Genomic DNA, 54,518 nt, shown 5'->3' with positions numbered 1-54,518 from the left:
GCTGTGCACCGCCTCCGTCGAAGAAAAAGTCCCAGGCCACAAAAAAGGCAGCGGCGAAGGCTGGGTCACCGCCGAATACGGCATGCTGCCCCGCGCCACCCACACCCGCAGCGACCGCGAAGCCGCGCGCGGCAAACAAAGCGGCCGCACGCAGGAGATCCAGCGCCTGATCGGCCGCTCCATGCGCTCGGTGTTTGATCTGAAAAAACTCGGCGAACGCACCATCCACCTAGACTGTGACGTCATCCAGGCCGACGGCGGCACCCGTACTGCCAGTATCACCGGCGCCTTCGTCGCGGCGCAGGACGCCGTCAACACCCTGATCGCCGGCGGCAAGCTCACGCAAAGCCCCATCATCGACCACGTCGCCGCCATCTCGGTCGGCATCGTGCAGGGCACGCCGCTGCTGGACCTCGAATACACCGAAGATTCCGCTTGCGACACCGACATGAATGTCGTCATGACCGGCGCCGGCAATTATGTGGAAGTGCAGGGCACGGCCGAAGGCGCCGCGTTTTCGCGCAAGGAAATGGACGCGCTGCTCGTGCTCGCCGAAAAAGGCATCACCGAGTTGGTTGCGCTGCAAAAGCAGTCGCTGGCTGCCTGAGCGTCCGTCGCGTAGCTTCCGGCGCTTTTCGCCTTTCGACTTCCATGAAAAAAATCGTTTTAGCCTCCAACAACCAGGGCAAACTCGCCGAACTCAAGGCCATGTTTGCGCCTCTGGGGCTTGAACTCGTCAGCCAGGCCGAACTGGGCCTGCCCGAGGCCGAAGAACCCTTTCGCACCTTTGTCGAAAACGCCCTCGCCAAAGCCCGCCAGGCCTCGCGCCTCAGCGGCCTGCCCGCGCTGGCCGACGATGCGGGCCTGTGCGTCGAGGCTTTCGGCGGCCTGCCCGGCGTCGACACCGCTTTTTACGCCACCCGCTATGGCTACACCAAGAGCGATGACAACAACGTCAAGGCCTTGCTTGAACAGATGGCGCACCTGGCGCAGCCTTCCGAACGCCGCGCCGCGCTGGTCAGCACGCTGGTGGCTGTGCGCTCCGACAAAGACCCCGAGCCGTTGATTGCCTCCGGCCGCGTGGCCGGGCAGATCGCCGCACAACCTGTGGGCGACAACGGCTTCGGCTTCGACCCGGTGATGTTCATCCCCGAGTTCGGCAAAACCTTTGCGCAACTGCCGGTCGAGATCAAGAACGCCAACAGCCATCGCGGCAAGGCCGCGCGCCAGATGATCGAACTGATGCGCGGACAGTGGCCGCTCACCCCCTGACACTCGCCATGGCGCAGCAGGACATCCAGCACTACATGCGCAGCGGCACGCTGCGGCTGGCCGCGCTGCCGCCGCTGTCGCTCTACGTGCACCTGCCCTGGTGCATACGCAAGTGCCCCTACTGCGACTTCAATTCGCATGAAGCGGTCGGTGAGATGCCCGAGCAGCGATATATTGATGCGGTGATTGCCGACCTCGAGGCCGCGCTGCCACTGGTCTGGGGCCGCACCGTCCACAGCATCTTCATAGGCGGCGGCACGCCCAGCCTGTTTTCGCCGCAAGCCATAGACCGCCTGCTGGCCGACATACGCGCGCGCTTGCGGCTCGAGGCCGATTGCGAGATCACCCTCGAAGCCAACCCCGGCACCTTTGAGAAAGACCGCTTCAAGGCCTTTCGCGCGGCGGGCGTGACCCGACTGTCCGTCGGTGTGCAGAGCTTYRACGACGRSCACCTCAAGACCGTGGGCCGCGTGCACGACCGCGCCCAGGCCATCGCCGCGGTCGAGGAAGCCGCGCAGGCCTTTGACACTTTCAATCTCGACATCATGTACGCGCTGCCCGGGCAGACCATGGAAAGTCTGGAGCAGGACATGCGACAGGCCCTGGCCCTGCAGCCGCCCCACATCTCCATCTACCACCTGACGATTGAGCCCAACACCTACTTCGCCAAATTCCCGCCCGTGGTGCCCGAAGAAGACACGGCCTACGCCATGCTCGACAAGATTACAGAGATGACCGGGGCCGCGGGCCTGCAGCGTTATGAAGTGTCGGCCTATGCCAAGCCCGGTCACCGCTGTTTCCACAATCTCAACTACTGGCAGTTCGGCGATTACCTCGGCATAGGCGCCGGCGCCCACAGCAAGCTCAGCTTCGCGCATCGCGTGGTGCGCCAGGTGCGTTACCGCGAACCCAAGCTCTACATGGAAAAAGCCCTGGCCGGCGAAGCCGTGACGCAAGAGACCGAAGTCGGCCGTACCGACCTGCCCTTTGAATTCATGCTCAACGCCCTGCGCCTGCGGGACGGTTTCAAGCTGCAGGACTTCAGTGAGAAGACCGGCCTGCCCATCACCGCCATCCAGCAGGGCCTCGAAGAAGCCGAACGCAAGGGCTTGATAGAACGCGACTTCGTGCACGTCAAACCCACGGAGCGCGGCTTTGATTTTTTAAACGACTTGCAGTCCTTGTTCCTGGCCGGCTAAACAGCAAGCCCTTTACCGCATGGAAACTCCCGCTCTTATTTTTCTCGTTGTCAGCTGCGCCATCAGTTTCGGCCTGGGCCGGCTTTTTGTGCATTTCCGCGACAAGAAACGCAAGAAGGCGGCCGAGGAGCGCGCCGCCGCAGCACTGCGCAACCGGCCGGCCGAGCCCGAGTCGCTCAACAAGGCCAAGCGCAAACGCCAGCTTCAGCAAGCCGCCAAAGGCAAGCGCTGAACCACCGGCGCAGGGCTGCTCAACCGCAGCTGACCCGCGTCACCCGGCCCGCATCATCCACCGTAAGGTTCAGCCGCTCGGCATTGAACTCCATGGTCACCACCTGGTTGGGCCTGAGCACCCGCACGGTCTTCGCACCGGCGCGCGTGCGCGCTTCATTTTCGAGCGTGGCATCCACATTGCGCCCCATGGCGAACTGGGCCGGGGCGGCGTTGCAGCGGCTTGACACAGGTGCCGGATCGGCTGCCTGGCCGGCGGCGGGGGCGTTGCCGCAGGCGGATATCAACAGTGAGGCGGTGGCGGCAAGGGCTGCCAGTGGCATGGAACGCATGATGGGGTCCTTTCGAACGGTGGATAGATGGGCATGCTCCCGAGAGCAGATCACCTGGAGCTTAGCGCGCGAAGGCGCCGGGATATATATGGGCTCTTGCCGCTGCTTCTTGTAGGCACGGTCCTCAAAGGACACCTTGGCGCGGTCGCCGCAAACGATGCGGTTAAACTACCCGACTCGGAAGCGTGGCAGAGCGGTTGAATGCAGCAGTCTTGAAAACTGCCGAGGATGCAAGTCCTCCGTGAGTTCGAATCTCACCGCTTCCGCCACTTGCGTGGCACAAGTTCAGCCCCGCCAACAGTGCACCTCCGGTTTGGCCCGTCGCCGTAACCGCACCGCAGTGCGCTGACATCTCTCACTCGATAGCAAGGCCCACGGCAAAGCACACGTTCGCCGGTTGCCGGGGTTATTGCGATGCCTGAGCAGGCACAAATCTGTTTCCGCCAACCCTGGCCGGCCCACGCCTTTTGGCCGCCAAAGGGGATTCATAAGCCCCTCAGCAACAAACAGACCAAAAAAACCGGAACTATTACCCGGAACTATTCCCGCTACCATTTGAAAACCTTTTTCAGGGCAGTGACGAAAAGCGCGGCGCACGTCATCATGGAAACATTCAGTTACAGCGTTCTCACAACCGAATACTCCTATGACTATTCCTGCTTTCCACCCCGAAGTCGCCGAAAAGGTGGCTACCGCTTTTGTCAAGGCAACCGCCGCCCGCTGGTCGTTCCCGCGGGTGGATATGCAAGACAGGGGCACATTCATGTTGATCAGTGTGGACGCCCTGACGCCCGACGCGCAGGAAATCGAGCTACCGGTCAAAAAGTCGATCGCCCAGGCCCTGAACGAGGTGATTCCCACCCATCCTTCGCAAAAATTCGGGAACTGGATGGTGGTCTTTTTCCGCGACGGCAAGATGTACGAAACCGTGCATCCCAGCGAATTCCAGAGCTAAGCGCCCTGGCTCACTGGCGGTTCTCGCTGCCGCCCGTTTAAGGCCTTAGGTCCGCTTTAGGCGGCCGTTGTGTTGGGCTGCAACAACATTCCTCGGGTTTCGATGAAGGCAATTACCTCGGCCAGGCCGGTCTGGGTTTTGAGGTTTGTCATTACAAATGGTTTCAAACCCTTGGGCGTCGTGCGCATGCGGGTGGTGTCTTTTTTCATTACTTCCAGATCCGCACCGACATAAGGCGCCAGGTCGGTCTTGTTGATCACGAATAAATCGCTCTTCGTAATGCCCGGGCCACCCTTACGCGGGATCTTCTCGCCGGCCGCCACGTCAATCACGTAAATCGTCAAATCGCTCAGTTCGGGGCTGAAGGTGGCCGCCAGGTTGTCGCCGCCGGACTCCACGAACACGACGTCGGCATCGGGGAAATCCACCAGCATGCGGTCWATSGCYTCCAGGTTGATGGAGSMGTCYTCGCGGATSGCGGTGTGCGGGCAGCCGCCGGTYTCCACGCCCATGATGCGTTCGGCGTCGAGCGCRCCGCTCACGGTYARCAGGCGCTGGTCTTCCTTGGTGTAGATGTCGTTGGTGATCGCCACCAGGTCGTACTTCGCCTTCATGCCCTTGCACAGCATTTCGAGCAGCGTGGTCTTGCCGGAGCCCACCGGGCCGCCTATGCCCACGCGCAGGGGCGGAAGTTTTTTGGTGCGGTTGGGGATGTGGTGCAGGCTCATGGGGATACCTTGAAAATCGTGAAGAGGGGCGGCATGGACGGGTTCAGGAGCGGAACAGCCGCGAATACTGGGTTTCGTGCTGCGACGACAGGATCGCCAGCATGGGGGAGAAGGCCTGGCGCTCGCCGTCGGGCAGGCGCATCGCCGTCTCGACCGCGCCGGGGATGTCGCGGCTCAACCGGGCCAGTATGCGCTGGCCGGCGCTCTGGCCCAGGGGTACTGACTTGATCGCGGCCTGCATCATGTTCTCGGCCCAGCCAAAGGCATAGGCCAGAAGGCAGTCGCGCACGGCGGCAGCGGTTTGTGAGGCAGCGAGCGCATAGGCCACGGGATAAGTCGGCTGCATCTGGGCGCAGGCCGCGATGTGCGCGGCGCTGGCGCCTTCATGGTTGCGTAGCCATTCGAGCAATGACCGGCCCATTTGTTCGGCCTGTGCGCGCAGCTCGCTGGTCTCGCGCGTCTGCAGCACCCAGGCGTTCAGTCCGGCGATGCGCTCCAGATTCCCATCGCGCCAAGCCGGAATGGCCTGGGCGATCACGGCCAGGTCGCCGCGGGTCAGCGCCAGCTGGAGCTGGTCGCTGAGCCAGCTTGCGGCCATGGCTTCGCTTGTGACATCGCCGCATTCGACGGCCGCCTCCAGCCCTTCTGAGTAGGAGAAGCCGCCCACGGGCAGCGCGGGCGAGGCCAGCCAGATCAGCTGGAGCAGGCTGGACGCCGGCAAGGAGACCGCGGGCGATGTGGGCGTGTCCACGGGCGGGCCTAGTGGCTGTGCGGCTTGTGCTTGTGGACCTGGATGGCCACGGGCTTGGGTTCGTGTGCGTGGTCGTGATCATGGCCATGGTTGCAGCCGGGCCCATGTACGTGCGGCGCCGGCGCGGCGGTAGCGGCCGCGGCAACAGGCGCATGACTGTGCGCATGGTCCCCGTGATCGTGCCCATGCCCATGTCCGCCCGAGCTGTAAGCGCCGCCTTCAGGTTCAAACGCCTCCTCGGCCGCATTCACGATCAGGTGCATGGCGCGCAGCATGTCGGCCAGCACGTGGTCGGGTTCAATTTTCAGGTGGTCGGGCTTGAGCTCTATCGGCACATGCCGGTTGCCCAGGTGGTAGGCCGCACGCGTCAGGTCAAAGGGCGAGCCATGCGATGTGCAGGCGGTGATGCGCAGCACCGCCTGCGGCGCGGCAATCACCTTGACCATGGAGCCGTCTTCAGCCACCAGCACGTCGCCGCCGCGCACCAGTGTGCCGCGCGGAAGGAACACACCCAGCTGGCGGCCCAGCGAGTCGGTCGCGTCGAAACGGCTTTTCTGGCGCACGTCCCAGTCGAGTTCGACGGTGGCGGCGCGCTTGACGAGGATGGGGGCCAAGCCCCGGCCGCCCGGGATGAGCTTGCTGCAAGATGTCAGGGGTGCGGTGCTCATGCTAGTTCCGTTCGATTTCGTTCAAGAGGCGCTTTCCTTCTTCGGAGAGGAAAGGACGCATTTTGGCCCATGGAATGACGTAGTTCATCTCGCAAGGGCTCATCGCGTAGGGGAAGGGAAAACCAAAGCCAATTCCCTGCTTCTCTATAGCGGTAATGTAGGCGGGATTGGTCAAGGCTTCCTCGGCGCACTCCCGCTCATCGGCAGGCAAGTCGCCGGGGGATTTTTTTCCGCCCAGCAGCTTTGACTTGATCATCTTGCCGAGTGTGGACTCCAGGTCCACCTTCTTCCGATAGGCGGTGTCCAGCCAGTCTGCAATGGGTATGGCCTTGCCAGTCGATGTGTGATAGGTCTGGTAAGACTGCCCGTGATACGGATGCGCACCTCCGCAGTAACCGCCGTATGAAGTCTGCACGGACAAAACATCTCCCGTCCAGAATACGGCTTGCAGGTCAAGCTCTTCGCCCCAGGGATCTTCGAACCGGCCGGCCGCCAGGCCTCCAGCCACACATCTCAGGTGACTACTGACGTTGTCAGCCAGTTGCTTTTGCAGCAATCCGTTGACCCGCTGAATCCCCGGTCCTTCACCGCGCAGGCGAAGCGCATTCAGCGCAGGAAGGCCGTTGACAAAAATCGTGTCAATCGAGCGCGACCCCAGTGTTTGTGTTTTGCGTATTTTGAGAGGCCACCTGGCCGTTCTACGGGCGTCATAGGATGTGCTCGGGACCGCACTGATCGAGAGCGTTTTGCTTTCGTCGGCGCTCATCCAGATGCCCTCGAGTTTTCCTGCTCCGCAGTTGAAATAAGCCCGGCCTGTTTGTTTGTCCTTGGAATCCGACTCTTGCCATTCGGTGGCGAGGGAGGTGGTCGGCACCAGCACGAGATCCGAGAAATTTTCGCGGTAGTAATACCGGCCGTAGGTTTCGGTGATTTCCATCGTAATGGGAATACCCCCCAAAGTTCCGGACCAAACGCCCCCGCATGGGACGGCCGCATCCGCAGATGGCGGCACAAGGCCTCCTGCCAACATAAGGGACGCGCAAATCAGGCGTGCCAAAGGCTTGAAGATTCTTGAGATGAGCATCAGGACAGGCTGCATGCCCTCACTGCGAGGGCAAGGCGTTCTTGCAAGGTAAAACGGTTTGGGTCAAAACAGGAAGTAACGCTGCGTCATCGGCAGGCTGCTGGCCGGCTCGCAGGTCAGCAGCTGGCCGTCGGCACGCACAGCGTAGGTCTGCGGGTCGACTTCCATGCGGGGCAGGTAGGCATTGTGGACCATGTGCTGCTTGCGCACGCCGCGCACGTTCTTCACGGCGCTCAGGGTCTTGGCCAGGCCGAAGCGCTCCTTGACGCCGGCGTTGAGCCCTGCCTGCGAAACAAAGGTCAGCGAACCCCTGGCAATCGCGCCGCCAAAGCCGCCGAACATGGGGCGGTAATGCACGGGTTGCGGCGTGGGGATGGAGGCGTTCGGGTCACCCATGGCCGCCATGGCGATAAAGCCGCCCTTGAGGATCACCGAGGGCTTGATACCGAAGAAGGCCGGTTTCCATACCACCAGGTCGGCCCACTTGCCGGGCTCGACCGAGCCGACCTCGTGCGAGATGCCGTGGGCGATCGCCGGGTTGATGGTGTATTTGCTGATGTAGCGCTTGGCGCGGAAGTTGTCGTGGCGCTCGCTGTCGCCGGGCAGCTTGCCGCGCTGCAACTTCATCTTGTGCGCGGTCTGCCAGGTGCGGATGATGACCTCGCCGACGCGGCCCATGGCCTGGCTGTCGGAACTGAACATGCTGATCGCGCCCAGGTCGTGCAGCACATCCTCGGCGGCGATGGTTTCCTTGCGGATGCGGCTCTCGGCAAAGGCCAGGTCTTCGGCGATGCCGGCATCCAGGTGATGGCACACCATCAGCATGTCGACGTGTTCGTCGAGCGTGTTGACGGTGTAGGGCATGGTGGGGTTGGTGGAGGAGGGCAGGAAGTTCTCCTCGCCGACCACGCGCAGGATGTCGGGCGCATGCCCGCCGCCCGCGCCTTCGGTGTGGAAGGCGCACAGGCTGCGGCCCTTGGTCGCGGCGATCGTGTTCTCGACAAAGCCCGATTCATTGAGCGTATCGCTGTGGATGGCGACCTGCGTGTCGGTTTCTTCGGCTACGTCCAGGCAGTTGCTGATCGCGGCCGGCGTCGTGCCCCAGTCCTCGTGCAGCTTCAGGCCGATCACGCCGGCGTTGACCTGCTCATGCAGCGCGGCGGGCAGGCTGGCGTTGCCCTTGCCCAGGAAGCCCAGGTTCATCGGGAAGGCGTCGGCCGCCTGCAGCATGCGTTCGATGTTCCAGGGGCCGGGCGTGCAGGTGGTGGCGAAGGTGCCGGTGGCCGGGCCGGTGCCGCCGCCCAGCATGGTGGTGATGCCGGCGGTCAGCGCCTCCTCGATCTGCTGCGGGCAGATGAAGTGGATGTGGGAGTCGATGCCTCCGGCGGTGACGATCATGCCTTCGCAACTGATGATTTCGGTGCCGGGGCCGATGATCATGTCGACGCCGGGCTGGGTGTCGGGGTTGCCGGCCTTGCCGATGGCGGCGATGCGCCCGCCCTTGAGGCCGATGTCGGCCTTGACAATGCCCCAGTGGTCGATGATGAGCGCATTCGTCATCACGCAGTCCATGCTGCCTTCGGCCCGGGTCTTCTGCGACTGGGCCATGCCGTCGCGAATGGTTTTGCCGCCGCCGAACTTGACTTCCTCGCCGTAGCTGCCGGCGCGCAAGGTGTAGTCGGCCTCGACCTCAACCACCAGCTCGGTGTCTGCCAGGCGCAGGCGGTCACCGACCGTGGGGCCGAACATTTCCGCGTAGGCGCGGCGTCCAATCGTTGCCATCGTTGTGTCCTTGATTCAGAAAAATTACTGCGCAGGCGTTGTGGGTTGGCTGGTGCGCGGCCCGTTCGCCCCACCGCCGGCCACCGGATAAAAAAGCTCGCGCAGCGTGCCCAGGGCCAGGGCCAGCAGGGCCACCGCGCAGAGGCGGTAGGTGAACCGGGCCCAGCGCGCGCCCAGGCGGCGGAACACGCGGTCAACGACGGCGGCGCACACAAAACACCACACGACGGACGCGACCATGAAGCCGGCAAAAAAGACGGCGTAGTCCGCGGCGCCGGGGTGGGCCACGCCTATCGCACCCATTGCGCCGCCCATGGCGGCCCAGTAGGCGATGTTTTGGGGGTTGGTCAGCGACAGCGCCATACCTTTTTTCAGGGCGCCCTGGCTGGCCGTTGCAGCGCCGGCGTCCATCGTGTGTTCGACCCGCGCGGCCTGCCAGCTGTCCCAGGACAGCCAGGCCAGGTAGGCGGCGCCCGCCAGGCCCAGCGGCCAGCGTAAGGCATCGAATTGCATGGCCATGCCTATGCCCGCAAGGCCCAGGATTGCCCACACGGCGTCTCCCACCAGCGAGCCCGCCTGCACCTGGAAGGCCGGCCGGAAGCCGCCGCGCACGCCTTGGCGTACCGTCTCGGCGAACACCGCGCCGGGCGCGGCATTAAAGACCAGCCCCAGGAAAAACGCGGAGATGAACAGTGTCGTCATGGCTTTGCCCTGGATTGGCGGGGCTCAGAGCCCGCCTTGGACCAGGCCGCGAAAGCCATAGACGTTTCGTTCACCGGCGAAATCCACCAGCTCGACGGTTCGCTGCTGGCCCGGCTCAAAACGCACGGCCGTGCCCGACGCGATGTTGAGCCGCATGCCGCGCGCCGCATTGCGGTCAAAGCCGAGCGCGCCGTTGGTTTCGGCGAAGTGGTAATGCGAGCCGACCTGGATGGGCCGGTCAGCGGTGTTTTGCACGACGACGGTCAGCGTACGCCGGCCCGCGTTGAGCACGTGGTCCGCGCCGTCGGTAATGAGTTCTCCGGGAATCATGGCGCGTCCTCAGGCCAGCCGGGCCAGCAGGGCCACGCCGAAGACGGCGACGGCTGCACCGGCCGCGCGCGGCAGCCATGCGTTGGCGCTGCGCAGCGCCCAGCCGGCACCCAGGCCCGCCAGGTGCAGCAGCACGGTGGCGGCCAGCATGCCCGACAGCGTGGCCAACGCGCTGGGCAACCCGGCCAGTTCATGACCATGGGCCAGGCCGTGGAAGATGGCGAACACGCCGACGATGAGCGCGGCCGCGATGCCCGGTACATGCCAGCGCGTGACCACCAGCAGGCCGGTGACCAGCAGCGAGGTCGCGATCATGGGCTCGACGGCGGGAAGCTGCACACCCTGAAGGCCCAGCAAGACACCCGCCAGCAGCATGCCCGCAAAGCCCAGCGGGCCCCAGAGCGGCCCAGGCCCGGCGCGGCGCGCGGCCAGCGCGCTCCACAGGCCTACGGCCACCATGGCCGCGAGGTGGTCCATGCCTGTCAGCGGGTGAAGGAAGCCGGTCATGAAATCCAGGTGCGAGTGGCCGTCCACGCCGGTGTGGGCGAAGGCGGCGGCGGGCAGCACCGCCCCCAGGACCAGCAAGGCGCGCAGGGCGCGGGATGGGGGCAGGTAGGAACTCACGGCAATCTCCTGTTGAGCGGATGTTCTGGGTTTGAAGCGGAAATGCGAAGCGAGAAAAACGGCCTTCAGACGATGGGCTGGTGCACGGTGACCAGCTTGGTGCCGTCGGGAAAAGTGGCTTCGACCTGGATATCGGGGATCAGCTCGGGGATGCCGTCCATCACATCGGCGCGGGTCAACACCGTGCGGCCCTCGCTCATGAGCTGGGCGACGGACTTGCCGTCGCGCGCGCCTTCCATGACCGCCGCGCTGATCAGTGCCACGGACTCGGGGTAGTTGAGCTTCAGGCCGCGGGCGCGGCGCCTTTCGGCCAGCAGGGCAGCCGTAAAAATAAGCAGCTTGTCTTTTTCGCGGGGCGTCAATTCCATGGGGCTCTCTTAGGGCAGGCTGCCGGCTTGGGGATGCTTGCCGGGGTGCAAGAATGGTGCCATAAGAAGTCGTTCACGGTCCAGCCTGGCCGGACTCACGGGGAGGCATGGCACAGAACATGCACTTGAGCAGGGTCAATCACCACGCGCCCGGCGCATCTGCCCACCCCATGGACGCCCCGCTCACGCCCCTGCCGACGCCGACGCCACCCGATACAGCCGCGGCCGCGCCGTTGGCGGGCGGCGCCGAAGCGCCGCTGCAGCGCATCATCAAGGTCAGGCGCGACTACAACAGCTGGGTGGCCAGCGAAACCATGGAAGACTACGCGCTGCGCTTCACGCCGCAGCGCTTTCGCAAGTGGTCGGAATGGCGGGTCGCCAACACCGCCTTCGGCGCGGCCTCCTTCCTGATCCTGGAGGCGGTGGGTGCCACCTTGCTGGTCAAGTACGGTTTCACCAACGCCTTCTGGGCCATCGTCGCCACCGGCCTCATCATCTTCCTGGCCGGCCTGCCCATCAGCATTTACGCTGCGCGCTACGGCGTGGACATGGATTTGCTGACGCGCGGCGCCGGTTTCGGCTACATAGGCTCCACGCTGACCTCGCTGATCTACGCCTCCTTCACCTTTATCTTTTTCGCGTTGGAGGCGGCCGTCATGGCCTATGCGCTGGACCTGGCGCTGGGCATCCCGCCCAGCTGGGGCTATTTGATCTGCGCGCTGGTGGTGATTCCGCTGGTCACCCATGGCGTGTCCGCCATCTCGCGCCTGCAGGTCTGGACGCAGCCCTTGTGGCTGGTCATGCTGGTCGTGCCCTTTGTCTTTGTGCTGCTGCGCGATCCTGGTGCTTTTTCGGGCGTGCTGCACTACGGCGGTGAGAAGGGTGTGGGCAGTGAGTTCAATTTGCACCTGTTTGGTGCTGCACTGACGGTGGGCATCGCGCTGATCACCCAGATGGGTGAGCAGGCCGACTATTTGCGCTTCATGCCGGTGCAGACGACGGCCAACCGCTGGCGCTGGTGGGGCGGCGTGTTGGTGGGCGGGCCGGGCTGGGTGTTTTTGGGTGTGGTGAAGATGCTGGGCGGCGCCTTTCTCGCCTACCTGGCGATTTCCAACATGGTGCCGCTGGACCGCGCGGTGGACCCCAACCAGATGTACCTCGCGGCCTACGAATACGTGTTCCCGCACTACGGCATGGCCGTGGCGGCGACCGCGCTCTTCGTGGTGGTGTCGCAGCTCAAGATCAACGTGACCAACGCCTATGCGGGTTCCCTGGCCTGGTCGAATTTTTTCTCGCGCATCACGCACAGCCACCCGGGGCGCGTGGTGTGGGTGGTGTTCAACACGCTGATTGCTTTCATGCTGATGGAGATGAACGTGTTCCAGGCGCTGGGCGACGTGCTGGGCCTGTATTCGAACATCGCGATCGCCTGGGTGATGGCGGTGGTGGCGGATCTCGTCATCAACAAGCCGCTGGGCCTGAGCCCGCCGGGCATTGAATTCAAGCGCGCGCACCTGTACGACATCAACCCGGTCGGTGTCGGGGCCATGGCACTGGCCTCGGTGTTGTCCATCACGGCGCACCTGGGGCTGTACGGCGATATGGCGCAGGCCTTTTCCGCGGTGATCGCCATGGGGACGGCTTTTGTCACGGCGCCGCTGCTCGCCTGGGCCACCAAAGGCCGCTACTACATCGCGCGCACTTCGGGCGCGGCCACGGGGGAGGGCGCCTACAAGCGTTATGCGACGCAGCAATGCGTGATCTGCGAGCGTGCCTACGAGGGCCCGGACATGGCGCATTGCCCGGCCTACCAGGGCCCCATCTGCTCACTGTGCTGCACGCTGGACGCGCGCTGCGGCGACCTGTGCAAGCCGCACGCAAGTTTGTCGGCGCAATGGTCTGGCGCGCTGCGCTGGCTGCTGCCGCGCCGCGCCTGGCCTTACCTTGATACGGGCCTGGGCCACTTCCTGCTGCTGATGCTGATCATCGTGCCGCTGCTGGCCAGCGTGTTCGGCCTGCTCTACCACCAGGAGCTCAGCGCACTGTCGGATTTGACGCCATCCGAGCCGGCCCTGAAGTCGGGTTTCCTCAAAGCCTATATGGYGCTGCTGGTGATTGCCGGCCTGGTCGCCTGGTGGCTGGTGCTGGCGCACAAGAGCCGGCAGGTCGCGCAGGAAGAATCGAACCGCCAGACGCATCTGCTGATGCGTGAGATCGAATCGCACCGGCAGACCGACGAGGCGTTGCAGCAGGCCAAACTGGTGGCCGAAGAGGCGCGCCACCATGCCGACCAGGCCAACCAGGCCAAGAGCCGCTACATCAGCGCCATCAGCCACGAGCTGCGCACGCCGCTCAACAGCATCCTCGGTTATGCGCAGTTGATGGGAGAGGACAGCGCCATCCCGCCGCACCGCAAGCAGGCTGTCAGTGTCATCAAGCGCGGCGGCGAACACCTGCTGTCGCTGATCGAAGGCACGCTGGACATCGCCCGCATCGAGGCCGGCAAGCTCACGCTCAACGTCAAGCCCATGCACTTCGCCGATTGTGTGCACGAGATGGCCGGCATGTTCGAGCTGCAGGCCGCGGCCAAGGGCCTGGCCTTCCACTTCGAGGCCAGCGGCAACCTGCCAGAGCTGGTGCGGGCCGACGAAAAGCGCGTGCGGCAAATCCTCATCAACCTGCTGGGCAACGCCATCAAGTTCACGGCGCAGGGGCAGGTGACCTTCCGGCTGCGCCATGCGCGCGAGATGGCCTACATCGACATCGAGGACACCGGCCCCGGCATGCGCGAGGCGGAACTTGCGCGTATCTTCGAGCCCTTCGCGCGCGGCGCGGCCGCGGGCCAGAGCGCCGAAGGCACGCCGGGCGCCGGCCTGGGCCTGACCATCGCCAAGATGCTGACCGACCTGATGGGCGGCGAAATGACGGTGGTGAGCACGCCGGGCCAGGGGTCCATCTTCCGCATCCGGCTGTTTCTGCCCGAGGTGCACCTGCCGGCGGGCGCCGCCAGGGACACCGTCGCCCCACCGGTGCGGCGCCGGCCGCGCGGCTACGAGGGCGCGCGCCGCAAGCTGCTGGTTGTCGACAACGAGGAGCCCGACCGCGAACTGCTGGTGCAGCTGCTGCAGCCCATGGGCTTTGAGCTGCGCACCGCCGCCAGCGGCCACGACTGCCTGGACCTGCTGGCCGCCGGCTACCAGCCCGACGTGATCTTCATGGACCTGGCCATGCCGGGTATAGACGGCTGGGAGACGCTGCGCCGCGTGCGCGGTTCCGGCCATGAGGGCATACACCTGGCCATTGTTTCGGCCAATGCCTTTGACAAGGGCATGGAGAACGACGCCGGCATCCTTCCCGAGGACTTCATCTTGAAGCCCGTGCGCCACACCGAGCTGATCGCCTGGCTGGAGCGGCGCTTGTCGCTGGTGTGGCGTTATGACACGCCGGCCGTGGAAGCCCCGCCCGCGGCAACGCCCCCACAACGCGTGCTGCCGGACGCCTCGCAACTGGCCGCCTTGCAGGAGGTGGTCAGCCTCGGCTTTTACCGGGGCATCATGAACATGCTGGCGGAAATTGAGCGGCAGCAGCCGGACACCGCCGCGTTTGTCGACGACATGCGGGTGCTGGCGCGGCAGTTTCAGTTCGAGGCCATGGGCCGCCAACTCGCCAACCAGGAGGCCAGCCATGAGCCGCGTGCTTGAAGATTCCCCCGTCCTCAACCGCAGCCTGGACCGCACGCTGGACCGGGCCAACAGCGACGTCGTGCTGATCGTGGATGACGTGCCCGACAACCTGTCGGTGCTGCACGACGCGCTCGATGAATCCGGCTACACCGTACTGGTGGCCACCAGCGGCGAGGCCGCGCTGCAGCGCGCGCTGCAGGCCAGGCCCGATATCGTGTTGCTGGACGCCATGATGCCCGGCATGGACGGCTTTGAGGTCGCCAAGCGCCTCAAGGCCATGGCCGAGACCACGCACATCCCCATCATCTTCATGACCGGCCTCACCGAAACCGAGTACCTGGTGGCCGCGCTGGAAGCCGGCGGCGTGGACTATGTGACCAAGCCCATCAAGCCCAAGGAAGTGATGGCGCGCATGGGCGTGCACCTGCAGGGCGCTCGCCGCGCCCGTCAGGAGGCTCGCCAGGCCGGCCAGGCGCGCAACGCGCTGGACGCCTTCGGTTATGCCAGCATCACGGTGCGCATGGGCGGCACGGCCGACGGCCGGCTGGTCTGGCAGACGCCGCTGGCGCGCGAACTCCTGATGCGCTATTACGGAACCTCGGCGCCGCAGACGCCCGAGCCCGTGCTGGACTGGCTGCGCAACCACGTGGCGGACGCGGAACGGCAGGTCGAACCGCCGCGCCTGGCGGTGGAGCAGGGGCCGCGCCGGCTGACCTTTCGGCTGCACCGGCAGACCGGTGACGGCGAAGGCGGGGTTGGAGGTGGAAGTGGGGGAGGTGTCAGCGGCGACTGGCTGATCGTGATGCGCGAGATCTCCGACGATGCGGTGGTGGAGGCCATGAGCCTGAGCTTCAAGCTCACGGCCCGCGAGGCCGAAGTGCTGTACTGGGTGGTCAAGGGCAAGACCAACCGCGACATCGGCGACATCCTGGGCTCCAGCCCGGCCACCGTCAAAAAGCACCTGGAGCGCGTCTACGCCAAGCTGGGCGTGGAAACCCGCACCGCTGCCGCGGGCATGGCCATGAACCGGATACGCCAACTGCATCCGCAGTTTGAAGGCTAGAGATAGGCCCCCACGCTTGTCGCTTCGCGTACTGCGCTGCCCCCCGAGGGGGCGCTGCGCCTGCGGCCCGGCAAAGCCGGTTCCGCGGCCCCTGCATGCAAGAAGACAGGGCCCGCCGTTGGTTGTGCCAGGTCAAAAGCGCGATTTGCGTCGGGCGGTTATAATGAGAGCTTCGGTAAAGCATCGGCTTTTTACATTGAGGCCTTCTCCCAACAGGCTTCCTTCTCAATTGCGGCGCTTCCCAGAGCCCGAATCCACAGTGTTTTCAGTGCCCATACAGCCCTGAACCCTCTCAGCACTGTTCCGTTTTTCCGGCGAGCACTATTCCCGACAGTGCCCACGCATGGCTCAACCAGCCCAGCCCCTGCCAAGGGCCAGGTGGGTGGACACCGAACACCCGCCGGCTTGCTCGCAAGCCGATTCTCCTTATTTATCAAGCCGGGACACATACCCGGCATGGACTTTTTATGAACGTAGATCACACCAAAATCGCGGTGGGCAAGTACCTTGTCTCACCACTGGCCAAGCAGCAAGGCGAAGGCTTCGCTGCATCGGTCTCCATCCGCTCAGGACGCGGCAGCGCCACGCATGACCGCGTGCTGCGTTTCAGCGGCCTCTTCGACAGCGCGGCCGCGGCCGTGCATTACGCGACGGAACACGCCCTGCGCTGGATCAACGAGCGCTCGGCGCCCGCCTGCGCCTGAGGCTTTGCCCGCCGCAACAGACATCACCGACAATTTTTTCAATTCCCTAGGAGTTACATCATGGCCAAAGAAGAACTGATTGAAATGCATGGACTGGTCGACGAAGTGTTGCCGGATTCGCGCTTTCGCGTCACGCTCGACAACGGCCACAAGCTTGTGGCTTACACCTCGGGCAAGATGCGCAAGAACCATATCCGCATCCTTGCCGGCGACCAGGTGTCGCTGGAACTGTCGCCTTACGACCTGAGCAAGGGCCGGATCACCTTCCGGCACATCGCAGGCCGCGGCCCAGGCCCCGCGCCGCGCCAGGCCCGTTAAACCGGCGGCTCGCAGCCATAAAGCACAAAGCCCGACAGGCGGAGATTTCTCTCCACCTGCCGGGCTTTGTCATTTTTCCAACGCTATTTCAGTGGCGGCCGGTCGCCATGTGCTCGGTCTTCTTGTTGAGCAACACCTCGGGTTCCTGAGCCTCGACCCAGTTCTCGTTGTCGAGCCCGGCCTTGAGCCGGCCGGTGTCCAGCTCGTTGGTCCATTTGGCCACTACCAGCGTGGCCACACCGTTGCCGATCAGGTTGGTCAGCGCCCGCGCTTCCGACATGAAGCGGTCTATACCCAGGATCAGTGCCAGCCCGGCCACCGGCACGGTGCCCACGGCCGACAGCGTGGCTGCGAGCACGATGAAACCGCTGCCGGTGATGCCGGCCGCCCCTTTGGACGTTAGCAGCAGCACCGCCAGCAGCGTGAGCTCCTGCGTCAGCGTCATCGGCGTATTGGTGGCCTGCGCGATGAACACCGCCGCCATCGTGAGGTAGATGGACGTGCCGTCCAGGTTGAAGGAGTAGCCGGTTGGGATCACCAGGCCTACAGTGGTCTTTTTCGCGCCCAGGTTCTCCATCTTTTCCATCATGCGCGGCAGCACGGATTCGGAGGAAGAGGTGCCTAGCACGATCAGCAGTTCTTCCTTGATGTACTTGATGAACTTCCAGATGCTGAAACCGTGGATGCGCGCGATGGTCCCCAGCACCACGAAGATGAAGATCAGGCAGGTCGCGTAGAAAGCGGCCATCAGCTTGCCCAGCTGCACCAGGCTGTCGACGCCGTACGCGCCTATGGTGAAGGCCATGGCGCCGAAAGCGCCTATGGGCGCCACCTTCATGATGAAGCCGACGATGGTGAACAGCACGTGCGAGGCCTTCTCGACGAAATCGAACACCAGCGTGCCGCGCCCGCCGAAGCGGTGCAGCGCGAAGCCGAACATCACCGCGATCAGCAGCACCTGCAGGATTTCGCCCTTGGCGAAGGCGTCCACCACGGTGGTCGGGATGATGTTCAGGATGAAGTCGGTCGTGCCGACCATCTTCCCGGGGCCGGTATAGGCCGCGATGGCCTTGGTGTCCAGTGTGGAGACATCGACATTCATGCCCTGGCCCGGCTTGAACACGTTGACCAGGACCAGCCCGATGATCAGCGCGAAGGTGCTGACGACTTCAAAGTACAGCAGCGCCAGGCCGCCGGTCTTGCCGACCTTCTTCATGTCCTCCATGCCGGCGATGCCGATCACGACGGTGCAGAAGATGATGGGCGCGATCATCATCTTGATGAGCTTGATGAAACCGTCGCCCAGCGGCTTCATGTGTTTGCCGGCCTCGGGGTAAAAATGCCCCAGCAGCACACCGGCGATCACGGCGCAGATCACCTGGAAGTAGAGTGATTTGTAAAGGGGCGGCTTGCGGCTTGTTGTCTCTGTTGTGTTTGKTGTCATGGCCGGGGCGCATCAGGCTGTGCGCGGTGATGATCGGACTGCCCAATATAGCCCTGCCGTGCGATTTGTCCAATGTGGGAAACCACAGATCACAATCTTTACGAAACCCGCCCGGCGCGGCGATGAAATCCTCAACCGGCGTGGCTGCCGCCGCTTGCACCCGTGGCCGGCGGGCGCGCCATCCAGGCGATCAGCGAAGAGCGCATGGCTTCCTCTACCGACATGTCGATGGGCTGCACCCAGTCGGCCGGCACGAACACCGTGTAGCCGCCGATCATGTAGCCCATGGGCAAATACACCGCCACACGCTCGCCGGGCAGGAAACCGGCGGGCAGGTCGGCGAAGCTGCGGCGCGTGATCAGGCCCACGATTTCCATCGCATGGCCGGGCATGCGCAGGATCACCACGCTTTGCTCGCCCTGTTTGCCCGAAGGCGAAAAATAGTCGGCGAAGCTCTTGAGCGAGGAATAGATGCTTTTGACGACCGGCAGGTTGGTGAAGGGCATTTCCGCGAAAGACAGCAGCTTGCGCACACTCTGCTTGGACACCAGGTAGCCGATCACCAGGATGCTGAGCACGCCGAACACCAGGCCCAGGCCCGGAATGTAGAAGCTGCCGATCAGCGGCCGCAGCACCCACAGCGCCGCGGTTTCCATCCAGGCCAGGAAGATATACAGCAGGTAGACCGTCAAGGCCACCGGCAGGATAGTGATGAGGCCGCGAAAGAAATATTTGTAAAGGCTTTTCATGGGTTCTTTATTCGTGCCGCCCCGCAACATGCGGGCCTGGCGATGCCTGCAATATAACCATTTCAGTTGACGCTTCCGCCGTCCGGCGCTTGTCGGCCTTCTCCTACATTTTTCGGGTACTAATCACCGCAGCCTGTCATATTTCCATGCTTAAACTGGCGGCATTGCAAATAACCCGATATGGAACCCGACGTGGCTGCAGAGATGAAACCGGACACAGGCCCGCATGCCTTTGCCGTTTCGTTTTTTTTGTCGCCATCGCCATCGTTCCCGCCACTGTCAGCCCCTGCGCTGAAAGTTACGTTTGCATCCCTTGATATTTTTTTGCCGCGCTCCAAGCTGCGCTGCAAGGCCACGTCCGGCCTGCCCGGATATTTTTGGAGGATTCCTGTTCCATGAGCCATTCCACACTGGTCAAAGCACAACTCAAAGCCCCCTTGCGTTCCCTGGCCCTCACCGTCGAGGAGCCCACGCCCGGCGAATTCTGCTGGCGCATTCTTGAAAGCCTCCAGGATCCGCGAGTGTTTGAATCCGTCTCCTGTTCCGACATCACCTTCGAAGCCTATGACACGGCACTGGCCACCGGCTACGGTGAACTGCAACGACTGGTCGGCCCGGACCTCCAGTACGGGCCGCGCAGCGAGAACGACTTGCAGGTCGAACTCTTCGCCGCGGCCGCGCCCAACTCCGCTTCAAGCGGCCCCGACAAGCGCGCCGCCATCAACGGCCACCTCAAGCCAGGCGCGGTGCCGGCATGAAGCGCGACCTGGAGGCCGACTATGCGCGCCTGCGCGCGCAGCTGCAAGCCTTGCAGGCCGCACCCGTCAAGGATTTTGCGAAGATAGACCAGCTCATTGAAGCGCTTGAAAAACTTCAGCTCGCCATCAAGGCCCAACACGGCATCCAGGGCAACAATCCCCTTGAATGAGGGGCTCCAGGGCGGCTCCCTCATGCCGGCCGCATGCATCAGCCCGTGAGCCTCGTAGCATTTTGTGACCTCGCTTGTCCTACACCTCGCGCTGTAGCAGGCCGACGAAACCAACCCCGCTCCTCGCCGTAAATTGAACCTAGCTGGCAATCAGGCCAGCGATTTACCAACCCGATTGCCCGTGATGGGCATGACCTTAGGAGTACACCATGAGAGCATCGAAACCCCTGGCTTCCGTCGTCGCCGCAGCCGCGGTGGTTGGCGCTATCGGCCTGGCTTATGCCCAGGACACCAGCACCACGACGCCTGCCACGCCGGCAGACCAGACCATGCAAAACCAGGGCAGCACAAGCACCCCCAGCACGCCCTCGACCAGCACGGACACGGCTGTCACGCCGACCGAGCGTCCCGCACAGGCTGACCGCAACTAAGCCAGATCCGTCATGCAATTCCGCATGAAAACGCTCCGGATCGCCTTTGCGGTCCGGAGCGTTTTATGCGAACGGTCCCATTTTTCCACCCAAAGCCATGCCCGCCCCCGTGCCTGATCTTCAGCCGCAGTCTGCCGCCGCGGCCCAGGGGCCGTCGGGCACGCGGCGTTCCGACATTTTTGACGGCATCAAACAAGGCGTCCTTGTGGGCGCCGCCATCGCGGTGCTGGTCCTGCCGCTCTTCAGGCCCCATCCGGTTGCGCCCGCACCCGCGCCTGCCGCCACCCAGGCCGATGTTTCCCGGCAGACACCGCGTGTCGCGGATTTCGGCGGTGAAACCGCCTCGACGGAAGCGCGCGAAGTGGCCAACTGGGTCGTCACATCGGGCGACAACCGAAAACTCTTTTTTGTGATCCTCGACAAACTCAACACCAAGGTGTTTGTCTTCGAGCCCTCGGGCAAGCTGCGCAGCGCCACGCCGGTGCTAATAGGCGCGGCACGCGGCGACGACTCGGTGGACGGCATAGGCGGCCGGCCCATCGCCGAAGTGCAGCCTCAGGAACGCACCACGCCCGCGGGCCGCTTCGTCGCCGAGCCCGGGCGCAATGCCACGGGCGAGGACGTGGTCTGGGTCGATTACGACGCGGCCGTCTCCATGCACCGCGTGCGCACCACCGAGCCCAAGGAGCGCCGGCTGGAGCGCCTGGCATCGCCCACCACCGAGGACAACCGGATCTCCTACGGCTGCATCAACATGCCGGTGGCGTTCTTTGAAAACGTGCTCAAGCCTGCTTTCAACGCCAGCTACGGCGTGGTCTACGTGCTGCCCGAAGTCAAGCCGCTGGCCGAGGTGTTTCCGGCGGCGCATGCGCTCGCGCTCAAGCAGGGCGGCGCCGTGTAGCCCTGCTACCGAACACAGCGCTGGCAGGGCAAAAAAAAACGGCGCACTGCTTTCGCAATGCGCCGCCTTGGCTGCCGGACTCAATTCAGCCGCGATCCTTTCGGAAGCCTTGCCGACAGCCATTCGTGGACGTCGGCACGGACGTTGCGCCCTCGCAGCAGGAAATCCTCATACCGGCTCGGCACATAGGGCAGGTACACCAGGGGCATGCCGGCTTGTTCGGGCGTGCGGTCTTTCTTTCTGCCATTGCAATGGCGGCAGGCGCTGACCAGGTTGGTCCAGGAATAGGCCCCGCCCTTGCTCTGCGGAACGATGTGCTCGGCTTCGAGATCCTTTTCCAGGAACACCTGGGCGCAGTAGGCGCAAGTGCAGCGGTCGCGGCGCAGCAGCTTCGGCTTGGTGACCGCGGGCGCCACGTCATAGAGGTTGCGGCGAGGCGCACCGCGCAGCGCGACGATAGGGTGGATCACCAGGATGGACTGCCGGCCACGCGCGACATTCCAGCCGCCGCGCAGCGTCACCAGAGGGCTTTCGCCTTGCTCCCAGGCGACGCCGCCGGTGGCGTAGTGCAGGGCCGCCTCTTCAGCCGTGATCCAGGCTTGGGGCGTCCCCTGGATATCGAGCTGAAGAACATGGTGCATCGTGGCCTCCTGAGTTGAATGAATGATGGATGGTGCGGGCAGGGAATTTCGAAATCCCGGCCTGCCGGTTAAAAGCCGGCTGCTCTGCCTCTGAGCTATACCCGCATACCAGCGGACAAAAAATGGGGTGCAAGACCGGACTCGAACCGGTGACCCGCGGGGTCACGTCCCGCTGCGCTGCCAACTGCGCCACATGCACCAAAAACGGCTAAAAAAATCTGGCTCCACAGCCTGGGATCGAACCAGGGACGACGCGAGTAACAGTCGCGTGCTCTACCTGCTGAGCTACCGTGGAATGGAAAAGGGGGCGATTACCACTCACCGCATTCGCGCACGCGCTGGTCCAGGTCGCGCTCGTCGCGCGCCTGCCTGCTTTTGGGCAAGGCGTGGCCGAGCCGGACGCGGCCGGCGGCGATGATGCCGCCCAGGAGTGCGCGAACAATGCGCTTGCGGGGTTGGGCGAGCCTCTTGGAGGCTGCTGTGTTTCTGGCTGTCATGGCAATCTCCTTGAGGTTGGTTGATGTGGAAGAAGTGGCGCGCCTGGGCCGATTCGAACGGCCGACAAACCGGGGTAGAAACCCGGCGCTCTATCCAGGCTGAGCTACAGGCGCTGGTGAACTGGCCTGGAGGCGGTGGTCAGATTCGAACTGGCGTGTGCTTGCGCAGGCGGATTTGCAATCCACTCCCTTCGTCCGCTTGGGTACACCGCCGCAAATCACTGGCAGGCGCGGGAAGAGTCGAACTTCCAGCCTTCGGTTTTGGAGACCGCTGCTCTGCCTGGTTGAGCTACGCGCCTATTGGAGATACTGGCGGCCTGTACGGGAATCGAACCCGTGACCACATCCTGGACAGGGAAGTGCTCTACCAGCTGAGCTAACAGACCAAAAAATGAAGTGATACCGGAAAGAGGGTGGTCCGTGTAGCAGGTCTCGAACCTGCGACCTCATGCTCCCAAAGCACGCGCGCTACCAACTGCGCCACACACGGATTAAAGATGGTGGAGTGCCAGGGACTCGAACCCCGTATGCCCGAAGGCGCCGGATTTACAGTCCGGTGCAGTAGCCGGCTCTGCTCGCACTCCGTAAAAGATTGAATGGCCTCGCGTGAAAGATTTGAACTTCCGACCCTCTGCTTCGTAGGCAGATGCTCTGATTCCGGACTGAGCTAACGCGAGAAAAAATGAATGGCAGGCCGTGATGGATTCGAACCACCGAAATGTCGGGATCAAAACCCGATGCCTTGGACCAACTTGGCGAACGGCCTAAAAAATCTCCGGTTACGAGTTCCGGTGCCACCCTATCTTTGAGGCCGGTTTCCGCACTACGCCCTTGCGGGCACTGCGCTTCTTAAATCAACAGCGGGAAGTGAGCTACCTCGGCTTCCCGCCCTGGAATTGGCGTCACGTAGGGGATTCGAACCCCTGTCTACAAGAATGAAAATCTTGTGTCCTGAGCCAGCTAGACGAACGTGACGGATATCTGGAAAAAATCCATTTCGGCTGTACCCGCATGCGGGCGGCCGGCATCAAGCCGGACCGGGATCTCCCGCTGCACTGCTTTCCCGGGGCCATGAACCCCGGTCGCCGGCACACACGCCACCAAACCGTCTCCTCGGTTTCGCGCAGGTGATGTGAAACAGGCACACCCGAAATGGAGCGGACAGACGGCTTCGAACCGACGACACTGAGCTTGGAAGGCTCACGCTCTACCCACTGAGCTATGTCCGCAATTTTTTGCGGGACTCGCTGCCATCCAGTGTGTGGCTGCTGTCCCGCTGCTGAATTTTTAAAGAGTCCCGCGCCTGAAGCGCACAGACGGCACGATCACCGTCAGGGGAAAACAAAAAGGCCCGGTTCCTTGCGGATACCGGGCCTCTGGGTGTCAGAGATTTAGAAGGTACGCTCAGGCGTCTCCTCCTCCCGGTGGTGTGCAATCCTCGTGGTTCTGTTTGGGCATGGCGGTCCGCAAAACGGACGGCGCAAATGAACTCTGCCCACCACATTGGCCCGGATAAACGTCAAGGCGACGCACGGCAACACTGGCCAGGACGGCGGTGTTGTTTCTTGCGATGGCGGCTATCGGTTTCATGATCGGCGTGTGGAAAGAGTTGATGTCAAAAAGTAGCGATGGAAGGGAATGTAAAATCTTTTTACGCCCTCGTCAACGAGGCGATGGAAAATAATTCTGATTGTTGCAATCACGTCACATGGATTCACTGAACATCAACCGGACCCGGCGCAACAACCTGCTGATCATCATTCGTGAGTACAGCGAAAGGGAGCTGGCCGCCGGTGAATCACCGGTCGGCATGCTGGGCAGGCTCGCAAAAGAACTGGGCCTGAGCGCCGGCGGGCTGAGCCAGTTCAAGGGAGACGCCAGCGGTTCGGGCAGGAACATCGGCGATGCAGCGGCTGCCCAGATCGAGAGCAAGCTGGGAAAGTCGAAGGGCTGGATGGATGAAGAGCATGGAGGCGACGCCTTCAATCCCGCCGAAAACGCATTCATCGAAATGGCCCGCGCAGCATGGCGCACAACGGACGCCAAGGGCCGGCGGCATCTGATGCAGCTTGCGAAGCGGGGCTTTGCCGGGCTGCCTGGACCCGGCAACAAATGACGGGATCCGGCCACCCAGACTTGTAACTTGTAACGACAGTCAGCCTTGTGTTGCGCGCCCACATCCGCGACGCCAAAAAGTCCCGCGCCAGGCGACTGTTACACGGTCGCGCCAAGCCCTGTTTTGGCAGGCCTGATTGCGGCTATTTCCATACTGGCTAACCACTTTTTGCTATTTAAATAGTAGCAATTGTCCGAGGCGATTTGGGGTTTTCCCGTTGAGAACAATTGCTTGCATCGCTAACATGGTGCAACCGACACCGGGATGCGTTGAGAGCTGACGCCACCCCGGTTTTTCATGTGCGTTCGCGCACTCCAACGGCGCCACGCACAGGACCCGAATGTTGTTCACAGGCCAGAGCAGGAAGCACGCACGAATCGCCCGTACGATGGCCCTTGCCATCTTTGCCGCCGGTCCTTTGCTCTCCTTCGCCGCGCCCCTGGCGCCTTACACCGACAGCGCGACCACGCCGGCCGCAAGCCCCGACACCGGCTTGGCGCTGGTGTCCGCCTCCGCGGACGCACGTCAGGCCTTGCGCTGGGTGGTGGCAGCACACGACAACGAAGGCCTGCCTTTTGTGATCGTCGATAAAAAAGGCGGGCGCATCTTTGTGTTTGAAGCCGGCGGGCAACTGCGCGGCGCATCGCCCGCACTGACGGGCCTGGCGCCCGGCGACCACGGTGTGCCCGGCATGGCGCAGCGCAGCGTGGCCAGCCTGCGCGAGGACGAACGCACCACGCCCGCGGGCCGCTTTGTGTCCGAGCCCGGCCACAACCTGCAGGGCGAGGCCATTGTCTGGATTGATTACGCGGCCAAGCTCGCCATCCACCGCCTGCGCCCCGCGCCACCGGCTGAGCGCCGCGCGGAACGGCTGGCCTCCGAGACGCCCGACGACAACCGCATCTCCATGGGCTGCGTGGTGGTGCCGGTCAGCTTTTACGAAAGCGTGGTTGGCCCCGTCCTCGGCAAAAGCCGCGGCATCGTCTACGTGCTGCCCGATACCCAGCCGCTGCAGCGCATGCTGGGCGCCTTGCAACTGAGCCAGCGCTAAGCGTTTACTCCGGTTTGATATTGGCCGCCTTGGCCAATTGCTCGTAGCGCAGCTTGTCTGAGCGGATCAGCTTGACCAGCGCCGCGCCATTGCCCGTATAGGACTCCACCCCCGCAGTCGACAGGCGCGACTGCACGGCGGGGTCGGCCAGCACCTTCTGCACGTCGGCCACGATCTTGCTGACGACTGCGGGCGGCATTTTGGCCGGCCCCATCAGCGCGAACCAGGTCGAAAAATCCAGCGGCTTGAGGCCTTGCTCCTCCAGCGTGAGAGCATCGGGCAGCAGCGAATAACGCTTCTGGCTGGCCACACCGATCACGTTGAGCCGGCCGGACTTCGCATAGGGTGCGGCAAGGTTGGCGCTCATGATGGCCAGGGGAATCTGGCCGCCCACCACGTCCTGCACCACGGGTGCGCAGCCCTTGTAGCCGGCATGCACCGCGTCCAGCGAGGTCTTTTGCTTGACGAGCTCCATCACGAAATGCATGGGCGTGCCCACACCGCAGGAGCCGTAGCTGAGCTTGCCGGGGTTGGCTTTCGCGTAGTCCTGCAGTTCCTTGAGGTTTTTGACGTTGAGGCTGGGATGGGCCACCAGCGCGATCGGCGTGGTGCCCAGCAGCATGATGGGCGTCAGGTCTTTTTCGGGGTCGTAGTTGACTCTGATGCCCAGGCCCATGTTGGCCACCATGGTGCTGTTCTGCAGCAGCAGGGTATAGCCGTCGGCCGGCGCGTGCACCACCGCTTCCGATCCGATGTTGCCCGAGGCGCCGGTGCGGTTCTCCACCGCCACGCCCTGGCCCCAGGCCTGCTGCAGGCTGGCGCCCAGCTGGCGCGCCAGGATGTCGGCACCGCCGCCCGTGCCGTAGGGCACGATGATGCGCACCGGTTTCGTGGGCCAGGTCTGGGCCAGGGCTACCGGCGCCAAGGCGTGGCAGGCCAGCGCGACACAGCAGGTTTTCCAAATGGCATTGAATGTCTTCATGCGGTACTCCAGAGATGAGGTCGTTAAGAAATCAGAGCGCCAGCTCATGCCGCCACAGCGCCCAGGCGCGCGGGATCTGCGCGTCGTTGGCGGCGGCGGCCAGGCCGGCTTCGGTCTCCGTCAGGTAGGTCACGGGGCCCATGGCCATGGCCGAGGCCTGCAGGCCGGCGTTGACCTCGATGTAGACGGCGCGGTAGACGGCGTGCTCGAGCGAGCCGCCCACCACCGTGCTGCCGTGGCCGCGCATCAGCACGCAGGCGCAATCGCCCAGCGCGGCGGCGAGGGCCTTGCCGAGTGCCGGGCTGCGTATCAGCAAATCGCTGTCGCCTGCTGCATCGCGGATCTCGAAATGCGCCGAGCCGCTGCCGAGGAAGCCGGACATGTGGAACACCGGCTTTAGTCGCTGGCCGGTGACGCCGAAGGGAATCACGCGCGGCGAATGGCTGTGCACCACGGCCATCACGTCGGGCCGGGCGCGGTAAATCTCGCTGTGGATGAAGCGCTCCAGATAGGGCTTGCCCGTGGCGGCGCCCAGCGGCTCACCGTCCACGCTGTAGCAGCCCACGTCGGCCGCCTCGACCAGCGCCGGCGCGCGGCTGCAGGACAGCAGAAAAACTTCTTCAGCACCGGGCTGGCGCACGCTGACGTGGCCGAAGCCGTCCACCACGCCGCGCGCATACAGGATGCGGTTGGCCAGCACCAGTTGCCGGGCCAGGGCCGGGTCGGGCGTCATCATGTTTTGCCCGGCAGCGCCGTGGCCCGAACGGCCTGCAGCACCCAGCCCGATGCCGTGTGCTCCCACACCGCGAGGTAAGAGCTCGCGATGTCGCGGCGAACGTCGCCCTTGAGGACCGTGGCCCGCATCACCGCGCTGACCAGCCCTGCCGTCCCTACCAGGCGCACTTGCGGCGCTACAAATTCCAGCGATTCATAACGCAGCGCGCCGCCGGCCAGCGATTGCAGGTAGCCGGCCTTGCTGTCGGTCACGCCGGTCGAATGTGTGTAAATCAGGGCATCCGACAGCAGCGTGTTCAGCACGGCCGTGTCCGCGGCCAGCATGGCCAGGCGCCTGGCCTCTTCGGCGGCCAGCAGGCCGTCTTCAAGGGCGAGCGTCATGTTCAAAAGCGTGTGGCGTCGGCCGCGATGGTGTTGAAGAGCACGCCCACCTTGCTGACCTCCACCTCGACCTGGTCGCCCGGCTTCATCCACACCGGCGGCGTGCGCTTGACGCCAACGCCGCCCGGCGTGCCGGTCACGATCACGTCGCCGGACTGCAGCGAGGTGAAGGCCGAGATGTATTCGATCAGCACCGGGATGCTGAAGATCATGGAAGCCGTGGTGGTGTGCTGCATGACCTGGCCGTTGAGCCGGGTTTCCAGCGTAAGCTCTTCGCCGTCGGCAATCTCGCTGCGCGTCACCATCCAGGGACCGAAGCTTCCGGTGCCGCTGAAGTTCTTGCCGGCGGTGAACTGCAGCGTGTGCTTTTGCCAGTCGCGCACCGAAGCGTCGTTGTAGGCGCTGTAGCCCGCCACGTGCTCCCAGGCATCGGCCTCGCGTATGCGCCGCCCGGCCTTGCCGATGATCACGGCGATCTCGCCTTCATAGTCGAGCTGCGTCGATTCGGCCGGTATCAGGATGGGCTGGCGATGCGCGGTCTGCGACTCGGCCACGCGCATGAAAAGCAGCGGATGCTGCGTCGGGTCGCGCTGGGTCTCGATGCGGTGCGCCTCGTAGTTGTGGCCCACGCAGAAGATCTTGCCCGGCGCCGGGATCACCGGCAGGAACCGGATGGCGTCCAGTGGCAGCGCGGGCGCGGCGGTGGGCGGGGCGGCGATCTCCTCCAGCTTGCCGGCCTGCAATGCGCTGAGCAGCGTCGGGTACTGCGCCGAGTGCAGGGGCAGGACGCCGGCCTCGGTGGCCACGCCCCAGCCGGGCTGTCCCTGATATTGGTAACTGCTGAATTTCACGATGTACTTTCTGTGGTGGGATAAAGAGGGTGGTTCAGTCCAGCGAGATGTTCAGGCGCTTGAGGGTCTCGCCATAACGCTGCGAGTCATTGCGCAGCTGCTGCAAAAACTGCTCGGTGTTGAGGAAGTAGGGCTCGTAGTACATCGCGGCGTACTTGTCTTTCAGGTCCGGCTCAGCCAGCACGGCGGCCACGTCTTTCTGGATTTTTTCGACCACGGCCTTGGGCGTTCCCTTGGGCGCCAGCAACGCCGTCCAGGCGCTCAGCTCAAACCCCGCCGGGCCGCCCGATTCGGCGACGGTGGGCACGTCCGGGAAACCGGCCACGCGTTTGGGCGCGGCCACCGCGAGGTAGCGCGTGCGGCCCGCGCGTTGCATGGCGCCCGCGCTGGCGGCGCTGCCGAAAGCCCAGTCCACTTCCTGGTTGCCCACGGCCACGTAGAGCTGCGACATTTCCTTGTAGGGCACGTGGGTCATCCTGGTGCCGGTGGCGGTCTCCAGCATGGCCGCACCTATGTGGCCGGGGCTGCCGACAAACCAGGAGCCGTAGTTGACCTGGCCGGGGCCGGCCTTGGCGGCGGCGCCCAGGTCGGCCATGGTCTTGTAGCGGCTGCCCGCCGGCACCGTGACAAAAAAGTAGTTGCGCAGTATCGGCGTGACGGGCTCGAAGTCGCGCAGCAGCTCATAAGGCAGCTTCTTGAACAGGAAGGGCTGGGCCGCCATCTGCGCGTTGTCCATTTGCAGCAGCTCATGGCCGTCGGGCGCAGCGCGCTTGATGGCTTCTATCGCGATAAAACCGCTCGCGCCGGGCCGGTTGTCGACGATGACGGGTTTGCCCCAGATTTTTGACAGCTTGTCGGCCACCAGCCGCAGCGCGACCTCGGGCCCGCTGCCGGCCGGGAAGGGCGTGACCACGCGCACCGGCTTGCTTGGGAAATCCTGTGCGTGGGCGGTGGCGGTGATCGCGGCCAGCAATGCGGCGGCCAGAGCCAGGCCAGGCCTGCGCCAGGTTGTGAAAGAAGTCGGGAAAGCGTGCGTCATAGTTTTGTCTCCAGGGGTGGATAGAAGTAGCGGTCTACGCCGCTTGGGGGATGGAAGTCGAATGCGGCTGCAGCAACTGCCGTAATTGCGCGATGCTTTGTTCGTCGCCGCGGCGCAGGTAGGCCAGCACATAACGGTCGGGCCGCAGCAGCACGGCTTGCGCGCCGGCGCTGCGGATGATGGCTTCCAGCGTGCCGCCACAGTCGCGCAGTGTGGTGTCCGTCTCGGCGCGCTGCAGGAAATCGTCGCTTTGCGCCACTACCGGGATATGGCGGCAGTCCAGTCCCGCGCTGGCCAGCGCCGCCAGCGCGGCGGCCACGGCGCTGCTCTCGGCATCGGCCAGGGACAGCAGGGCAAAGCCGCTGCCGAGCACGTCGTCCAGCGCGGCCTGCGTGCCGCCCGGAAGTTCCACCTGGGGCTGCGGCAACAACTGCCCGGCGGGCACCAGCGCGGCAGCCGCATGGCGGGGCACAAAGAAGCCCTCAAAGAAGCGCGGCTTGGGCTTGAATTTGAGCTGCAGCACGTAGTCGCGCACGGGTGGAAGGACGCTGAAGAGCTTGAGCGCGCCCTGCGTCAGCATGGCGGCCGGCACCGATTTGGGCTGCATGAAGGTGCCTATGCGCACAGCCATCTGGATCAGCGACCAGGCGTGCGGCTTGCGCTCGGTTTCGTAGCTGTCCAGCAGCGAAGCCGGCAGGCGGCCCTGCACCACGGCAGCCAGCTTCCAGGCCAGGTTGGCCGCGTCGCGCACGCCGCTGTTCATGCCCTGGCCCGCAAAGGGCGGTGTCAGGTGGGCGGCATCGCCGGCCAGCAGCACGCGGCCGGCCTTCCAGCGGCTGGCCACGCGCGCGTGGAAGGCATAGACCACCTTGCGTGTGATGGGCAGCTGCGCATCGACCGGTTCGCGCGCGTGGATCCAGCCGCGCACGCGGGCCTCGTCCAGCATGTCGTCGGGGTCTTCGCCTTCGTGCAGCATGAACTCGTAGCGCAGCGTGCCGTCCGGGCCGGGCAGGCGTATCGCCGGACGCGCCGGGTCGCAGTAAGTGCGCGTGTGGCGAAAGGCCGAGTTGCGCTCCAGCAGGTCGACGATCAGCCATTTTTCGTCGTAGCTGCTGCCGGTCAGCGGTATGCCCAGCTGCTCGCGCACGCCGCTGCGGCCGCCATCGCAAGCCACCAGCCAGTCGCAGCGGATGTGTTTTGTCTCACCGCCGTGGCGCAGTTCAAGCTGGACGCCATTGCCGCTATCACCATCGTCGTGGAATTTCACGAGTTCATGGCCGAACCAGATCGCCGAGCCGCTAAAACGCCGCAGCCCGTCGCGCAGCTGGCCCACCAGCACCTGCTGGCGAAAGGCGTTGCGCTTGGGAAAGCCGTGCTCCATGGCCTGCGGCTCGATGCGCGCGAACACCTTGCCGCGCCACGAGTAGTAATGCACGCCGTAGCCTTGCACCACATGCGGCAGCACTTCGGTGATCAGGCCGGTGGCCTGCACCGTGCGCAGGCTCTCATCGTCGATGGTGACCGCGCGCGGCTCGCCCACGGTGCTGGTGTTGCGCTCGATGACCAGGGTCTCCACGCCCTGCCTGCCCAGCAGGTTGGCCAGCATGAGGCCGGTAGGCCCCGCGCCCACGATCACGACGGGAAAATGCTGCTGCTGCTGGCCCGGCAGGGCCGGCATGGCCGACATGGCCGACAAGGGGAGGGGGGCGTTCATGGGGTTTCCGTTTTTCGGGTGGCGCGGGCTTTGTCGCGCTGGTCCTGCAGCCGGCCTTCGATGCGGCCGGCGGCGCTTTGCAGCCGGGCCAGTGTGGTCTTGCGCAGGGCGGTGGTCAGCGAGGCCGCCGGCATCACCACGCTGAGGCTGCCCAGCAGGTGCTCGCCGTCGCGCAGCGCCACCGCAAAACCCACGGCGTCGGGGTCGACCTCGCCTTCGGTGATGCAGTGGCCGACTTCGCGTATGCCGCGTAGCACCTTGGCCAGCTGGGCGTAGTCGTCGGGCAGGCCGGCGGCCACCAGGGTCTTGCGCTCCGAGGCCCAGAGCTGCTTGAGCTGCGTGGCCGGCAGGTAGGCCAGGATGATCTTGGAGGTCGCACCGCGGTACAGCGGCATGGCGCGGCCGCGTTCATAACTGACCGACAGGGCAGGGTTGCGGCCCTTGACCTGGTGCAGGCACATCACCTTGCTGCCGTGAAAGCGGCATAACAGCACCGTGCCGCCGGTCTGCTCCGCGAGCTTGCCGGGCAGCTCGCCGGCGGCCTGCAGCAGCGGGTCGGCCAGGCGTATCTGCCGGTCCAGTTCCACCACCATGGGGCCCAGCACATAACCGCGGTCGGCCACGCGCTCCAGCATGCCGGCGGCGGCCAGCTGGCCCAGGTCGCGGTAGACGCTGGCGCGCGACACGCCCAGCTCCTGCATCAGCCATTCAGGTGTGATGACCGGCCTCTCCAGGCTGAACAGCCCGAGGATGCGCAGCATGCGGTTGGTGCTTGCCATGGTGTGTCTTTCAGTGGGCCGTGCGGGCTAGCTGCGCAGGATGGCCTTGCCCCAGAGGTTGAGCGTGCGCTCCTCGTGCGGCCAGGTCCCGGCGGGGCGGCCGGGCGCGCAGTGCTCGATCTCCGAGGAAATCTCGGCCAGGTTGCCGTCGGGGTCGCGCACCATGAAGAACACGTCGTTGCCCGGGCCGTGGCGGCCTATGCCCCAGACAATGGGCACTTTGAGAGCCGCCATGTGGTCGCCCCAGTCCTTCATGCCGGCCCAGTCGGGGGTCTCGAAGGACTGGTGGTCGAAGCAGGCGGCGGGCGCGAAGAACAGGGCCAGCGCATGGTGCAGCGCGTCGGTGCGCAGGAAGCAGGCGCGCAGCGTGCCTTCGGGGTCTTTCACCGCGTCCGACAGCACAAAGCCCAGTTGCTCCGTGTAGAAGGCCAGCATGGCCGGCAGGTTCGGTGTGCGCAGCGCGAAGTGCTGCAGTGTGGCGGACGGCAGTGCCGTCGCTTCCGCAGCGGCCGGGGCCGCGGGCGGCGTGAACACCACGAGGTTGCCGTCGGGGTCCTTTAATGCGATGGCCTCGCCGCCGGCGAAATCGGCGGGCGGCGCTTCACGCGGCAGCCCTTGCACGCGCGCCGCTAAAGCCTGCCAGGCACCGGTGTTCGCCAGGGCGTAGTGGGCGTAGTGAAGCTGGTTGGCCGGGCCTTCGGAGAGCCGCAGCTCACGCCCCGGGCCGCGGCACAGGTAGCCGCCCGCCGCGGGCGCCATCGCCATGCCGTAGGCGCTGCTGTAAAAGCGCGCGGCCTGCAGCGGGTCGGGCGAATAAAGGTGAAGGCATTGCAGCGCGGCTTGCGGTTCCATGGGGGCGGCTCTCGGTGTAAATCGGTGCCTCCACTGTCGCCGTGGCCTCAAATGGTGTCAAACGTAAATCTCAATAGGTGAGATTTGACCAATATTTCCCCAGAGGCGGATTTGCGGCGCTTCGTGCGGCGCAGGCCTGCAAATGGCTGCCCGTACAACTACACGCGCGTCAGCCATCCCTTACTTGCAGCAGGCCTTCAGGCTGGCACCGGCCGCGAGGCGTGCTGCCTACATTGGACTTGTGTTTAAACCCTGACTACTTTTAGGAGAGACAAATGCCCATCATTGCCTGGCTACTCGGCGTTCCACTCAGCGTCATCCTGATCCTGATGTTGCTGGGCGTGTTTTAGAGCCGCACGGTGAACGGCTTCACGGCCGTTCAAGCAAAAGCCCGCGAATGCGGGCTTTTGCGTTTGGAAGAGTGCTTAGAGCGCGGCGGCCGGTTCCCTGCGCCGGGCGCGTATCCGCGCCACCTTCCACCAGCCCGGCAGCAGGCTCTGGATTTCGGGCCGGGTAAAGCGGTCGTCGATCAGGTAGACCACGCCGCGGTCCGAGGTCGTGCGTATCACCCGCCCGGCCGCCTGCACCACTTTCTGCAGGCCGGGGTAGAGATAGGTGTAGTCGTAACTCTGGGCCGCGCCGAAATTGGCGCCCATGCGTTCGCGGATCTGCTCGTTCACCGCATTGACCTGCGGCAGGCCCAGCGTGGCGATGAAAGCGCCTATCAGGCGTTCGCCCGGCAGGTCTATGCCTTCGGCGAAGGAGCCGCCCAGCACGGCAAAGCCTATGCCCTGCGAGTCCGGCGTGAAGCGCGCGAGGAAGGCGTCGCGCGCGGTTTCCTCCATGCGGCGCGTCTGCTCCCACACCGGGATCTGCGGGTAGCGCTGGCGGAACAGCGCCACCAGCTGCTGCAGGTAGTCGTAGCTGCTCAAGAACGCCAGGTAGTTGCCGGGCTGGCCCTCATATTGCCGCGCCATCAGGTCGACGATGGGCGAGAGCGAATCGCCCCGGTGCTGGAAACGCGTGGAGACGTCGCTGACCACCGAGACCCGCAACTGCTCGGCCAGGAAGGGCGAATCCACCTCGGTCCACACCGTGCCGGCCGGCAGGCCCAGCGTGTCGGCGTAATAGTTCTGCGGGCTCAGCGTGGCGGAAAACAGCGCCGCCGACTGCGCGGCCGCGAAGCGCGGCGCCAGGAAGGGCGCGGGCACCACGTTGCGGATGTTGAGCACCGCGAGCGGCTGGCCCAATGCCTGGCCGAAAGTGTTAGGCCCCGTGTCGGCTTGCAGCGTCACGTCAAACAGCGAATGCTCGCCGAAGGCCTCGGCCATGCGCGAGAAATGCAGGGCCTCGAAATAAAAATCCTGTAGCTCACCGTCCATGCGCGTCGGGTTGGCCATCAGGAAGTCGGTGACCTGGGTCAGCGCCTGCCCCAGTGTCTTGAGGAAAGGCGCGGGCAGTTCGGGATGCACCTGGTAGGGCTCGTCCTGATATTGGTGAAGCTCTTGCAGGCTGCGGTTGAGCCGCTCCAGCGCGCCGCGCACGGCACGCGGCGCACCGGCGTGCACCTGCTGCAGCTGCGCCTGGCTCAGCGTGGCCGAATACATTTTCCGCGCGCGCTCCACCAGGTTGTGCGCCTCGTCCACCAGCACGCTGACACGCCACTGGTTGCCCTGGGCCTGGCCGTGCAGCAGGGCGCTGGTGTCGAAGTAGTAGTTGTAGTCGCCCACCACCACGTCCGACCAGGTCACCAGTTCCTGGCTCAGGTAATAGGGGCACACATGGTGAGCCAGCGCCAGTTCGCGCAGCGCGGCCTTGTCCAGCGGTCCTTGCGCGGCGGCGTGCTTCACGGCGGCGCTGCGCGCCTGCGGCAGGCGATCGTAAAAGCCCTTGGCCAGCGGGCAGGCATCGCCGTGGCAGGCCTTGCCAGGGTGCTCGCAGGCCTTGTCGCGCGCCACCAGTTCCAGCACGCGCAGCGGCAAAGCCTGGCTGCTGCCCTTGATGCGGTCCAGCGCATCCAGCGCCAGCCGGCGGCCCGGTGTTTTGGCCGCCAGGAAAAACAGTTTGTCGAGCTGCTTCCTGGGCACCGCCTTGAGCAGCGGAAACACCGTGCCTATGGTCTTGCCTATGCCCGTGGGCGCCTGCGCCATCAGGCAGGTGCCGGCCTGCGCGGTCTTGTAGACGGCCTCGGCCAGTTCGCGCTGGCCGGGCCGGAAGTCCGGATGCGGAAACTCCAGCGCCGTGAGCGCCGCGTCGCGTGCCTGGCGGTGCGCGAGTTCCTGCGTGGCCCAGGCCAGGAAGCGTTCGCACTGGGCTTCAAAATATTCCTTGAGTGCGGCGGCCGTGAAATGCTCGGTCAGCGGCGTTTCCTGCGCGCTGGCCACGTCGAAGTAGACCAATGTCAGGTTGATGTCGGGAAGCTTCCTGTCCTGGCACAGCAGCCAGCCGTAGATCTTGAGCTGCGCCCAGTGCAGGTGCCGGCGGTTGTCGGCCATGGCATGCAGGTCGCCGCGGTAGGTCTTGACTTCCTCCAACTGGTTCTGCTCGGGGTCGTAGCCGTCGGCGCGGCCGCGCACCGTCAGCGCCTGGTATTCGCCCTCCAGGCTGACTTCGGACTGGTAGGACTCGCCACGGCGCGATGCGACCAGCGCATGGCCGGCCATGCCTTCCTGGGCGGAAGGCGAGGGGGTGAAGCGCAGGTCCAGGTCGCCATGCTTGGCGGTGAACTCGCACAGGGCCCTGACGGCCACGACATATTTCAAGGGGGAGCGCTCTCTGGATAACGGGAATTGGGGAAGAGGTTCATGGTAGCGCAGGCGCCGCCGGCCCCCATCCCAGCCWTCCCCCCGGCGGGGGAAGGGGCAAGACCCCGTGAAATAGAGCATTAACATGCCGGCCATTTACCGATGCGCCGCGCCCGTCTACATTGACGCCATGGACCAGATCATCTTGTGGCTGCAGCAATACGGGCTGGCCGCCGTTTTCCTCAACATCGTGCTGGAGCAGCTGGGCCTGCCGATCCCGGCCTACCCGGTGCTCATACTCACGGGCGCCCTGAGTTTCAACGGCCAGTATTCGGCCGGCGGCCTGCTCGCCACGGCGGTGGGGGCCTGCCTGATCGCCGACAGCGTCTGGTATTGGGCCGGCCACCGCTACGGCAGCCGCGTGCTCAAGACCTTGTGCCGGATTTCGCTGTCGCCCGATTCCTGCGTGCGGCAGACCGAATCGATCTTCACGCGCTGGGGCGTGAAGTCCCTGGTACTGGCCAAGTTCATCCCGGGTTTTGCCTCGCTGGCCACCGCGCTGGCCGGCCGCACCGGTGTGCCCTTCGGTCGCTTCCTGTTGTTTGACGCCATAGGCGCGGCGTTGTATGCCGGCGTCGGCTTGGGCCTGGGCATGCTGTTCCATGACGCGGTGGCCGACGTGCTGGCCATCTTCGAGCAGATGGGGCGCATAGGCCTGATGGTGCTGCTGGCCGGTTTCGCGCTTTTCCTGGCGCACAAATGGTGGCAGCGCCAGCGCTTTTACCGCCAGCTGCGCATGGCGCGCATCACGCCGCAGGAGCTGCTGCACCTCACGCAAGGCGAGCAACCGGCCGTGATCCTCGACGTGCGCACCGAACTCAGCCGCGGCGGCGGCGGCATCATTCCGGGCGCCCTGCTGTGGTCGGACCCGGACCGCAAAATGGCCACACTGGACCTGCCGCATGACGTGGCCGTGGTGGTTTACTGCGCCTGCCCCAACGACGCCTCGGCCGCCCAGGTGGCCAGGCGGCTGATGGCCGCGGGTTTCAAGAACGTGCGCCCGCTGCATGGCGGCATAGACGCCTGGCAGGCCGCCGGGCTGTCGCTGGAGTACCCGCACGCCGTGTGAAAGGGTAAAAAACACCTTTCCGCTGGTGCGCCTCTGCCGCCCGGCTGAAATTTGCAAAAAAGAGGTCTTAAGTTTTCAGATTCGGCGCCCACCAGGCGGCTGCCACACCCAAAAGAAGACAGGGTGTTGTCCTATGGCGGATTTTCTTGTGGCCCAGCACACTCGAGCAGCGCAACGCCGTGCAAAATGCACCAAGGCGACTTGCCTTTGACAAGAAAGTTAACAGCCGCGCATGAAGCCCCGTCCGCCAGGCGCATTGATCGCAGCCCACCGCCAGCATGGCTTGCCGGGATGGCCCGCCGCCGTGCCGCGGAACCCGCGCGCCGGGGAGCGCCGGTGAAAAGGGACGAAACCCTGGCCCAGGCCAACGAGCGCCTGGAGGCTGAGGCGCAGGCGCTGGCCGCGGCCAACCAGGCCCTGGCGCAGGAGCTCGCCGAACAGCGCCGCGCCGCCGAGGCGCTCCAGGACGACGTCGACAGCCTGCGCAGCCTGGCATCGATCTCGTCCGACTGGTACTGGGAGCAGGACGCCGATTGCCGCTTCACCGACATCACCGCCGAGCGCGGCACGCGTGGTACAGGCACCGCCGCTGACCCGGACCTCAACAGCGCCATCGGCAAGCAGCGCTGGGAACTGCCCGGCGCCTATCCTTTGAGCATGTCCTGGGACCACCACCGCGCGGTGCTCGAGGCGCGCCGGGCGTTCCGGGATTTCGAATACATCCGGGTGCTGGGCGACGGCGTGGCCCATTATTTTTCCGCCAGCGGCGTGCCGGTGTTCAACAAGCAGCAGGAGTTCACCGGCTATCGCGGCATCACGCGGGACATCACGGTGGCCAGGCGCATCGAGGAAAAAGAACGCAAGGCCGCGCGTTTCCTCGACGACGTCGTCGACAACATGCCGGTTGCCGTGCACCTGAAGTCGGTGCAGGACGGCCTGCGCGTGGTGGCCTGGAACAAGGCTGCCGAAAGTCTCTACGGCATCCGGCGCGAGGACGCCATGGGCCGCACCGTGCACGACCTCTGGCCGCAGGAGCACGCCGACCGCATCAACGTCTCCGACGTCGAGGTGGCCAACAGCGGCGTCATGCAGGATTTCACTGACCGGGTCATCATGACGCGCGACCGCGGAAATATCCGCGTGCATATGCGCAAGGTCCCGCTCAAGGACGGGGGCGGTGCCGTCACGCACGTTCTGATCACGGCCGAGGACATCACCGAGCGCCTGGCCGCCGAGGATCGCCTGCGCAGCAGCCAGGCGCGGTTCGAAAGCCTCACCCAGCTCTCGTCCGACTGGTACTGGGAACAGGACAAAAACTTCCGCAACGTCTTTGTCTCCAACGATCCACAGCGCTTTGCCCTGGGAACCCAGGTCATCGGGGAGGGGCTATGCCGATGGGACCTGCCCAACTCCGAGCCGCTTGTCGGCACGTGGGAAGAGCACAAGGCCGCCTTGCAGGCGCATTTGCCGTTCCGTAATTTTGAGTACCGGCTGGCCAAGGCGGATGGACGTCCCATTTACCGCAGCGTCAGCGGCGAGCCGGTGTTTGGCGACGACGGAGCCTTCGAAGGCTACCGCGGCGTGGGAAGCGACATCACCGAGCGCAAGCAGACCGAAACCGCGCTGCGCGCGAGCAGCGCGCGTTTCCGGGTGGTGGTCGGGGCGCTTGCCGAAGGCGTGGTGCTGCGTGACGCCGAAGGCAAAATCATCGACTGTAACGCCAGCGCGGAGCGCATTTTCGGCAAGAGCCTGGCGCAGATGAAGGGCCTGACCTCGGCGGCGCTGGATTGGGAGCGCTTGCGCGAGGACGGCACCCACATGCCCGAAGTTGAATGGGCCAGCGTGCGCGCCAAAACCAGCGGCCAGGCGCAGAGCAACGTCGTGCAGCGTTACCGCAGGCCCGACGGCAGCACCTTCTGGGGCCTCATTAACGTGCAGCCGCTGTTCGACGGCAACAGCGACGTTCCCACCGGCTTTGTCACTTCGATCTCCGACATCACCAAGCGCAAGCAGGCCGAGGTGGAAATCGTCCGGCTCAACGTCGACCTGGAAAACCGCGTGCTGCGCAGGACAGCGCAGCTCGAAGCGGCCGGCAAAGAGATGGAGGCCTTCTCGTACTCGGTGGCGCACGACCTGCGCACGCCCCTGAGCACCATAGACGGCTTCTGCGCGCTGCTCGAAAAACACATGCCGCCCGCCGCCGGCGAGCGCGCCCTGCATTTCCTCGAACGCATACGCAGCAGCGTGCGCCGCATGGGCGAGCTCACCGACGGGCTGCTGGCCCTCACGCGCCTGTCGCGCACCAGCATGGTCTGGGACACGGTGGACGTCAGCGCCGAGGCGCTGCGCGTGGCCAAGCAGCTCAAGGACGCCGAGGCCGGGCGCGACGCGCGCATCACTGTCGAGCCCGGGATGCTCGCGCGCGGCGACCAGGCCATGCTCTCCCAGGTGCTGGATCAGCTGGTCGCCAACGCCTGGAAGTTCAGCGCCAAGAAGGAGCATGTCGAGATCACCGTCGGCAGCCAGCGCGGCAAGGATGCGCAGACCGTGTTCTTTGTGAAGGACAAGGGGGCGGGCTTTGACATGGCTTATGTCGACAAGCTGTTCGGCAACTTCGAGCGCCTGCATTCGCCCGAGGAGTTCGCCGGCAGCGGCATAGGCCTGGCCACGGCCAAGCGCATCATCGACCGGCACGGCGGAAAGATCTGGGCGCAATCGGTGGTTGGCGAAGGCAGCACCTTTTATTTCTCGCTCGGCGGCGACCAGACAGGCATCGGGCAACCCGCCCAGCCCGCCCGGGCCGCCGAGGCGGAGCAGGACTCGGGCTTCTCGACGCTGGAGGCGCCCACCGGCGAGCTCTTCAGCAGCGACAACGACGCCTTCATGCTCAACGACCAGCAGTTCAGCAACGCGTTCGAGCACGCCGCGATCGGAATGACGCTGATCGGCATAGACTCGCGCCGGCTCAAGGTCAACAACGCCTTCTGCCAGATGCTCGGTTATTCCGAGGCCGAGATGCTGGCGCGCACCATCCACGACCTGACCCACCCCGACGACATTGAATGGGACCTGGAGCAGCGCCGGCGCGCGCTGGCCGGCGAGATCGAGTCCTTCCACACGGAAAAGCGCTACATCCACAAGGACGGCCACACCGTCTGGGGCTACATGAGCTGTTCGCTGGTGCGCGACGAGGACCGCAAGCCGCTGCGCTTCATCGCGCAAATCCAGGACATCACCGAACGCAAGGAGACCGAGAAGGTGCTTCGCGAAAGCGAGGAACGCTTTCGCGCGCTCACCGCGTTGTCCTCCGACTGGTTCTGGGAGCAGGACGAGAACTTCCGTTTCGTCGAGGTCTCGGGCGAAAGCACCAACGCCTCCGGCATTTCGTCCGCGGCTTACGGCAAGACCCCCTGGGAGCTGGACCACATCCACATGAGCGAGGCCACCTGGGCCGCCCACCGGGCCGTGCTTGAGCGGCACGAAGTCTTCCGCGACTTCGAGAGCATACGGCGCGACGCCAACGGCCAGGTCCGCTACCTGAGCATCAGCGGCGTGCCGATTTTTGACGCCGCCGGCAAGTTCACCGGCTACCGCGGGACGGGCCGCGACACCACCGAGATGCGCCGGGTCACCGAGGCGCTGCGCACCAGCGAAGCGCAGATGCGCGAAATCACCGACACCGTGCCGGCCTGGATCACCTACGCGGACGCCGACCAGCGGCTGCGCTTTCACAACCGGGCCTACGAGGAAGTCTTCGGCATGACGCAGGAGCAGCTGGAAGGCAAGACCATTCGCGAAATCCTGGGCGAGGAGATGTACGCGGTGATCAGGCCCCGGGTGGAAGAGGTGCTGCAGGGCTATCCGGTGGTCTATGAGCGTTCGCAGAAAACCGCCCGCGGCGGCACGCGCGACTACGTGCTCAATTACTTCCCGCGCTACGGCGACGGCGCCGACGAAGGCAAGGTGATCGGCTTCTACACGCTGGCCAACGACGTCACCGAGCTCAAGCGCATTGACCGCATGAAGAGCGAGTTCGTCTCCACCGTCAGCCATGAGCTGCGCACGCCGCTCACCTCGATACGCGGTTCGCTGGGCCTGATCTCCGGCGGCGTCGCCGGCCAGCTGCCGGAGGCGGTCAAGACCCTGGTGGGCATCGCCAAGAGCAATTGCGAGCGCCTGATCCGGCTCATCAACGACATCCTGGACATCGAGAAAATCGAGTCCGGCAAGATGACCCTGGACCTGCAGATCATCGAACTCAAGCCCCTGCTGGAGCAGGCGCTGGCCGCCAACGAGGGTTACGGCGCCGCCAAGAACGTGAGCCTGAGCCTGCAGTTCCCCGACGACGAGGAGTTGATGGTCAGGGCCGACGGCGACCGGCTCACGCAGGTCGTGACCAACCTGCTGTCCAACGCCATGAAGTTTTCGCCCAACGACGGCGTGGTGGAGATCCGCGCGATGCGCACTGCGATCGGCCTGCGCGTCGAGGTGCGCGACCACGGGCCCGGCATTCCCGAGGAATTCCGCAAGCGCATCTTCCAGAAATTTTCCCAGGCCGACTCCTCCGACACGCGCCAGAAGGGCGGCACCGGGCTGGGCCTGAACATTTCACGCGCCATCATCGAGCGCCTGGGCGGCACAATAGGCTTTGACACCCACACCGGCGAGGGCACCACCTTTTACTTCGAACTGCCCGAATGGGTGGAGCCGCCACCCACGCGCCCCGTGGAAATCGGCGGCGACCGCCCGCGCGTGCTGGTCTGCGAGGACGATCCCGACATCTCCCGCCTGATCGGCATGATGCTGGACAAGGGCGGTTTCGACGCCGACCCGGCCTACAGCGCCGAGGCGGCCCTGGCCATGCTGGAGCAGCAGCACTACGCCGCCATCACGGTCGACCTCAAGCTGCCCGGCCAGGACGGCATCGCGCTGATCCGTGCGCTGCGCGGGCGGCTGCTCACGCGCGACGTCCCGGTGGTCGTGGTCTCGGCCTGGGCCGGCGAGGGGAAGGTGCAGTTCAACGACCAGGCGCTGACCGTCTCGGACTGGCTGGAAAAGCCCATCGACGAAAACCTGCTGGTGCTGGGCGTGCGCCACGCCATCGCGGGCGCCGCTGAAAACAAGCCTGTCATCCTGCACGTCGAGGACGACCCCGACATCCAGCGCATCGCCGCCACCATCGCGCAGGACTTCGCCACCTTCGTCTTCGCGGCCACGCTGCAGGAGGCGCGCTCGCGCCTGCACAGCCAGCCCTTCGACCTGGTGCTGCTGGACATCAACCTCAAGGAAGGTTCGGGCTGGGACCTGCTGACCGACATCGAGGCCCTCGAGTCGCCGCCGCCGGTGGTGGTGTTTTCCGCGATCGAGGCGACCCGGGCCCAGGCCGCGCGCGCCACCGCCGTGCTGGTCAAGGCCAAAACCTCCAACCAGGAACTGCTGGAGACCCTGAGGCGGGTACTGGGCCTGGCCCGTCCGCCTGAAATAGAGCTCGAGTAAGGCTGCCGGTAGTTCCTAGGCGCCCGGCGATTCCATCATCGCCGTGTAGCGCCGCTGCATCTCCTCGGGTGTCACCGTTTCAATGCTGTGGCCCACGCTCCAGCGGTGGCCGAAGGGGTCGCGAAAACTGCCCGAGCGTTCACCGTAGAAATGGTCTTGCGCGGCCATCTCCAGCGTGGCGCCGGCCTGCAGCGCGCGGGCGATGACCGCGTCGCAGTCGTCGACATGCAGGTGCAGGGTGACGCTGGCCGGCATGTCCCGCGCCGGCGCCGCGACGCCGCATTCCGGGAACTCGTCGGACAGCATCAGCGTGGCGCCGCCGAAGTCCAGTTCGGCGTGGCCAATGCGGCCGCTGGGCTCCGTCAGGCGGAATTTTTCGGTCGCCCCGAACACCGAAATGTAAAAAGCCAGGGCTTCTTCAGCGCCCTTGACGTGGATGTAAGCGAACAGTTCGTGAATGGCCATGCCGGCTCCTCTGAAAGGGAATGCGGCCAGTCTATAGCCCGGCATTCGCCCGGTCTTGAACAAAATTGACATGTGGCCGCAAAGAGGCTGCACCGGCTGCGGGCGGCACCGGCACATGGTTGGCCGAGGCCGGCCGCGCCAGCCGGTACTGCTCGGGTGTGAGGCCGGCGAACTCACGGAACTCGCGGTTGAAATGCGGCTGGTCGCTGTAGCCCGCCTCCATCGCCACGGCGGCCAGGGCCAGGGGGCCCTGCACCAGCGGCAGGGCTTTCTGGAAACGCCGCACCCGGCAATACAGCTTGGGACCCAGGCCCACGGCCTGCGAGAAGATGCGTATGAACTGCCGGTGGCTGTAGCCGCTGCGGGCCACCGCATCATTCACGTCCATGCCCGCCTCGAACTGCCGCAAGGCCAGCATGGCCACCGGGTGCGCGGCCCGCGCCGGCCCGGCGCGCAGGCGCTCCAGCAGCAGGGCCTCAAGGCGGTGCAGGGCATCCCGCGGTGTCGCGGCGGCCAGCAACTGCTCGCGTGCCGCGGCGGCATGGCTGCCCCACAGGTCTTCCAGGCTCACGTGTTGTCCCGCCAGTTCATCGGCCGGCAGGCCCAGCAAGGCCTGCGCCGCGCCGGGCAGCAATTGCACGCCCACCGAGGGGGAGGGTGCGGTAAGGTCTTTGGCGTAAAACACCGCGCGCGGCCCGCCCACCAGCGTATGGCCGAGCTGCCGTCCCTCGCCATCGGCTGCGCTGTCGAAGATGCGCACGGACGGCCCCGAGAGGCGGAACACCAGGTGCATCAGGCCGGTCGGCAACACATGTTCGCGCGCCGGCGCCGCCTTGGCCTCCATGGGCGCAGGCACGCCGGCCCACGCCGTCTTGACGAAGGGCGCAAGCAGAGGATGGGGCGCACGTTGCATGGACTTATATGGTGGACTCTGAAGCCTGGGCTTGTCTTCAGTCTAGGCCCTGGCCGCACCCCTGTCATGCGGCCGGGCATGCGGCGGCGCAGCCTGCGGCTATTCCTGGCTGCAAATTCAACTTCCCTGTGCAACGAAATTTAATTTCAAACTAAACGCACATTCTTCAGGGTAATCACTTACATAATCTCACAATTAGCCAAATATCCTACGATTTCTGAAATTAACTTTCACGTAGGAGTGCTTATGGCTTACCGCATACAGACACGCCGGCTGCTGCCGGCACTGGTTTTTGGCCTGATGGCCGCTGTGCAGGGCGCCGCCCCGGCGCTGGCCCAGACCACGGCTTCGGCGGCCAACCTGGCCATGGTGGGCGAGCCGCCCTCGCTGGACCCGATGCAGGCCACCACCGACCTGGTCGGCACCATCATGCAGCACGTGTATGAGCCGCTCTACACCTTTGACGCCAAGTGGAATGTCGTGCCCATGCTGGCCGAGGGCATGCCGCGCTTCTCGGCCGACGGCAAGGTCGTCACCATCACCCTGCGCAAGGGCGTGAAGCTGCACTCGGGCCGCGCGCTGGACGCCGAAGACGTGGTCGTCAGCCTCAAGCGCTGGATCAAGGAAGCGCCGCGCGGCAAGGCTGTGGGCAAGGAAATCGTCGAGCTGAAGTCGACGGGCCCGCTCACGGTGGAGCTGACGCTCAGGAACCCTTATGCGCCACTGCTCGCGCAGCTGGCCCTGCCCAGCGGCATGGCCGCCATCATGGCCAAGGAAGCCGTGCAGATTCCGCTGCGCGACTTCATCGGTACCGGCCCCTACAAATTCAAGGAGCGCCGCACCGACCAATACGTGGTGCTCACGCGCTTTGACGGCTACAGCGCGCGCAAGGAGCCGGCCAACGGCTACGGCGGCAAGCGCGAAGCCTTCATCGAAGAGCTGCGCTTCATCCCCGTGCCCACGCCCAACACGCGCGTCGAAGGCGCCATGTCCGGCCAGTTCCACTTCGCCGACCTGCTGCCCATAGACGCGCTGGCCCGCCTCGAAAAAGCCGGCGGCCGCGCCACCGCCGTGATCACGCCGGCCTTCGGTTTCCCCTACCTGGTGTTCAACACGCGTGAGGGCATCAACGCCAACAAGGGCATGCGCCAGGCCATCCAGACCGCCATAGGCCCCGGCGAGATGATGGCCGCCGGCTTCGGCGACACGCGTTTCTTCACGGCCGAAGCCAACCACTTCCCGCAGGGCTCGCCGTATTACTCCGCCGCCGGCGGCGAGAACTACAACCAGCGCGACCCGGCCAAGGCCAAGGGCCTGGCCGAAGCCGCCGGCTACAAGGGCGAAACGGTGCGCATCCTCACCAGCCGCCAGTACGACTTCCACTACAACATGGCGGTGGTCATGGCCGAGCAGCTCAAGCGCGCCGGCATCAAGGCCGAGCTCACCGTGGTCGACTGGGCCACGCTGGTGCAGCGCCGCAACGACTCCGCCGCCTGGGACATCTACGTGACGCATTCGGGCCTGCTGCCCGAACCCATGCTCTCGCCGCCGCAGCTCGGCGACGGCGCACCCGGCTGGTGGAACACCCCCGGCAAGCAGGCCGCGCTGCTCGAGTTCAACCATACGCCGGTGCCCGCCAAGCGCGCGCCGCTGTGGGGCAAGGTGCAGCAGCTCGTGTATGACGAAGTGCCTTACATCGACATCGGCAAGTTCAACAGCCTGTCGGCGAAGTCGACGAAGCTCGAAAATTACCAGCCCGCGCTATGGCCTTTCTTCTGGAACGTGAAGCTGAAGAACTGAGCGCAAACACCTCTCAAAAGCAAAGCCGTGCGGCCGTAAGCCGCACGGCTTTTTTCATGGGAACGGGCTCCAGATCGCCTGGCGACGGAATCCGGGATGTGTTACGTTCGCTCACTCAATCTGCTCTTGTGCCAGCCATGCTCAAAATCCTTCTGCCCTTGTTCGCCATGCTGTTTTCCGGCGTGACGCAAGCCGCCTCCAGCCCGGCGTCTTTCCCCTTTGATTCGAAACAGCTTGCCGGCCTGTGGGTCGAGAACTACGACACCGAGCCCGCTTGCGCGCCCGACAAGCTCAAGATGCGCATGCAGTTCAGCCGCGACGGGAAACACCTGGACATCACCTACGACCGGAAGTGGAAGACCGAACTGGGCGAAAAGGAAGGTTCACGTGCGATCGTGCTGTCGGCGAGCGCGACGACCCTCGTGATTCAGTATGAAGGAGAGACACGGCTCAAGCGGTCGGGCAGGCCGCTTGAATGGGAGCTTGCTGTCGTCGCGCCGGGCGTCTATCGCTGGCGCGAGACCGATTGGGAGCCGGGCCGTACCAATACCGTCGTGGGCATCCGGTGCTCCCTGTGAAGTAGCCTGAAAATGGCCTAAGGCGCTTTGCTGCGGTTCATCGCGTTGTCGAATTCCTCACGCGACAAAAATCCGTCCTTGTTCACGTCGGCCTCGTCAAAATGTTTCGAGACACCGCGAAAGTTCGACGCCTCGTCACGGCTGATCTTGCCGTCGCCGGTCTTGTCCATGAACTTGAAAGCGCGCTCCAGGTCCTTGGGGTCGTAGTAGACAACGGCTGGCGTTGCGGGTGCCGCAGCGGGCGCAGAGGCTGCCGCCGCCGGCTCCGGGGTCTGGGCGTTCGCCTGCGCGGCCAGCAGAGCGGCCGCGGCGGCCAGGGCCAGCAAGGATCCCAGCATCAACATGCGGGGGCGGTTCAAACGGGAAGGGGTCGTCGTTGTCGTGGGCTGTCTCATGGTCTTCCTGGGGGGAGTTGTCTAGGCACCATTGGATGCTACCCCTGGCCCTAATGCCAGTGTTCTTGCAGGGTGTTGCGCCGGTTTACACCAGTGCCAGCGCCGGACACATTTCTTTGCGCGATGTTCCAGCGCCAGAGCTTGCAAGCTCTTGTCTTCAATCTGTGTAAATCTGCGTAATCTGCGGATAAATCTTCATATCCACAGACGCAGATGTCGCGCCGCGTGCCAATGTGTACAGGCTGCACGTGACAACATAAAAAAACATTTTCCTGCGGCATCCGGGTTGACAAGCCGGGGCCACCCGCTCAATACTAAGCCTAATGGTTAAGTATAAAGAAGACGCCGAAGAGGCCCTCAATGCCGTGTTCGCCGCGCTCGCGGACCCGACCCGCCGCAAGGTGCTGCAAGACCTGGAGCGCGGCAACCTGTCCGTCGGCGAGCTGGCCCAGCCGCACGGCATGTCCTTGCCAGGCTTCATGAAGCACCTGCGGGTGCTAGAGGATGCCGGCCTGGTGACACGCGCCAAGGACGGGCGGGTCGTCAACCTGGCCATCTCGCCCGAGCCCATGCAGGAGGCCGCCATGTGGCTTTCCCGTTACGAGAAGTTCTGGTCCACCCGCCTCGATGCGCTGGGCCGCTACCTGTACCACCAAGAGGAGCTGAACCCGCCATGGAAAGAAGCGCAACGCAAGGCAAGCCGTCCGTCAACTTCACTCGGCACTACCCCGCCAGCTGCGAAAAAGTCTGGCGCGCGTGGACCGACCCGCAAGCGCTAGCGCAATGGTTCGGCCCCGACCCGGGCAGCGTGGTGACCCTCGCCGAGATGGACGTGCGCGTCGGCGGCCGCTACCACATCCGCTTCGGCGTGCCGGGCCAGGAGACCCACAACGTGAGCGGCACCTACCTCGAAGTCGAACCGCCCCACAAGCTGGTGTTCGACTGGGGCTGGCAAAGCACGCCCGAACGCGTGTCGCGGGTCAGCGTCATCCTGAAACCCTCGAGTGGCGGCACCGAACTCGTGTTCGTACATGAAAAATTCTTCGACCAGGCCGCGCGCGACAGCCACAACCAGGGCTGGGCCGGCGCCTTCGCCAAGCTCGACAAACTGTTTGCCGCTGAACCGTCGCCCACCTGAAAGCACCATCACCCATACATACACATCACCCTGAAAGGAGCCCACCATGCTAGCCAACAGAAACGCCATGGCGACTATCGCCGTCAAGGACCTCGCCGCCGCCAAAAAATTCTATGAAGGAAACCTCGGCCTCACGCCGCTTGAGGCCGAGGAGGAGGACGTGCTCACTTACCAGAGCGGCACCGCCACCGTCCTGGTCTATGTCTCGCAATTCGCCGGCACCAACCAGGCCACGTCCTGCACCTGGTCGGTGGGCGACGAGTTCGACAACATCATGAAAGCGCTCAAGGACAAAGGCGTGGCGTTTGAGCACTACGACATGCCCGGCATGGCGTTGCAGGGCGACGCCCATGTCGCCGGCGACTTCAAGGGCGCCTGGTTCAAGGACCCGGACGGCAACATCCTGCACATCCATAACCGCTGATCCACCTGCTTCGCCCCAAGGAGTCCGCCCGTGAATGCCAACCCCGCCGTGCACCCCATCGTGTCCAAAGAAGAATGGCTCGCTGCTCGCCGCCTGCTGCTGGCCCGCGAAAAAGAGCTCACCGCGCAGCGCGACCTGGTCAACGCCGAGCGCCGCCGCCTGCCCTGGCTGCCGGTCGACAAAGCCTATGTGTTCGACGGCCCCAAGGGGCGCGAAAGCCTGGCCGACCTGTTTGAAGGGCGCAGCCAGCTCATCGTCTACCACTTCATGTTCGGCCCGGGGTGGGAGGAGGGCTGCCCCAGCTGCTCTTTCCTGTCCGACCATATCGACGGCACTCTCGCTCACCTGGCCGCGCGCGACATCACGCTGGCGGTGGTCTCGCGCGCGCCGCTGGCCCAACTCGCCGCGTTCAGGCAGCGCATGGGCTGGCGCTTCAAGTGGGTGTCGTCCTCCGGCAGCGACTTCAACTACGACTACCACGTCTCCTTTACGCGCGAAGAACTCGCCGGCGGAAAGGTCGGCTACAACTACCGCATGGAAGACGTCGGGGGCATGGAGGACCTGCACGGCGTCAGCGTGTTCACGCGCGACGGCCAGGGCAACGTCTTCCACACCTATTCAAGCTATGCCCGCGGCGCGGACTCCCTGGTGGGCAGCTACCACTACATGGACCTCACGCCCAAAGGGCGCGACGAAGACGGCCTGCCGTTTCCCATGGCCTGGGTGCGCCACCATGACAAATACGGCGCGGCTGAAGCCAAGGCCCAGGCCACGGCCTGCTGCCATGCCGAGGCCGGCGCCGCATGACGGCTTCCCCCAAAGCCACGCGCCGCGACTGGATTGGGTTGGCCGTCATCGCGCTGCCCTGCCTGCTGTATTCCATGGACCTCACGGTCATGAACCTGGCGGTGCCGCACCTGAGCGCCGAGCTCAAGCCCACGGGCGCGCAGCTCCTGTGGATCGTCGACATCTACGGCTTCATGATCGCCGGCTCGCTCATCACCATGGGCACGCTGGGCGACCGTATAGGCCGGCGCCGGCTGCTGCTGATGGGCGCGGCGGCCTTCGGCGCCGCGTCAGTGCTGGCCGCGTTTTCCACCAGCGCTGAAATGCTGATCGCCACGCGCGCGCTGCTCGGCGTGGCCGGGGCCACGCTCGCGCCGTCCACGCTCTCGCTGATCCGAAATATGTTCCTCGACGCCGGCGAGCGCACCGTCGCCATCGGCGTGTGGATCACCAGCTATTCGGTGGGCGGCGCTATAGGCCCGCTGGTCGGTGGTGTGCTGCTCGAACACTTCTGGTGGGGGTCGGTGTTCCTGGTCAGCGTGCCCGTGATGGTCTTGCTGCTGGTGCTGGGCCCGGTGCTGCTGCCCGAATACCGCGACCCCGATGCCGRCCGGCTGGACCTGCTGAGCGCGGCGCAGTCGCTCGCGGCGGTGCTCGCCGTCATCTACGGCCTCAAGCGCATTGCCGAAGGCGGCCCGAGCTGGCTCGCCGCCGGCTGCATCTTCGCCGGGCTGGCGACAGGCGCGGCTTTTTTGCGCAGGCAGCGCAGGCTGGCCAGCCCGCTGATTGACCTGGCCCTGTTTCGCGAACCGGCTTTCAGCGCGGCGCTGGCCATCAACACCTTCTGCTTTTTCGGCGCGTTCGGTGCTTTTCTTTTCATCGCGCAGTATTTGCAGCTGGTGATAGGCCTGTCACCGCTGGAGGCCGGCCTGTGGTCGGTGCCGTCTGCCCTGGGTTTTGTGGTGGGCTCCATGCTGGCGCCCGTCATCGTGCGGCGCATCCGCCCCGGGCTGGCGGTCACGGGCGGCCTGGCACTGGCCTTCGCGGGTTTTGGGGTGCTCACACAGGTGGACGGGACCTCGGGCCTGGCCACGCTGGTGACCGGCAGCGTGATTTTTTCGCTGGGCCTGGCACCGGTGGTCACGCTGGGAACCGACCTCATCGTGGGCTCCGCGCCGCCCGAGCGCGCCGGCGCCGCCGCGGCGATCTCGGAAACCAGTTCGGAATTTGGCGGCGCCCTCGGCATCGCGGTGCTGGGCAGCGTCGTGACCGGGGTGTATCGCCACGCGATGGAAGGTACTGCGCTCAGCGGCGTGCCCACCGCGGCGGCCGAGGCCGCGCGCAGCACCCTGGGCGGCGCCGTGGCGGTGGCGGCCGAACTGCCGGGCGCCAGCGGCGCGGCATTGCTGGACACCTCGCGCGAAGCCTATGCCCAGGCCTTTCAGGTCACCGCCGGCATCAGCGCCGCGCTGGTCCTGGGCACGGCCATACTGGCGGCCGTCATGCTGCGGCAGGCGCGCGCGGGTTCACCGGCCGGGTCCGCGCCTTGAGCCTGCCGGAAGGGCCTACGCCATGAAGCGGCTGTCAGAAACGTACTTTGACGAAGGCCGAGGGCCCCTTGAGCTTGACGCGAAAGCGCGCATTGTTGCTGTCGCGGCGCAGGTCGATGTCGGTCAGGCCGTAGTCCAGCACCACGCCGACGTTCTTCATCGGGAACCATTCCACGCCCACGGCGGCGTTGTAGATTTCGCCGCGCACGTTGCTGCCGGTTTTTTTCACGCCTGAGGCGTCGGCGAACAGGCGCAGGTCCGGCGAAATCGCATGCCTGAGGCCCACTTCCACCAGCGGCGCCACCGCGTCGTCGCTGTCGCTTTGCCGGATGCTGCCGGTGCCGCCGCCGGTGACCGCCGCGGTGGCGTTGAGGTCCAGCCCCACGCGGTAGTAGGCCGCGCCCAGGCCCAGGCCCAGCACGGTGTTGCCCGAACCCAGCCACCATTTGTAGGCCAGCTTGGCGAAGTCCACTTTCACGTCGAGGTTGGCCGTGCCCGTGGTCGTCACCGTGCCGCTGCCGATATTGAAGTTGCTGGCCAGCGAATCCCCGTAGCCGCGCTTGAACTGGTAGTAGTCGAAAGACAGGCCCTGGCTCTCGAACAGCAGCACGTCGGCCTTGATGCGCGGCATGGTCACGCTGCTGCTCTTGGAGTCGCCCGAGTCCAGCCGGCCGAAGTTGGTGTTCACCGCCGCGTTAAAGGTCGGGTCGGCGTGGAAAGCGCCTATCGAGAAACTCGCGCGGTCCAGCGCCGGCGAGGGTTGGGCCAGGGCCGCGCCGCCCAGCAGCGCCAGGGTGCCCAGCCCGGCCATCTTCAGGGCCCGGCCGGCAAGGCGGGGCAATGGAGTCATCCGCATGAAATACATCCCATGGCTAAAAGTGCGCGGCGTGCTGCGAGTGTTTTAAAAATGCCGCAAGGCTCCCGTTTCCTGTCCTCAAGAATCCGTTCTAAATTAGCCAGCGCAATCCCGTCCGGCTATCCGCCAAAATCCGAGGCGCTTGTAGGACAGGGCGCGACGCATATTGCCCGCCGGCTTCGCCTGCCATGGCGTAACATGCGCGGCCACGGCATGGTTTCGCGCCGGAACGACCAGAACCTGCCCTGATTTGACGGACAACATTCATCCATGAAGCAGAGGAGAAACCGCAAATGAGACAACACATGGACAGCCGCAAGCGCTGGTGGGCCCTGATGGTGCTGTGCCTCGGGGTGCTGATGATCGTGCTCGACACCACCATCGTCAATGTGGCCCTGCCTTCCATACGCACCGACCTGCATTTCACCGAGACCTCGCTGGTCTGGGTGGTCAACGCCTACATGCTGACCTTCGGCGGCTTCCTGCTGCTGGGCGGCCGGCTCGGCGACCTGTACGGTCACCGCCGGCTCTTCCTGGCCGGGCTCAGCCTGTTCACCGTGGCTTCGCTGGCCTGCGGCCTCGCCAACTCGCAGGCGCTGCTGGTCGTCGCGCGCGCGGTGCAGGGCCTGGGCGGCGCGGTGGTCTCGGCGATCTCGCTGTCGCTCATCATGAATTTGTTCACCGAACCGGCCGAGCGCGCCAAGGCCATGGGCGTCTACGGTTTTGTCTGCGCCGGCGGCGGCAGCATAGGCGTGCTGCTGGGCGGCCTGCTGACCGACGCGCTGAGCTGGCACTGGATCTTCCTGGTCAACCTGCCCATAGGCGGCGCTGTCTTCGCGCTATGCCTCATGCTGCTGCCCGGCGGCAAGGGCCAGGCCACCGGCGCGAAGCTCGACGTGGGGGGCGCCGTCACCGTCACCAGTTCGTTGATGCTGGCCGTCTACGGCATCGTCAACGGCAACGAGGCCGGCTGGCTCTCGGGCCAGACTTTAGGCCTGCTGGGCGCGGCCGCGGTGCTCATGGCCGTCTTCCTGGCCATCGAGTCCAAGGTGCAGACGCCGCTGATGCCGCTGGGCCTGTTCCGCCTGCGCAACGTCGCCACCGCCAATGTCGTGGGCGTGCTCTGGGCCGCCGCCATGTTCGCCTGGTTCTTCATCTCGGCGCTCTACATGCAACTGGTGCTCGGCTACAGCGCCATGCAGGTCGGCCTGGGCTTTTTGCCGGCCAACCTCATCATGGCCGCCTTCTCGTTGGGCCTGTCGGCGAAGATCGTCATGCGTTTCGGCATACGCGCGCCGCTGGCCGCCGGCCTGCTGCTGGCGGCCGTGGGCCTGGCGCTGTTCGCGCGCGCGCCCGTGGCCGGAAGCTTCGCGCTCGACGTGCTGCCCGGCATGCTGCTGCTGGGCCTGGGCGCCGGCATGGCTTTCAACCCCGTGCTGCTGGCCGCCATGAGCGACGTCGACCCGGCGGAGTCCGGCATCGCCTCTGGCGTGGTCAACACCTCCTTCATGATGGGCGGCGCCCTGGGCCTGGCCGTGCTGGCCAGCCTCGCGGCCGCGCGCACCGGCGCGCTGGCCGGGGCAGGGGTGGACGCCGTCACCGCGCTCAACGGCGGCTACCAGCTGGCCTTTGTGATCGGCGCAGTCTTCGCGGCCGTGGCCGCGGTGCTGGGCGCCGTGCTGCTCAGGCCCGGGGGCGCGGCGGCCGCCGCCAAGCCGGCCGCGGCCACGCACTAGGCGTCACGACCGGCCACGGGGCAAGGTCTGCCCGCGCAAGGCGTTGCCGTCCTACAGGCCGGGCGAAAGGGCCAGGCCTACGATCCGGTTTTTCCCTCCAGGAGAAACCCATGTCCGACGACAAAAGCAAGACAGGCGCAGACCGCAAGCTGATCTCCCTCGAGCAGGCCCATGAGCTGCGCGACTGGATGAAGTCGCTGGGCTGCACCGAGCAGCAACTGCGCGACGCCGTCAAGGCGGTGGGCCATTCGGCCGAGGCCGTGCGCGCCTACCTCGCGAAAAAATAAACGGCCATCCGCGCGCACCCAGCATGTTCGACCTCCATGCCGACTGGTGGGAATTGCCTCTGCGCGCCGTGATCATCTACGGCGCGTTGCTGGCCATGGTCCGCTTCTCGGGCCGGCGCACCGTCGGGCAGTTCACGCCCTTTGACCTGCTGGTCGTGATGCTGCTCAGCGAGTCCGTGTCGAGCGGCCTCAATGGTGGGGAAGAATCGGTGACCGGAGGCTTGCTGGCCGCCGCAACGCTGGTGGCCTTGAACGTGCTCATCGCTTTCGCCACCTCGCGCAGCGCCCGTCTGCAGACAATCATGGAAGGCCGGCCGGTGCTGGTCGGACGCGACGGGAAAATATTCGCCGAGGTCCTCAAACAACACCGCGTCCCCCTGGGCGACGTCGAACAGGCCTTGCGTGAGGCCGACTGCGAGCAGTCCGACATGAAGTTCGCCTGCCTCGAGGCCGATGGGAAAATCAGCATCCTCAAGGAAACCAGCAGCCCGCCGCTGGCCCTGTCCCGTGAACACGGATGAACTTCCGCGCAGCCGCCGTGTGCTGCTGCTGATCGACTTCATCAATCCCATGGATTTTCCGGGCGCCGAGAACCTGGCCGAAAGCGCCGTCGAAGCCGCGCGCGCCACCGCCGCCCTCAAAGCCGTTCTGTGCGAGCAAGGCGTGCCCGCGATCTATGCCAACGACAACTACGGCGGCTGGCAGTCCGACTTCCAGAGCCTGGTCGAGCGCTGCGCCGGCAGCCGCGGCGCTTCGGGCGAGATGGCGCGCCTGCTGCGCCCCGGGCGCGGCGACCTCACCGTCCTCAAGCCCAGGCACTCGGCCTTTCTGGGTTCGCCGCTGGACCTGCTGCTGTCCCGCATGGAGGTCAAAGACATCATCATCACCGGCGTTGCGACCGACATGTGTGTGCAACTCACCGCCATGGACGGCTTTCTGCGCGGCTTCAAGCTGCATGTTCCCTCCGATTGCTGCGCTGCTGAATCGGTGGAATACCACAAGCAGTCGCTGGCCTATATGGCGCGCATCCTCAAGTGCGACATTTCGCCCTCGGCCTTTATCCAAAGCGCCGTCACCCCCGCATCCCAACACAGGAGAAGCGCATGACCACCCTCACAGGAAGCTGCCATTGCGGCAAAAACGCCTTTCGCATCGACGGCGAGATGCCGGACCAGCTCACGCGCTGCACCTGCTCCTTCTGCAGCAAGCGCGGCGCGCTGCTGGCTAGAACCTGGTCACAGCCTAAACGGGGCCGCGCAAGCACCTTCTCGGGATGGGATGCAAGGCGCGGTGCGACACCCATAGCACAGCTATGGGTTAGCGCCGCAACGCACGC

Annotated in this window: 56 protein-coding genes, 14 tRNA genes and 1 pseudogene (1 of these 71 running past the window's edge); 31 read left to right on the top strand and 40 right to left on the bottom strand. The window is 65.0% G+C overall.

The annotated features are described in order from the left end of the window. The 4 genes in view from rph to AC1D1Y_RS00340 are tightly spaced (at most 44 nt apart) and all read left to right on the top strand, a layout consistent with a single transcriptional unit that may run on beyond the window. Positions 1-607: the 3' portion of a ribonuclease PH gene (rph, locus tag AC1D1Y_RS00355; RefSeq protein ID WP_477653200.1), read on the top strand. Its footprint begins 122 nt before the window's first position; only the last 607 of its 729 coding nucleotides appear in the window; its start codon lies beyond the left edge, outside the window; it ends in the stop codon at positions 605-607. A gap of 44 nt (positions 608-651) precedes the next feature. Beyond that, complete coding sequence (gene rdgB / locus AC1D1Y_RS00350) at positions 652-1,272, top strand: RdgB/HAM1 family non-canonical purine NTP pyrophosphatase (RefSeq protein WP_477677589.1); 621 nt, start codon at positions 652-654, stop codon at positions 1,270-1,272. An 8-nt stretch (positions 1,273-1,280) separates the two neighbouring features. Beyond that, positions 1,281-2,471, top strand: coding sequence for a radical SAM family heme chaperone HemW (hemW, locus tag AC1D1Y_RS00345; protein WP_477680596.1), 1,191 nt, complete (start codon positions 1,281-1,283; stop codon positions 2,469-2,471). A gap of 19 nt (positions 2,472-2,490) precedes the next feature. Further along, the gene (locus tag AC1D1Y_RS00340; RefSeq protein WP_477680595.1) at positions 2,491-2,703 is read left to right on the top strand and encodes a hypothetical protein; all 213 of its coding nucleotides are present in this window, start codon (positions 2,491-2,493) and stop codon (positions 2,701-2,703) included. A gap of 19 nt (positions 2,704-2,722) precedes the next feature. On the opposite strand, the gene AC1D1Y_RS00335 is transcribed toward AC1D1Y_RS00340, so the two are convergent. Next, positions 2,723-3,034, bottom strand: a complete 312-nt coding sequence (locus AC1D1Y_RS00335) for an I78 family peptidase inhibitor (RefSeq protein WP_477680594.1) — start codon at positions 3,032-3,034, stop codon at positions 2,723-2,725. 179 nt (positions 3,035-3,213) lie between these two features. On the opposite strand from AC1D1Y_RS00335, the gene AC1D1Y_RS00330 reads away from it, so the two are divergent. Further along, positions 3,214-3,303: transfer RNA gene (locus tag AC1D1Y_RS00330), tRNA-Ser, on the top strand. Between the two features lie 377 nt (positions 3,304-3,680). Then, entirely contained in the window at positions 3,681-3,989 is a 309-nt protein-coding gene (locus AC1D1Y_RS00325) for a hypothetical protein (protein ID WP_477653207.1), read from the top strand. Between the two features lie 56 nt (positions 3,990-4,045). Here AC1D1Y_RS00325 and ureG read toward each other — a convergent pair whose 3' ends face one another. The 9 genes from ureG to AC1D1Y_RS00280 form a co-directional block, all read right to left on the bottom strand. Continuing rightward, positions 4,046-4,717: an urease accessory protein UreG gene (gene ureG / locus AC1D1Y_RS00320; RefSeq protein ID WP_477680593.1), complete on the bottom strand. Its 672-nt coding sequence runs from the start codon at positions 4,715-4,717 to the stop codon at positions 4,046-4,048. Between the two features lie 43 nt (positions 4,718-4,760). Further along, entirely contained in the window at positions 4,761-5,468 is a 708-nt protein-coding gene (locus AC1D1Y_RS00315; RefSeq protein WP_477680592.1) for an urease accessory protein UreF, read from the bottom strand. A gap of 8 nt (positions 5,469-5,476) precedes the next feature. Then, positions 5,477-6,121: an urease accessory protein UreE gene (ureE, locus tag AC1D1Y_RS00310; RefSeq protein ID WP_477680682.1), complete on the bottom strand. Its 645-nt coding sequence runs from the start codon at positions 6,119-6,121 to the stop codon at positions 5,477-5,479. Positions 6,122-6,137: 16 nt separating this feature from the next. Beyond that, positions 6,138-7,073, bottom strand: coding sequence for a hypothetical protein (locus AC1D1Y_RS00305; RefSeq protein ID WP_477680591.1), 936 nt, complete (start codon positions 7,071-7,073; stop codon positions 6,138-6,140). 210 nt (positions 7,074-7,283) lie between these two features. Continuing rightward, positions 7,284-9,002 (bottom strand): urease subunit alpha, encoded by a 1,719-nt coding sequence (gene ureC, locus AC1D1Y_RS00300; RefSeq protein ID WP_477680590.1) that lies wholly within the window; start codon positions 9,000-9,002, stop codon positions 7,284-7,286. Positions 9,003-9,026: 24 nt separating this feature from the next. Further along, a complete protein-coding gene (locus tag AC1D1Y_RS00295; RefSeq protein WP_477680589.1) occupies positions 9,027-9,704 on the bottom strand; it encodes a LysE family transporter in 678 nt (225 codons plus the stop codon). A 24-nt stretch (positions 9,705-9,728) separates the two neighbouring features. Then, positions 9,729-10,034, bottom strand: coding sequence for an urease subunit beta (locus AC1D1Y_RS00290; RefSeq protein WP_477680588.1), 306 nt, complete (start codon positions 10,032-10,034; stop codon positions 9,729-9,731). A 9-nt stretch (positions 10,035-10,043) separates the two neighbouring features. Then, positions 10,044-10,646 carry a HupE/UreJ family protein gene (locus tag AC1D1Y_RS00285; protein WP_477680681.1) on the bottom strand — a complete coding sequence of 201 codons (603 nt, stop codon included), beginning with the start codon at positions 10,644-10,646 and terminating at the stop codon, positions 10,044-10,046. A 77-nt stretch (positions 10,647-10,723) separates the two neighbouring features. Further along, on the bottom strand, positions 10,724-11,026 hold the full coding sequence (locus tag AC1D1Y_RS00280) for an urease subunit gamma (RefSeq protein ID WP_007874763.1): 303 nt from the start codon (positions 11,024-11,026) through the stop codon (positions 10,724-10,726). Positions 11,027-11,196: 170 nt separating this feature from the next. Between AC1D1Y_RS00280 and AC1D1Y_RS00275 the strand changes: the two genes are divergently transcribed. The 4 genes from AC1D1Y_RS00275 (at position 11,197) to infA (ending at position 16,794) form a co-directional block, all read left to right on the top strand. Further along, positions 11,197-14,727 (top strand): hybrid sensor histidine kinase/response regulator, encoded by a 3,531-nt coding sequence (locus AC1D1Y_RS00275; protein WP_477680680.1) that lies wholly within the window; start codon positions 11,197-11,199, stop codon positions 14,725-14,727. Beyond that, complete coding sequence (locus AC1D1Y_RS00270; protein ID WP_477680587.1) at positions 14,711-15,772, top strand: response regulator; 1,062 nt, start codon at positions 14,711-14,713, stop codon at positions 15,770-15,772. The genes AC1D1Y_RS00275 and AC1D1Y_RS00270 overlap by 17 nt, the downstream gene beginning before the upstream one ends. Positions 15,773-16,239: 467 nt before the next feature. Then, positions 16,240-16,476, top strand: a complete 237-nt coding sequence (locus tag AC1D1Y_RS00265) for a hypothetical protein (RefSeq protein WP_477653216.1) — start codon at positions 16,240-16,242, stop codon at positions 16,474-16,476. A 60-nt stretch (positions 16,477-16,536) separates the two neighbouring features. Continuing rightward, positions 16,537-16,794: a translation initiation factor IF-1 gene (gene infA / locus AC1D1Y_RS00260; RefSeq protein WP_092132708.1), complete on the top strand. Its 258-nt coding sequence runs from the start codon at positions 16,537-16,539 to the stop codon at positions 16,792-16,794. Between the two features lie 88 nt (positions 16,795-16,882). On the opposite strand, the gene AC1D1Y_RS00255 is transcribed toward infA, so the two are convergent. Then, a complete protein-coding gene (locus tag AC1D1Y_RS00255; protein ID WP_477680586.1) occupies positions 16,883-18,238 on the bottom strand; it encodes a dicarboxylate/amino acid:cation symporter in 1,356 nt (451 codons plus the stop codon). Between the two features lie 131 nt (positions 18,239-18,369). Beyond that, a complete protein-coding gene (locus tag AC1D1Y_RS00250; RefSeq protein WP_477680585.1) occupies positions 18,370-18,987 on the bottom strand; it encodes a DUF502 domain-containing protein in 618 nt (205 codons plus the stop codon). Positions 18,988-19,382: 395 nt separating this feature from the next. On the opposite strand from AC1D1Y_RS00250, the gene AC1D1Y_RS00245 reads away from it, so the two are divergent. The 4 genes from AC1D1Y_RS00245 to AC1D1Y_RS00230 all read left to right on the top strand — a co-directional run bounded on the left by AC1D1Y_RS00245 (position 19,383) and on the right by AC1D1Y_RS00230 (position 21,247). Further along, positions 19,383-19,745, top strand: a complete 363-nt coding sequence (locus AC1D1Y_RS00245; protein WP_477680584.1) for a hypothetical protein — start codon at positions 19,383-19,385, stop codon at positions 19,743-19,745. Then, positions 19,742-19,915: a hypothetical protein gene (locus AC1D1Y_RS00240; RefSeq protein WP_477680583.1), complete on the top strand. Its 174-nt coding sequence runs from the start codon at positions 19,742-19,744 to the stop codon at positions 19,913-19,915. Before AC1D1Y_RS00245 ends, AC1D1Y_RS00240 begins: the two co-directional genes overlap by 4 nt. Before the next feature lie 209 nt (positions 19,916-20,124). Continuing rightward, positions 20,125-20,346 (top strand): hypothetical protein, encoded by a 222-nt coding sequence (locus tag AC1D1Y_RS00235; RefSeq protein ID WP_477680582.1) that lies wholly within the window; start codon positions 20,125-20,127, stop codon positions 20,344-20,346. A gap of 97 nt (positions 20,347-20,443) precedes the next feature. Further along, positions 20,444-21,247 carry a hypothetical protein gene (locus AC1D1Y_RS00230; RefSeq protein ID WP_477680581.1) on the top strand — a complete coding sequence of 268 codons (804 nt, stop codon included), beginning with the start codon at positions 20,444-20,446 and terminating at the stop codon, positions 21,245-21,247. 80 nt (positions 21,248-21,327) lie between these two features. On the opposite strand, the gene AC1D1Y_RS00225 is transcribed toward AC1D1Y_RS00230, so the two are convergent. From AC1D1Y_RS00225 to AC1D1Y_RS00155, 15 genes are all read right to left on the bottom strand, one after another. Continuing rightward, positions 21,328-21,888 carry an HNH endonuclease gene (locus AC1D1Y_RS00225; protein WP_477680580.1) on the bottom strand — a complete coding sequence of 187 codons (561 nt, stop codon included), beginning with the start codon at positions 21,886-21,888 and terminating at the stop codon, positions 21,328-21,330. 30 nt (positions 21,889-21,918) lie between these two features. Beyond that, positions 21,919-21,993, bottom strand: a tRNA-Lys gene (locus AC1D1Y_RS00220). A gap of 18 nt (positions 21,994-22,011) precedes the next feature. Then, a tRNA-His gene (locus AC1D1Y_RS00215) sits at positions 22,012-22,087 on the bottom strand. 20 nt (positions 22,088-22,107) lie between these two features. Further along, a tRNA-Asn gene (locus AC1D1Y_RS00210) sits at positions 22,108-22,183 on the bottom strand. Positions 22,184-22,199: 16 nt separating this feature from the next. Further along, complete coding sequence (locus AC1D1Y_RS00205; RefSeq protein WP_477680579.1) at positions 22,200-22,385, bottom strand: hypothetical protein; 186 nt, start codon at positions 22,383-22,385, stop codon at positions 22,200-22,202. A gap of 35 nt (positions 22,386-22,420) precedes the next feature. Next, a tRNA-Arg gene (locus AC1D1Y_RS00200) sits at positions 22,421-22,499 on the bottom strand. Between the two features lie 13 nt (positions 22,500-22,512). Continuing rightward, a tRNA-Cys gene (locus AC1D1Y_RS00195) sits at positions 22,513-22,598 on the bottom strand. Between the two features lie 9 nt (positions 22,599-22,607). Beyond that, positions 22,608-22,684: transfer RNA gene (locus AC1D1Y_RS00190), tRNA-Trp, on the bottom strand. Between the two features lie 11 nt (positions 22,685-22,695). Continuing rightward, positions 22,696-22,771: transfer RNA gene (locus AC1D1Y_RS00185), tRNA-Asp, on the bottom strand. A gap of 28 nt (positions 22,772-22,799) precedes the next feature. Beyond that, positions 22,800-22,875, bottom strand: a tRNA-Pro gene (locus AC1D1Y_RS00180). Positions 22,876-22,883: 8 nt separating this feature from the next. After that, a tRNA-Tyr gene (locus AC1D1Y_RS00175) sits at positions 22,884-22,969 on the bottom strand. A gap of 13 nt (positions 22,970-22,982) precedes the next feature. After that, positions 22,983-23,062 (bottom strand) — tRNA-Arg (locus tag AC1D1Y_RS00170). A 10-nt stretch (positions 23,063-23,072) separates the two neighbouring features. Then, positions 23,073-23,151: transfer RNA gene (locus AC1D1Y_RS00165), tRNA-Gln, on the bottom strand. 131 nt (positions 23,152-23,282) lie between these two features. Beyond that, positions 23,283-23,360: transfer RNA gene (locus AC1D1Y_RS00160), tRNA-Glu, on the bottom strand. Positions 23,361-23,538: 178 nt separating this feature from the next. Then, positions 23,539-23,614 (bottom strand) — tRNA-Gly (locus tag AC1D1Y_RS00155). A 479-nt stretch (positions 23,615-24,093) separates the two neighbouring features. On the opposite strand from AC1D1Y_RS00155, the gene AC1D1Y_RS00150 reads away from it, so the two are divergent. After that, positions 24,094-24,501, top strand: coding sequence for a hypothetical protein (locus AC1D1Y_RS00150; protein ID WP_477680578.1), 408 nt, complete (start codon positions 24,094-24,096; stop codon positions 24,499-24,501). 388 nt (positions 24,502-24,889) lie between these two features. After that, positions 24,890-25,552, top strand: a complete 663-nt coding sequence (locus AC1D1Y_RS00145) for a hypothetical protein (RefSeq protein ID WP_477680577.1) — start codon at positions 24,890-24,892, stop codon at positions 25,550-25,552. 4 nt (positions 25,553-25,556) lie between these two features. Here AC1D1Y_RS00145 and AC1D1Y_RS00140 read toward each other — a convergent pair whose 3' ends face one another. The 9 genes from AC1D1Y_RS00140 to AC1D1Y_RS00100 form a co-directional block, all read right to left on the bottom strand. Further along, complete coding sequence (locus tag AC1D1Y_RS00140) at positions 25,557-26,534, bottom strand: Bug family tripartite tricarboxylate transporter substrate binding protein (protein ID WP_477680576.1); 978 nt, start codon at positions 26,532-26,534, stop codon at positions 25,557-25,559. A 31-nt stretch (positions 26,535-26,565) separates the two neighbouring features. Continuing rightward, complete coding sequence (locus AC1D1Y_RS00135) at positions 26,566-27,270, bottom strand: class II aldolase/adducin family protein (RefSeq protein WP_477680575.1); 705 nt, start codon at positions 27,268-27,270, stop codon at positions 26,566-26,568. After that, on the bottom strand, positions 27,267-27,650 hold the full coding sequence (locus AC1D1Y_RS00130; protein WP_477680574.1) for a nuclear transport factor 2 family protein: 384 nt from the start codon (positions 27,648-27,650) through the stop codon (positions 27,267-27,269). Before AC1D1Y_RS00130 ends, AC1D1Y_RS00135 begins: the two co-directional genes overlap by 4 nt. Positions 27,651-27,652: 2 nt before the next feature. Further along, positions 27,653-28,501, bottom strand: coding sequence for a fumarylacetoacetate hydrolase family protein (locus AC1D1Y_RS00125; RefSeq protein ID WP_477680573.1), 849 nt, complete (start codon positions 28,499-28,501; stop codon positions 27,653-27,655). 34 nt (positions 28,502-28,535) lie between these two features. After that, positions 28,536-29,540, bottom strand: a complete 1,005-nt coding sequence (locus AC1D1Y_RS00120; protein WP_477680572.1) for a Bug family tripartite tricarboxylate transporter substrate binding protein — start codon at positions 29,538-29,540, stop codon at positions 28,536-28,538. A 34-nt stretch (positions 29,541-29,574) separates the two neighbouring features. Beyond that, positions 29,575-31,146 carry a bifunctional 3-(3-hydroxy-phenyl)propionate/3-hydroxycinnamic acid hydroxylase gene (locus tag AC1D1Y_RS00115; RefSeq protein ID WP_477680679.1) on the bottom strand — a complete coding sequence of 524 codons (1,572 nt, stop codon included), beginning with the start codon at positions 31,144-31,146 and terminating at the stop codon, positions 29,575-29,577. A gap of 104 nt (positions 31,147-31,250) precedes the next feature. Then, positions 31,251-32,033 (bottom strand): IclR family transcriptional regulator, encoded by a 783-nt coding sequence (locus AC1D1Y_RS00110; protein WP_477680571.1) that lies wholly within the window; start codon positions 32,031-32,033, stop codon positions 31,251-31,253. 27 nt (positions 32,034-32,060) lie between these two features. Continuing rightward, positions 32,061-32,885 (bottom strand): VOC family protein, encoded by an 825-nt coding sequence (locus tag AC1D1Y_RS00105; RefSeq protein ID WP_477680570.1) that lies wholly within the window; start codon positions 32,883-32,885, stop codon positions 32,061-32,063. Positions 32,886-33,310: 425 nt separating this feature from the next. After that, positions 33,311-35,647 (bottom strand): ATP-dependent DNA helicase, encoded by a 2,337-nt coding sequence (locus tag AC1D1Y_RS00100; RefSeq protein ID WP_477680569.1) that lies wholly within the window; start codon positions 35,645-35,647, stop codon positions 33,311-33,313. A 172-nt stretch (positions 35,648-35,819) separates the two neighbouring features. Between AC1D1Y_RS00100 and AC1D1Y_RS00095 the strand changes: the two genes are divergently transcribed. Continuing rightward, positions 35,820-36,758 (top strand): rhodanese-like domain-containing protein, encoded by a 939-nt coding sequence (locus AC1D1Y_RS00095; RefSeq protein WP_477675180.1) that lies wholly within the window; start codon positions 35,820-35,822, stop codon positions 36,756-36,758. A 336-nt stretch (positions 36,759-37,094) separates the two neighbouring features. Then, positions 37,095-42,254 carry a PAS domain S-box protein gene (locus tag AC1D1Y_RS00090; protein ID WP_477680568.1) on the top strand — a complete coding sequence of 1,720 codons (5,160 nt, stop codon included), beginning with the start codon at positions 37,095-37,097 and terminating at the stop codon, positions 42,252-42,254. Positions 42,255-42,269: 15 nt separating this feature from the next. Here AC1D1Y_RS00090 and AC1D1Y_RS00085 read toward each other — a convergent pair whose 3' ends face one another. Beyond that, positions 42,270-42,719: a VOC family protein gene (locus AC1D1Y_RS00085; RefSeq protein ID WP_477680567.1), complete on the bottom strand. Its 450-nt coding sequence runs from the start codon at positions 42,717-42,719 to the stop codon at positions 42,270-42,272. 31 nt (positions 42,720-42,750) lie between these two features. Beyond that, a complete protein-coding gene (locus AC1D1Y_RS00080) occupies positions 42,751-43,632 on the bottom strand; it encodes a helix-turn-helix domain-containing protein (RefSeq protein ID WP_477680566.1) in 882 nt (293 codons plus the stop codon). A 246-nt stretch (positions 43,633-43,878) separates the two neighbouring features. On the opposite strand from AC1D1Y_RS00080, the gene AC1D1Y_RS00075 reads away from it, so the two are divergent. Both AC1D1Y_RS00075 and AC1D1Y_RS00070 read left to right on the top strand, forming a co-directional pair. Beyond that, the gene (locus tag AC1D1Y_RS00075; RefSeq protein WP_477680565.1) at positions 43,879-45,432 is read left to right on the top strand and encodes an ABC transporter substrate-binding protein; all 1,554 of its coding nucleotides are present in this window, start codon (positions 43,879-43,881) and stop codon (positions 45,430-45,432) included. Positions 45,433-45,569: 137 nt separating this feature from the next. Further along, entirely contained in the window at positions 45,570-46,010 is a 441-nt protein-coding gene (locus AC1D1Y_RS00070) for a hypothetical protein (protein WP_477680564.1), read from the top strand. A 17-nt stretch (positions 46,011-46,027) separates the two neighbouring features. Here AC1D1Y_RS00070 and AC1D1Y_RS00065 read toward each other — a convergent pair whose 3' ends face one another. After that, complete coding sequence (locus AC1D1Y_RS00065) at positions 46,028-46,405, bottom strand: EF-hand domain-containing protein (RefSeq protein ID WP_477680563.1); 378 nt, start codon at positions 46,403-46,405, stop codon at positions 46,028-46,030. A gap of 323 nt (positions 46,406-46,728) precedes the next feature. On the opposite strand from AC1D1Y_RS00065, the gene AC1D1Y_RS00060 reads away from it, so the two are divergent. Genes AC1D1Y_RS00060 through AC1D1Y_RS00040 form a run of 5 tightly spaced genes read left to right on the top strand, consistent with a single transcriptional unit; the run spans position 46,729 to position 50,303 of the window. Next, positions 46,729-47,184: an ArsR/SmtB family transcription factor gene (locus AC1D1Y_RS00060; protein ID WP_477680562.1), complete on the top strand. Its 456-nt coding sequence runs from the start codon at positions 46,729-46,731 to the stop codon at positions 47,182-47,184. Beyond that, entirely contained in the window at positions 47,079-47,543 is a 465-nt protein-coding gene (locus tag AC1D1Y_RS00055; protein ID WP_477680561.1) for an SRPBCC family protein, read from the top strand. The genes AC1D1Y_RS00060 and AC1D1Y_RS00055 overlap by 106 nt, the downstream gene beginning before the upstream one ends. Before the next feature lie 46 nt (positions 47,544-47,589). After that, positions 47,590-47,967 (top strand): VOC family protein, encoded by a 378-nt coding sequence (locus AC1D1Y_RS00050; RefSeq protein ID WP_477680560.1) that lies wholly within the window; start codon positions 47,590-47,592, stop codon positions 47,965-47,967. 30 nt (positions 47,968-47,997) lie between these two features. Further along, positions 47,998-48,774: a DUF899 domain-containing protein gene (locus tag AC1D1Y_RS00045; protein ID WP_477680559.1), complete on the top strand. Its 777-nt coding sequence runs from the start codon at positions 47,998-48,000 to the stop codon at positions 48,772-48,774. After that, positions 48,771-50,303 carry an MFS transporter gene (locus AC1D1Y_RS00040; RefSeq protein ID WP_477680558.1) on the top strand — a complete coding sequence of 511 codons (1,533 nt, stop codon included), beginning with the start codon at positions 48,771-48,773 and terminating at the stop codon, positions 50,301-50,303. Before AC1D1Y_RS00045 ends, AC1D1Y_RS00040 begins: the two co-directional genes overlap by 4 nt. A 34-nt stretch (positions 50,304-50,337) precedes the next feature. On the opposite strand, the gene AC1D1Y_RS00035 is transcribed toward AC1D1Y_RS00040, so the two are convergent. After that, positions 50,338-51,153 (bottom strand): hypothetical protein, encoded by an 816-nt coding sequence (locus tag AC1D1Y_RS00035; protein ID WP_477680557.1) that lies wholly within the window; start codon positions 51,151-51,153, stop codon positions 50,338-50,340. 18 nt (positions 51,154-51,171) lie between these two features. On the opposite strand from AC1D1Y_RS00035, the gene AC1D1Y_RS00030 reads away from it, so the two are divergent. From AC1D1Y_RS00030 to AC1D1Y_RS00005, 6 genes and pseudogenes are all read left to right on the top strand, one after another. Continuing rightward, a complete protein-coding gene (locus AC1D1Y_RS00030) occupies positions 51,172-51,408 on the top strand; it encodes a hypothetical protein (RefSeq protein ID WP_477680556.1) in 237 nt (78 codons plus the stop codon). 44 nt (positions 51,409-51,452) lie between these two features. Further along, entirely contained in the window at positions 51,453-52,895 is a 1,443-nt protein-coding gene (locus tag AC1D1Y_RS00025) for a DHA2 family efflux MFS transporter permease subunit (RefSeq protein ID WP_477680555.1), read from the top strand. 110 nt (positions 52,896-53,005) lie between these two features. Continuing rightward, positions 53,006-53,182, top strand: a complete 177-nt coding sequence (locus AC1D1Y_RS00020; RefSeq protein ID WP_477680554.1) for a DUF3606 domain-containing protein — start codon at positions 53,006-53,008, stop codon at positions 53,180-53,182. A 23-nt stretch (positions 53,183-53,205) separates the two neighbouring features. After that, a complete protein-coding gene (locus AC1D1Y_RS00015) occupies positions 53,206-53,703 on the top strand; it encodes a DUF421 domain-containing protein (protein WP_477680553.1) in 498 nt (165 codons plus the stop codon). Beyond that, positions 53,690-54,289 (top strand): cysteine hydrolase family protein, encoded by a 600-nt coding sequence (locus AC1D1Y_RS00010; protein WP_477680552.1) that lies wholly within the window; start codon positions 53,690-53,692, stop codon positions 54,287-54,289. The genes AC1D1Y_RS00015 and AC1D1Y_RS00010 overlap by 14 nt, the downstream gene beginning before the upstream one ends. Next, positions 54,286-54,518 (top strand): annotated as a pseudogene (locus tag AC1D1Y_RS00005) (hypothetical protein); the annotation flags it as partial. The gene AC1D1Y_RS00010 and the pseudogene AC1D1Y_RS00005, both read left to right, overlap by 4 nt.

The organism is Polaromonas sp. P1_G1 (assembly GCF_056405595.1).
The sequence above is the reverse complement of the archived record's forward strand: the minus strand, read 5'-3'. Positions and strand labels throughout refer to the sequence as shown.

Coding starts and splice junctions, on each gene's coding strand:
- AC1D1Y_RS00270 (WP_477680587.1), top strand. CDS start 14,711: ATGAGCCGCGTGCTTGAAGATTCCCCCGTCCTCAACCGCAGCCTGGAC.
- AC1D1Y_RS00140 (WP_477680576.1), bottom strand. CDS start 26,534: ATGAAGACATTCAATGCCATTTGGAAAACCTGCTGTGTCGCGCTGGCC.
- AC1D1Y_RS00115 (WP_477680679.1), bottom strand. CDS start 31,146: ATGCTGGCCAACCTGCTGGGCAGGCAGGGCGTGGAGACCCTGGTCATC.
- AC1D1Y_RS00085 (WP_477680567.1), bottom strand. CDS start 42,719: ATGGCCATTCACGAACTGTTCGCTTACATCCACGTCAAGGGCGCTGAA.
- AC1D1Y_RS00240 (WP_477680583.1), top strand. CDS start 19,742: ATGAAGCGCGACCTGGAGGCCGACTATGCGCGCCTGCGCGCGCAGCTG.
- AC1D1Y_RS00095 (WP_477675180.1), top strand. CDS start 35,820: ATGGACCAGATCATCTTGTGGCTGCAGCAATACGGGCTGGCCGCCGTT.
- AC1D1Y_RS00065 (WP_477680563.1), bottom strand. CDS start 46,405: ATGAGACAGCCCACGACAACGACGACCCCTTCCCGTTTGAACCGCCCC.
- AC1D1Y_RS00055 (WP_477680561.1), top strand. CDS start 47,079: ATGGAAAGAAGCGCAACGCAAGGCAAGCCGTCCGTCAACTTCACTCGG.
- AC1D1Y_RS00295 (WP_477680589.1), bottom strand. CDS start 9,704: ATGACGACACTGTTCATCTCCGCGTTTTTCCTGGGGCTGGTCTTTAAT.
- AC1D1Y_RS00070 (WP_477680564.1), top strand. CDS start 45,570: ATGCTCAAAATCCTTCTGCCCTTGTTCGCCATGCTGTTTTCCGGCGTG.
- ureC (WP_477680590.1), bottom strand. CDS start 9,002: ATGGCAACGATTGGACGCCGCGCCTACGCGGAAATGTTCGGCCCCACG.
- AC1D1Y_RS00130 (WP_477680574.1), bottom strand. CDS start 27,650: ATGACGCTCGCCCTTGAAGACGGCCTGCTGGCCGCCGAAGAGGCCAGG.
- AC1D1Y_RS00110 (WP_477680571.1), bottom strand. CDS start 32,033: ATGGCAAGCACCAACCGCATGCTGCGCATCCTCGGGCTGTTCAGCCTG.
- AC1D1Y_RS00290 (WP_477680588.1), bottom strand. CDS start 10,034: ATGATTCCCGGAGAACTCATTACCGACGGCGCGGACCACGTGCTCAAC.
- AC1D1Y_RS00280 (WP_007874763.1), bottom strand. CDS start 11,026: ATGGAATTGACGCCCCGCGAAAAAGACAAGCTGCTTATTTTTACGGCT.
- AC1D1Y_RS00235 (WP_477680582.1), top strand. CDS start 20,125: ATGAGAGCATCGAAACCCCTGGCTTCCGTCGTCGCCGCAGCCGCGGTG.
- AC1D1Y_RS00075 (WP_477680565.1), top strand. CDS start 43,879: ATGGCTTACCGCATACAGACACGCCGGCTGCTGCCGGCACTGGTTTTT.
- infA (WP_092132708.1), top strand. CDS start 16,537: ATGGCCAAAGAAGAACTGATTGAAATGCATGGACTGGTCGACGAAGTG.
- AC1D1Y_RS00135 (WP_477680575.1), bottom strand. CDS start 27,270: ATGATGACGCCCGACCCGGCCCTGGCCCGGCAACTGGTGCTGGCCAAC.
- AC1D1Y_RS00230 (WP_477680581.1), top strand. CDS start 20,444: ATGCCCGCCCCCGTGCCTGATCTTCAGCCGCAGTCTGCCGCCGCGGCC.
- AC1D1Y_RS00305 (WP_477680591.1), bottom strand. CDS start 7,073: ATGGAAATCACCGAAACCTACGGCCGGTATTACTACCGCGAAAATTTC.
- AC1D1Y_RS00325 (WP_477653207.1), top strand. CDS start 3,681: ATGACTATTCCTGCTTTCCACCCCGAAGTCGCCGAAAAGGTGGCTACC.
- AC1D1Y_RS00105 (WP_477680570.1), bottom strand. CDS start 32,885: ATGGAACCGCAAGCCGCGCTGCAATGCCTTCACCTTTATTCGCCCGAC.
- AC1D1Y_RS00145 (WP_477680577.1), top strand. CDS start 24,890: ATGGCCCTTGCCATCTTTGCCGCCGGTCCTTTGCTCTCCTTCGCCGCG.
- AC1D1Y_RS00150 (WP_477680578.1), top strand. CDS start 24,094: ATGGATTCACTGAACATCAACCGGACCCGGCGCAACAACCTGCTGATC.
- AC1D1Y_RS00020 (WP_477680554.1), top strand. CDS start 53,006: ATGTCCGACGACAAAAGCAAGACAGGCGCAGACCGCAAGCTGATCTCC.
- AC1D1Y_RS00245 (WP_477680584.1), top strand. CDS start 19,383: ATGAGCCATTCCACACTGGTCAAAGCACAACTCAAAGCCCCCTTGCGT.
- AC1D1Y_RS00080 (WP_477680566.1), bottom strand. CDS start 43,632: ATGCAACGTGCGCCCCATCCTCTGCTTGCGCCCTTCGTCAAGACGGCG.
- AC1D1Y_RS00340 (WP_477680595.1), top strand. CDS start 2,491: ATGGAAACTCCCGCTCTTATTTTTCTCGTTGTCAGCTGCGCCATCAGT.
- AC1D1Y_RS00015 (WP_477680553.1), top strand. CDS start 53,206: ATGTTCGACCTCCATGCCGACTGGTGGGAATTGCCTCTGCGCGCCGTG.
- AC1D1Y_RS00035 (WP_477680557.1), bottom strand. CDS start 51,153: ATGACTCCATTGCCCCGCCTTGCCGGCCGGGCCCTGAAGATGGCCGGG.
- AC1D1Y_RS00025 (WP_477680555.1), top strand. CDS start 51,453: ATGAGACAACACATGGACAGCCGCAAGCGCTGGTGGGCCCTGATGGTG.
- AC1D1Y_RS00120 (WP_477680572.1), bottom strand. CDS start 29,540: ATGACGCACGCTTTCCCGACTTCTTTCACAACCTGGCGCAGGCCTGGC.
- AC1D1Y_RS00205 (WP_477680579.1), bottom strand. CDS start 22,385: ATGACAGCCAGAAACACAGCAGCCTCCAAGAGGCTCGCCCAACCCCGC.
- AC1D1Y_RS00250 (WP_477680585.1), bottom strand. CDS start 18,987: ATGAAAAGCCTTTACAAATATTTCTTTCGCGGCCTCATCACTATCCTG.
- AC1D1Y_RS00030 (WP_477680556.1), top strand. CDS start 51,172: ATGGCTAAAAGTGCGCGGCGTGCTGCGAGTGTTTTAAAAATGCCGCAA.
- AC1D1Y_RS00225 (WP_477680580.1), bottom strand. CDS start 21,888: ATGCACCATGTTCTTCAGCTCGATATCCAGGGGACGCCCCAAGCCTGG.
- AC1D1Y_RS00265 (WP_477653216.1), top strand. CDS start 16,240: ATGAACGTAGATCACACCAAAATCGCGGTGGGCAAGTACCTTGTCTCA.
- AC1D1Y_RS00060 (WP_477680562.1), top strand. CDS start 46,729: ATGGTTAAGTATAAAGAAGACGCCGAAGAGGCCCTCAATGCCGTGTTC.
- AC1D1Y_RS00050 (WP_477680560.1), top strand. CDS start 47,590: ATGCTAGCCAACAGAAACGCCATGGCGACTATCGCCGTCAAGGACCTC.
- rdgB (WP_477677589.1), top strand. CDS start 652: ATGAAAAAAATCGTTTTAGCCTCCAACAACCAGGGCAAACTCGCCGAA.
- AC1D1Y_RS00335 (WP_477680594.1), bottom strand. CDS start 3,034: ATGCGTTCCATGCCACTGGCAGCCCTTGCCGCCACCGCCTCACTGTTG.